Annotated in this window: 56 protein-coding genes (2 of these 56 only partly in view); 32 read left to right on the top strand and 24 right to left on the bottom strand. The window is 69.6% G+C overall.

Features of this window, described 5'->3' with window-relative positions; all coding sequences use genetic code 11:
* Together recA and ACO2TI_RS13250 are read left to right on the top strand one after the other, a co-directional pair.
* Positions 1-560, top strand: partial view of a recombinase RecA gene (gene recA, locus ACO2TI_RS13255; RefSeq protein ID WP_423284913.1) — the 3' portion only. 529 nt of this gene lie to the left of the window's left edge; the window shows 560 of its 1,089 coding nt (coding positions 530-1,089); its start codon lies beyond the left edge, outside the window; the stop codon is at positions 558-560.
* Between the two features lie 90 nt (positions 561-650).
* Positions 651-1,163, top strand: a complete 513-nt coding sequence (locus tag ACO2TI_RS13250; RefSeq protein ID WP_423284912.1) for a RecX family transcriptional regulator — start codon at positions 651-653, stop codon at positions 1,161-1,163.
* 33 nt (positions 1,164-1,196) lie between these two features.
* Here the strand turns inward: ACO2TI_RS13250 and argC are convergent, their stop codons facing one another.
* A complete protein-coding gene (gene argC, locus ACO2TI_RS13245; protein ID WP_423284910.1) occupies positions 1,197-2,132 on the bottom strand; it encodes an N-acetyl-gamma-glutamyl-phosphate reductase in 936 nt (311 codons plus the stop codon).
* 141 nt (positions 2,133-2,273) lie between these two features.
* Here argC and ACO2TI_RS13240 point away from each other — a divergent pair, with 141 nt between their 5' ends.
* From ACO2TI_RS13240 to ACO2TI_RS13195, 10 genes are all read left to right on the top strand, one after another.
* A complete protein-coding gene (locus tag ACO2TI_RS13240; RefSeq protein ID WP_423284909.1) occupies positions 2,274-2,894 on the top strand; it encodes a DUF2889 domain-containing protein in 621 nt (206 codons plus the stop codon).
* Positions 2,895-2,952: 58 nt separating this feature from the next.
* A complete protein-coding gene (sucC, locus tag ACO2TI_RS13235; RefSeq protein ID WP_423284908.1) occupies positions 2,953-4,119 on the top strand; it encodes an ADP-forming succinate--CoA ligase subunit beta in 1,167 nt (388 codons plus the stop codon).
* Between the two features lie 17 nt (positions 4,120-4,136).
* Positions 4,137-5,030, top strand: coding sequence for a succinate--CoA ligase subunit alpha (gene sucD / locus ACO2TI_RS13230; RefSeq protein ID WP_423284906.1), 894 nt, complete (start codon positions 4,137-4,139; stop codon positions 5,028-5,030).
* 137 nt (positions 5,031-5,167) lie between these two features.
* On the top strand, positions 5,168-5,905 hold the full coding sequence (locus ACO2TI_RS13225; protein WP_423284905.1) for a TerC family protein: 738 nt from the start codon (positions 5,168-5,170) through the stop codon (positions 5,903-5,905).
* A 19-nt stretch (positions 5,906-5,924) separates the two neighbouring features.
* On the top strand, positions 5,925-7,037 hold the full coding sequence (locus ACO2TI_RS13220) for a serine/threonine-protein kinase (RefSeq protein WP_423284904.1): 1,113 nt from the start codon (positions 5,925-5,927) through the stop codon (positions 7,035-7,037).
* 50 nt (positions 7,038-7,087) lie between these two features.
* A complete protein-coding gene (locus tag ACO2TI_RS13215) occupies positions 7,088-7,894 on the top strand; it encodes a Stp1/IreP family PP2C-type Ser/Thr phosphatase (protein ID WP_423284903.1) in 807 nt (268 codons plus the stop codon).
* An 89-nt stretch (positions 7,895-7,983) separates the two neighbouring features.
* A complete protein-coding gene (locus tag ACO2TI_RS13210) occupies positions 7,984-8,664 on the top strand; it encodes an FHA domain-containing protein (RefSeq protein WP_423284901.1) in 681 nt (226 codons plus the stop codon).
* A gap of 113 nt (positions 8,665-8,777) precedes the next feature.
* Positions 8,778-9,584, top strand: coding sequence for an MBL fold metallo-hydrolase (locus tag ACO2TI_RS13205; RefSeq protein WP_423284900.1), 807 nt, complete (start codon positions 8,778-8,780; stop codon positions 9,582-9,584).
* A 203-nt stretch (positions 9,585-9,787) separates the two neighbouring features.
* A complete protein-coding gene (locus tag ACO2TI_RS13200; protein ID WP_423284898.1) occupies positions 9,788-10,270 on the top strand; it encodes a pilin in 483 nt (160 codons plus the stop codon).
* Between the two features lie 70 nt (positions 10,271-10,340).
* Positions 10,341-12,035 carry a Wzy polymerase domain-containing protein gene (locus ACO2TI_RS13195; RefSeq protein ID WP_423284897.1) on the top strand — a complete coding sequence of 565 codons (1,695 nt, stop codon included), beginning with the start codon at positions 10,341-10,343 and terminating at the stop codon, positions 12,033-12,035.
* Positions 12,036-12,066: 31 nt separating this feature from the next.
* On the opposite strand, the gene ACO2TI_RS13190 is transcribed toward ACO2TI_RS13195, so the two are convergent.
* Complete coding sequence (locus ACO2TI_RS13190; protein WP_423284896.1) at positions 12,067-12,972, bottom strand: glycosyltransferase; 906 nt, start codon at positions 12,970-12,972, stop codon at positions 12,067-12,069.
* Positions 12,973-13,098: 126 nt separating this feature from the next.
* On the opposite strand from ACO2TI_RS13190, the gene ACO2TI_RS13185 reads away from it, so the two are divergent.
* Complete coding sequence (locus tag ACO2TI_RS13185) at positions 13,099-14,013, top strand: hypothetical protein (protein ID WP_423284894.1); 915 nt, start codon at positions 13,099-13,101, stop codon at positions 14,011-14,013.
* A gap of 39 nt (positions 14,014-14,052) precedes the next feature.
* Here the strand turns inward: ACO2TI_RS13185 and ACO2TI_RS13180 are convergent, their stop codons facing one another.
* The 3 genes from ACO2TI_RS13180 to ACO2TI_RS13170 are packed head-to-tail and all read right to left on the bottom strand — an operon-like array spanning position 14,053 to position 17,376.
* Entirely contained in the window at positions 14,053-15,036 is a 984-nt protein-coding gene (locus ACO2TI_RS13180; RefSeq protein WP_423284893.1) for a hypothetical protein, read from the bottom strand.
* Positions 15,026-16,153 carry a UDP-galactopyranose mutase gene (gene glf, locus ACO2TI_RS13175; RefSeq protein WP_423284892.1) on the bottom strand — a complete coding sequence of 376 codons (1,128 nt, stop codon included), beginning with the start codon at positions 16,151-16,153 and terminating at the stop codon, positions 15,026-15,028. The genes ACO2TI_RS13180 and glf overlap by 11 nt, the downstream gene beginning before the upstream one ends.
* Positions 16,150-17,376 (bottom strand): oligosaccharide flippase family protein, encoded by a 1,227-nt coding sequence (locus ACO2TI_RS13170; RefSeq protein ID WP_423284891.1) that lies wholly within the window; start codon positions 17,374-17,376, stop codon positions 16,150-16,152. The genes glf and ACO2TI_RS13170 overlap by 4 nt, the downstream gene beginning before the upstream one ends.
* A 170-nt stretch (positions 17,377-17,546) precedes the next feature.
* Here ACO2TI_RS13170 and ACO2TI_RS13165 point away from each other — a divergent pair, with 170 nt between their 5' ends.
* Together ACO2TI_RS13165 and ACO2TI_RS13160 are read left to right on the top strand one after the other, a co-directional pair.
* Complete coding sequence (locus ACO2TI_RS13165; RefSeq protein ID WP_423284890.1) at positions 17,547-18,680, top strand: MraY family glycosyltransferase; 1,134 nt, start codon at positions 17,547-17,549, stop codon at positions 18,678-18,680.
* A gap of 1 nt (position 18,681) precedes the next feature.
* Entirely contained in the window at positions 18,682-20,409 is a 1,728-nt protein-coding gene (locus tag ACO2TI_RS13160; RefSeq protein ID WP_423284889.1) for a Wzy polymerase domain-containing protein, read from the top strand.
* A gap of 7 nt (positions 20,410-20,416) precedes the next feature.
* Here the strand turns inward: ACO2TI_RS13160 and moaC are convergent, their stop codons facing one another.
* The gene (gene moaC / locus ACO2TI_RS13155; RefSeq protein ID WP_423284887.1) at positions 20,417-20,938 is read right to left on the bottom strand and encodes a cyclic pyranopterin monophosphate synthase MoaC; all 522 of its coding nucleotides are present in this window, start codon (positions 20,936-20,938) and stop codon (positions 20,417-20,419) included.
* A gap of 57 nt (positions 20,939-20,995) precedes the next feature.
* Here moaC and tfpZ point away from each other — a divergent pair, with 57 nt between their 5' ends.
* Positions 20,996-21,793: a TfpX/TfpZ family type IV pilin accessory protein gene (tfpZ, locus tag ACO2TI_RS13150; protein ID WP_423284885.1), complete on the top strand. Its 798-nt coding sequence runs from the start codon at positions 20,996-20,998 to the stop codon at positions 21,791-21,793.
* 15 nt (positions 21,794-21,808) lie between these two features.
* The gene (locus ACO2TI_RS13145; RefSeq protein WP_423284884.1) at positions 21,809-23,455 is read left to right on the top strand and encodes a M48 family metalloprotease; all 1,647 of its coding nucleotides are present in this window, start codon (positions 21,809-21,811) and stop codon (positions 23,453-23,455) included.
* Between the two features lie 16 nt (positions 23,456-23,471).
* On the opposite strand, the gene ACO2TI_RS13140 is transcribed toward ACO2TI_RS13145, so the two are convergent.
* A complete protein-coding gene (locus ACO2TI_RS13140) occupies positions 23,472-23,828 on the bottom strand; it encodes a phage holin family protein (RefSeq protein ID WP_423284882.1) in 357 nt (118 codons plus the stop codon).
* A gap of 182 nt (positions 23,829-24,010) precedes the next feature.
* Here ACO2TI_RS13140 and ACO2TI_RS13135 point away from each other — a divergent pair, with 182 nt between their 5' ends.
* A complete protein-coding gene (locus ACO2TI_RS13135) occupies positions 24,011-24,976 on the top strand; it encodes a TerC family protein (RefSeq protein ID WP_423284881.1) in 966 nt (321 codons plus the stop codon).
* Between the two features lie 52 nt (positions 24,977-25,028).
* Here the strand turns inward: ACO2TI_RS13135 and ACO2TI_RS13130 are convergent, their stop codons facing one another.
* Complete coding sequence (locus ACO2TI_RS13130) at positions 25,029-25,460, bottom strand: organic hydroperoxide resistance protein (protein WP_423284879.1); 432 nt, start codon at positions 25,458-25,460, stop codon at positions 25,029-25,031.
* A 58-nt stretch (positions 25,461-25,518) separates the two neighbouring features.
* Positions 25,519-26,022 carry a MarR family winged helix-turn-helix transcriptional regulator gene (locus ACO2TI_RS13125; protein ID WP_423284878.1) on the bottom strand — a complete coding sequence of 168 codons (504 nt, stop codon included), beginning with the start codon at positions 26,020-26,022 and terminating at the stop codon, positions 25,519-25,521.
* A gap of 287 nt (positions 26,023-26,309) precedes the next feature.
* Here ACO2TI_RS13125 and ACO2TI_RS13120 point away from each other — a divergent pair, with 287 nt between their 5' ends.
* Positions 26,310-26,723: an SWIB/MDM2 domain-containing protein gene (locus ACO2TI_RS13120; RefSeq protein ID WP_423284876.1), complete on the top strand. Its 414-nt coding sequence runs from the start codon at positions 26,310-26,312 to the stop codon at positions 26,721-26,723.
* A gap of 102 nt (positions 26,724-26,825) precedes the next feature.
* Here ACO2TI_RS13120 and ACO2TI_RS13115 read toward each other — a convergent pair whose 3' ends face one another.
* The 3 genes from ACO2TI_RS13115 to ACO2TI_RS13105 form a co-directional block, all read right to left on the bottom strand.
* The gene (locus ACO2TI_RS13115) at positions 26,826-29,285 is read right to left on the bottom strand and encodes an ATP-binding protein (RefSeq protein WP_423284875.1); all 2,460 of its coding nucleotides are present in this window, start codon (positions 29,283-29,285) and stop codon (positions 26,826-26,828) included.
* Positions 29,286-29,365: 80 nt separating this feature from the next.
* Complete coding sequence (locus ACO2TI_RS13110) at positions 29,366-30,262, bottom strand: amidohydrolase family protein (protein ID WP_423284874.1); 897 nt, start codon at positions 30,260-30,262, stop codon at positions 29,366-29,368.
* Entirely contained in the window at positions 30,262-30,873 is a 612-nt protein-coding gene (locus ACO2TI_RS13105) for a 2-hydroxychromene-2-carboxylate isomerase (protein ID WP_423284873.1), read from the bottom strand. The genes ACO2TI_RS13110 and ACO2TI_RS13105 overlap by 1 nt, the downstream gene beginning before the upstream one ends.
* 151 nt (positions 30,874-31,024) lie before the next feature.
* On the opposite strand from ACO2TI_RS13105, the gene ACO2TI_RS13100 reads away from it, so the two are divergent.
* Positions 31,025-32,089, top strand: coding sequence for an STAS-like domain-containing protein (locus ACO2TI_RS13100; RefSeq protein ID WP_423284871.1), 1,065 nt, complete (start codon positions 31,025-31,027; stop codon positions 32,087-32,089).
* Positions 32,090-32,098: 9 nt separating this feature from the next.
* On the opposite strand, the gene uvrA is transcribed toward ACO2TI_RS13100, so the two are convergent.
* Positions 32,099-35,005 carry an excinuclease ABC subunit UvrA gene (uvrA, locus tag ACO2TI_RS13095; RefSeq protein ID WP_423284870.1) on the bottom strand — a complete coding sequence of 969 codons (2,907 nt, stop codon included), beginning with the start codon at positions 35,003-35,005 and terminating at the stop codon, positions 32,099-32,101.
* Positions 35,006-35,187: 182 nt separating this feature from the next.
* On the opposite strand from uvrA, the gene ACO2TI_RS13090 reads away from it, so the two are divergent.
* On the top strand, positions 35,188-38,721 hold the full coding sequence (locus tag ACO2TI_RS13090; RefSeq protein ID WP_423284869.1) for a hypothetical protein: 3,534 nt from the start codon (positions 35,188-35,190) through the stop codon (positions 38,719-38,721).
* A 10-nt stretch (positions 38,722-38,731) separates the two neighbouring features.
* Here ACO2TI_RS13090 and ACO2TI_RS13085 read toward each other — a convergent pair whose 3' ends face one another.
* Together ACO2TI_RS13085 and ACO2TI_RS13080 are read right to left on the bottom strand one after the other, a co-directional pair.
* Positions 38,732-39,721 carry a hypothetical protein gene (locus ACO2TI_RS13085; RefSeq protein WP_423284868.1) on the bottom strand — a complete coding sequence of 330 codons (990 nt, stop codon included), beginning with the start codon at positions 39,719-39,721 and terminating at the stop codon, positions 38,732-38,734.
* Positions 39,718-40,341 carry a sigma-70 family RNA polymerase sigma factor gene (locus ACO2TI_RS13080; RefSeq protein ID WP_423284866.1) on the bottom strand — a complete coding sequence of 208 codons (624 nt, stop codon included), beginning with the start codon at positions 40,339-40,341 and terminating at the stop codon, positions 39,718-39,720. Before ACO2TI_RS13080 ends, ACO2TI_RS13085 begins: the two co-directional genes overlap by 4 nt.
* 151 nt (positions 40,342-40,492) lie before the next feature.
* Here ACO2TI_RS13080 and ACO2TI_RS13075 point away from each other — a divergent pair, with 151 nt between their 5' ends.
* Positions 40,493-41,989, top strand: a complete 1,497-nt coding sequence (locus ACO2TI_RS13075; protein WP_423284865.1) for a vWA domain-containing protein — start codon at positions 40,493-40,495, stop codon at positions 41,987-41,989.
* 6 nt (positions 41,990-41,995) lie between these two features.
* On the opposite strand, the gene recQ is transcribed toward ACO2TI_RS13075, so the two are convergent.
* Positions 41,996-43,885, bottom strand: coding sequence for a DNA helicase RecQ (gene recQ / locus ACO2TI_RS13070; RefSeq protein ID WP_423284863.1), 1,890 nt, complete (start codon positions 43,883-43,885; stop codon positions 41,996-41,998).
* A 60-nt stretch (positions 43,886-43,945) separates the two neighbouring features.
* Between recQ and ACO2TI_RS13065 the strand changes: the two genes are divergently transcribed.
* The 4 genes from ACO2TI_RS13065 to ACO2TI_RS13050 all read left to right on the top strand — a co-directional run bounded on the left by ACO2TI_RS13065 (position 43,946) and on the right by ACO2TI_RS13050 (position 45,815).
* Positions 43,946-44,440 carry a cupin domain-containing protein gene (locus ACO2TI_RS13065; protein ID WP_423284861.1) on the top strand — a complete coding sequence of 165 codons (495 nt, stop codon included), beginning with the start codon at positions 43,946-43,948 and terminating at the stop codon, positions 44,438-44,440.
* 91 nt (positions 44,441-44,531) lie between these two features.
* Entirely contained in the window at positions 44,532-45,020 is a 489-nt protein-coding gene (gene ssb, locus ACO2TI_RS13060) for a single-stranded DNA-binding protein (RefSeq protein WP_423284860.1), read from the top strand.
* Positions 45,021-45,197: 177 nt separating this feature from the next.
* The gene (locus ACO2TI_RS13055) at positions 45,198-45,467 is read left to right on the top strand and encodes a hypothetical protein (RefSeq protein WP_423284859.1); all 270 of its coding nucleotides are present in this window, start codon (positions 45,198-45,200) and stop codon (positions 45,465-45,467) included.
* Between the two features lie 42 nt (positions 45,468-45,509).
* The gene (locus ACO2TI_RS13050; RefSeq protein WP_423284858.1) at positions 45,510-45,815 is read left to right on the top strand and encodes a hypothetical protein; all 306 of its coding nucleotides are present in this window, start codon (positions 45,510-45,512) and stop codon (positions 45,813-45,815) included.
* Positions 45,816-45,846: 31 nt separating this feature from the next.
* On the opposite strand, the gene ACO2TI_RS13045 is transcribed toward ACO2TI_RS13050, so the two are convergent.
* The 6 genes from ACO2TI_RS13045 to ACO2TI_RS13020 all read right to left on the bottom strand — a co-directional run bounded on the left by ACO2TI_RS13045 (position 45,847) and on the right by ACO2TI_RS13020 (position 48,731).
* Positions 45,847-46,161 (bottom strand): BON domain-containing protein, encoded by a 315-nt coding sequence (locus tag ACO2TI_RS13045; protein ID WP_423284857.1) that lies wholly within the window; start codon positions 46,159-46,161, stop codon positions 45,847-45,849.
* A gap of 19 nt (positions 46,162-46,180) precedes the next feature.
* Entirely contained in the window at positions 46,181-46,657 is a 477-nt protein-coding gene (locus ACO2TI_RS13040) for a hypothetical protein (protein WP_423284856.1), read from the bottom strand.
* Between the two features lie 154 nt (positions 46,658-46,811).
* A complete protein-coding gene (locus ACO2TI_RS13035) occupies positions 46,812-47,126 on the bottom strand; it encodes a BON domain-containing protein (protein WP_423284855.1) in 315 nt (104 codons plus the stop codon).
* 58 nt (positions 47,127-47,184) lie between these two features.
* Positions 47,185-47,757 carry a ferritin-like domain-containing protein gene (locus ACO2TI_RS13030; protein WP_423284854.1) on the bottom strand — a complete coding sequence of 191 codons (573 nt, stop codon included), beginning with the start codon at positions 47,755-47,757 and terminating at the stop codon, positions 47,185-47,187.
* 147 nt (positions 47,758-47,904) lie between these two features.
* Positions 47,905-48,150 (bottom strand): hypothetical protein, encoded by a 246-nt coding sequence (locus ACO2TI_RS13025; RefSeq protein ID WP_423284852.1) that lies wholly within the window; start codon positions 48,148-48,150, stop codon positions 47,905-47,907.
* Complete coding sequence (locus ACO2TI_RS13020) at positions 48,147-48,731, bottom strand: sterol desaturase family protein (protein WP_423284849.1); 585 nt, start codon at positions 48,729-48,731, stop codon at positions 48,147-48,149. Before ACO2TI_RS13020 ends, ACO2TI_RS13025 begins: the two co-directional genes overlap by 4 nt.
* A 222-nt stretch (positions 48,732-48,953) precedes the next feature.
* On the opposite strand from ACO2TI_RS13020, the gene ACO2TI_RS13015 reads away from it, so the two are divergent.
* The 6 genes from ACO2TI_RS13015 (at position 48,954) to ACO2TI_RS12990 (ending at position 53,273) form a co-directional block, all read left to right on the top strand.
* Positions 48,954-49,673: a Crp/Fnr family transcriptional regulator gene (locus ACO2TI_RS13015; RefSeq protein ID WP_423284846.1), complete on the top strand. Its 720-nt coding sequence runs from the start codon at positions 48,954-48,956 to the stop codon at positions 49,671-49,673.
* Positions 49,674-49,681: 8 nt separating this feature from the next.
* Entirely contained in the window at positions 49,682-50,374 is a 693-nt protein-coding gene (locus ACO2TI_RS13010; RefSeq protein ID WP_423284843.1) for a Crp/Fnr family transcriptional regulator, read from the top strand.
* Between the two features lie 216 nt (positions 50,375-50,590).
* Complete coding sequence (locus tag ACO2TI_RS13005; protein ID WP_423284841.1) at positions 50,591-50,749, top strand: DUF3309 family protein; 159 nt, start codon at positions 50,591-50,593, stop codon at positions 50,747-50,749.
* Between the two features lie 182 nt (positions 50,750-50,931).
* Positions 50,932-51,105 carry a hypothetical protein gene (locus tag ACO2TI_RS13000; protein WP_423284839.1) on the top strand — a complete coding sequence of 58 codons (174 nt, stop codon included), beginning with the start codon at positions 50,932-50,934 and terminating at the stop codon, positions 51,103-51,105.
* 106 nt (positions 51,106-51,211) lie between these two features.
* Positions 51,212-52,471: a cation:proton antiporter gene (locus tag ACO2TI_RS12995; protein ID WP_423284838.1), complete on the top strand. Its 1,260-nt coding sequence runs from the start codon at positions 51,212-51,214 to the stop codon at positions 52,469-52,471.
* A 55-nt stretch (positions 52,472-52,526) separates the two neighbouring features.
* Entirely contained in the window at positions 52,527-53,273 is a 747-nt protein-coding gene (locus tag ACO2TI_RS12990; RefSeq protein ID WP_423284837.1) for a S1 family peptidase, read from the top strand.
* A gap of 13 nt (positions 53,274-53,286) precedes the next feature.
* On the opposite strand, the gene ACO2TI_RS12985 is transcribed toward ACO2TI_RS12990, so the two are convergent.
* Together ACO2TI_RS12985 and ACO2TI_RS12980 are read right to left on the bottom strand one after the other, a co-directional pair.
* A complete protein-coding gene (locus ACO2TI_RS12985; protein WP_423284835.1) occupies positions 53,287-54,360 on the bottom strand; it encodes an AI-2E family transporter in 1,074 nt (357 codons plus the stop codon).
* Positions 54,361-54,392: 32 nt separating this feature from the next.
* Positions 54,393-54,840 carry the end of a hypothetical protein gene (locus ACO2TI_RS12980; protein ID WP_423284833.1) on the bottom strand. The gene runs 689 nt beyond the window's last position, so only the last 448 of its 1,137 coding nucleotides appear in the window; the start codon falls outside the window, past its right edge; it ends in the stop codon at positions 54,393-54,395.

Raw genomic sequence — 54,840 nt, 5'->3', positions numbered from 1 at the left:
TGATGAGCCAGGCGCTGCGCAAGCTCACCGCGACGATCAAGAAGACCAACTGCATGGTGGTCTTCATCAACCAGATCCGCATGAAGATCGGCGTGATGTTCGGCAGCCCCGAAACCACGACCGGCGGCAACGCCCTGAAGTTCTACGCCTCGGTGCGCCTGGACATCCGTCGCATCGGCAGCATCAAGAAGGGCGAAGAGGTCATCGGCAACGAAACCAAGGTCAAGGTCGTCAAGAACAAGGTTTCGCCGCCGTTCAAGACGGCCGAGTTCGACATCCTGTTCGGCGAGGGGGTCTCGCGCGAGGGCGAGATCATCGACATGGGCGTCACCGCCCGCGTGATCGAGAAGTCGGGCGCCTGGTACGCCTACAACGGCGAGAAGATCGGCCAGGGCAAGGACAACGCCCGCGAGTTCCTGAAAGAGAACCCCGGCCTCGCGGTCGAGATCGAGAACAAGGTGCGCGAGTCGCTGGGCATTCCGCTGTTGCCTACTGACGCCGGTGCCGACGCACCGGCCGAAAAGCCGGCGCGCGGCAAGAAGGCGGCGGCCGAGGAGTAAGGCCGGCCTCGCAAGACCGGCCGGCCGCGCCGGCCGATCTCCCGCAGCGCCGGCTCCGAGCCGGCGCGCTTGTTTCTGCCCCTGTCCACGATGTCTCGCCGCCCACCGCCCACGCTCAAGGCCAAGGCGCTCGCGCTGATCGCACAGCGCGAGCACAGCCGCATCGAGCTGCGCCGCAAGCTGGCTCGGCATCGGCAAAAACTCGCTGAGCGCGCCCAGGCCAGTCTGCTCGAAGGCGTGGCACCGACTGTGCCGGTGCCCGAAGAAGGCGAGATCGACGCGCTGCTCGACTGGCTCGCGAGCAAGGACCTGCTGAGCACCGAACGCTTCGTCGAGACACGGGTGCAGGCGCGCGCCGCGCGCTTCGGCAATCTGCGCATCCGTCAGGAGCTCGCCCAGCACGGCATCGAGCTCGATCCAGAGACGGCTCAGCAGCTCAAGGCCAGCGAGGTCGCGCGTGCTCGCGCCGTGTGGCTCAAGCGCTTCGGGCAGCCGGCGCTCGATGCCGCTGGGCGTGCCAAGCAGATGCGCTTCCTGGCCGCGCGCGGCTTTGCCGCTGAGGTTGTGCGCCGCGTGGTCGGCGGGGTTGAGGACCCGACCTGATCAAGAGGTCACTTCAGCAGCGCCAGGGGCGGTTCACAGCCCCAGCATCAGCTTCAGGTTCTGCACCGCCGCGCCAGAAGCGCCCTTGCCGAGGTTGTCCAGCCGCGCGACCAGCAGGGCATGGCGCCGCGCAGCGTTGCCGTAGACCCGCAGCTCCAGGCGGTTGGTGTCATTGAGCGCTTCGGGCTCGAGCTTGCCACCCTCGGCCGCGACCTCCTGGGCCGGCACGACGCGCACGAACTCGCTGCCCGCATAGCGCTGGGCCAGTGCCGATTCCAGGTCGGTCGGTTGCGGTCGGCCGTTGAGCAGGTCGAGCTGCAGCGCCACCTGCACCAGCATGCCCTGGCGGAAGTTGCCGACGCTGGGCACGAAGATCGGTCGGCGCGTCAGCCGCCCGTACTGCTGCATCTCGGGCAGGTGCTTGTGCTCCAGGCCCAGGCCGTAGAGCTCGAACGGCGGTGCCGATCCGGCCTCGTAGGCCTCGATCATCGACCGTCCGCCGCCCGAGTAGCCGCTGACGGCGTGCACGGCGACGGGGTAGTCGGCGGGCAGAAGGCCGGCGTCGACCAACGGGCGGATCAGTGCGATCGCGCCGGTCGGGTAGCAGCCGGGGTTGGCCACGCGGCGCGAATCGGCGACCGCGCGCGCCTGCTCCCCGGTCAGCTCCGGAAAGCCGTAGACCCAGCCCGGCGCGACGCGGTGCGCGGTGCTGGCGTCGATGATGCGCGGCCCGCCGCCCGGCAGCGAGTCGGCCAGCGCAACCGATTCGCGCGCGGCATCGTCGTGAAGGCACAGCACGACCAGGTCGACGCCACGCATCAGCTCGCGCTTCGCGTCGGGGTTCTTGCGCTGCGCCGGATCGATGCTGACCAGCTCGATGCCAGGCATGCCGGCGAGGCGGTCGCGGATGCCCAGGCCGGTGGTGCCGGCCTCGCCGTCGATGAAGATGCGCGCGGGGGTACGGTTCATGGCGGGCTCGAAAGCGGGAGAAGCGGGCCGGAGGCGAGACCGGCATCGTAGCGCCCCAGACCCCGATTGGTGCGGCGCACCATGCTAAAGTCCGCGGGCTTTGCGCCCGGCGGCGCGGCGTCCCAGACAGTACCGCGCCCGATGGCCCTTCCCCCTGCCAGCCCGAATCGACAGTTGAAGCACCAGCGCTGCTTCGACGTCCAGGTCTTCGCGCGCGGCGATGGTCTGTGGGAAGTGGATGCGCGTCTCACCGACGTCAAGACGCGCGACCTGGCCACCGCCGGCGGCGTGCGCCCGGCCGGCGTGCCCTTGCATGAGATGCTGCTGCGCCTGGTGGTCGACACCGAGTTGACGATCCACGAGTCCGGCGCCGAAACCTACTGGATGCCCTACCCCGGCCAGTGCAACGATCACGGCGACGCCTACGGTCGGTTGGTCGGCCTGAATCTCCTGCGCGGATTTCGCGCCGCTCTCAAGGAGCGCCTCGGCGGCGTGCTCGGCTGCACCCACATCACCGAGCTGGCGCAGGTGCTGCCGACCGCGGTGATCCAGGCCTTCGCCGGCGAGGTGATCGACACGCGCGAAGGCGGCCAGGACGGCACGCCGCCGTTCCAGATCGACCGCTGCCACGCGCTGCGCCGCGACGGCGAAGCGGTGCGCCAGTTCTATCCGCGCTGGTACCGGCCGAGCCAGGGCCGCCCAGCGCACAATGCGGCTCCCGCCGCGGACCCCTTCTCCCCCGACCCCCGCCCCGCGCGCTAGAAACCAACGAGACGGCGGCGGCGCATTCCCAGAAGTCCCCCTCGAGCAGAGACAGCCCATGAAGATCCACGAGTACCAAGGCAAGGAGATCCTGCGCCAGTTCGGCGTGCCGGTGCCGCGCGGCATTCCCGCGTTCACCGTGCAAGAAGCGGTCGAGGCCGCGCAGAAGCTGGGCGGCCCGGTGTGGGTCGTCAAGGCGCAGATCCACGCCGGCGGCCGCGGCAAGGGCGGCGGCGTCAAGCTCGGCAAGAGCATCGACGAGGTCAAGACGCTGGCCGGCCAGATCCTCGGCATGCAGCTCAAGACGCACCAGACCGGCCCCGAGGGCCAGAAGGTGCGCCGCCTGTACATCGAGGAAGGCGCCGACATCAAGAAGGAGTACTACGTCTCGCTGGTCACCGACCGCGCGACGCAGAAGGTCGCCTTCATCGCCTCGAGCGAAGGCGGCATGGACATCGAGGAAGTGGCCCACGCCACGCCCGAAAAGATCATCACCGACTACATCGATCCGCTGACCGGCCTTTCCGCCGAGCAGGCCAAGAAGATCGCGGCGGCCATCGGCCTGCCGGAGGCTTCGCACGCGCAAGCCGTCGACCTGTTCCAGAAGCTCTACCGGTGCTACATGGACACCGACGCGTCGCTGGTCGAGATCAACCCGCTGAACTGCGACAGCAAGGGCAATCTCATCGCGCTCGACGCGAAGTTCAACTTCGACGCCAACGCGCTGTTCCGCCATCCCGAGATCACGGCCTATCGCGATCTCGATGAAGAAGATCCCGCCGAGATCGAGGCTTCGAAGTTCGACCTCGCCTACATCCAGCTCGACGGCAACATCGGCTGCCTGGTCAACGGCGCGGGCCTCGCGATGTCGACCATGGACACGATCAAGCTGTTCGGCGGCGAGCCGGCCAACTTCCTCGACGTGGGCGGCGGCGCGACCGCCGAGAAGGTCACCGAGGCCTTCAAGATCATGCTCAAGAACCCGGAAGTGAAGGCCATCCTGGTCAACATCTTCGGCGGCATCATGCGCTGCGACACCATCGCCGACGGCGTGATCACCGCCTCGAAGGCGGTCGGCCTGAAGGTGCCGCTCGTCGTGCGCATGAAGGGCACGAACGAGGACCTGGGCAAGAAGATGCTGGCCGAGAGCGGCCTGCCCATCATCTCGGCCAACACGATGGCCGAAGCCGCGACTGCCGTGGTCGCCGCCGTCAAGAAGCAATGACCTGAAGGACTAGACAGATGAGCATCCTGATCAACAAGGACACCAAGGTCATCACGCAGGGCATCACCGGCAAGACGGGCCAGTTCCACACCCGCGGCTGCCGCGACTACGCCAACGGCAAGAACTGCTTCGTCGCCGGCGTGAACCCCAAGAAGGCCGGCGAGGACTTCGAGGGCATTCCGATCTACGCCAGCGTCAAGGACGCCAAGGGCGCCACGGGCGCGACCGTCAGCGTGATCTACGTGCCGCCCGCGGGTGCGGCCGACGCCATCTGGGAAGCGGTCGATGCCGACCTCGACCTGGTGGTCTGCATCACCGAAGGCATTCCGGTGCGCGACATGCTGGTCGTGCGCAACAAGATGAAGGCCAAGGAGGCCGCCGGCGGCAAGAAGACCCTGCTGCTGGGCCCCAACTGCCCCGGCCTGATCACGCCCGATGAGATCAAGATCGGCATCATGCCCGGCCACATCCACCGCAAGGGCCGCATCGGCGTGGTCTCGCGCTCGGGCACGCTGACCTACGAGGCGGTCGCGCAGCTCACCGAACTGGGCCTGGGCCAGAGCTCGGCGGTCGGCATCGGCGGCGATCCGATCAACGGCCTCAAGCACATCGACGTGATGCGCATGTTCAACGACGATCCGGACACCGACGCGGTGATCATGATCGGCGAGATCGGCGGTCCCGACGAGGCGGAAGCCGCGCGCTGGTGCAAGGACAACATGAAGAAGCCGATCGTCGGCTTCATCGCCGGCGTCACCGCGCCCCCGGGCAAGCGCATGGGCCACGCCGGTGCGCTGATTTCGGGCGGTGCCGACACGGCCGACGCCAAGCTCGAGATCATGGAAGCCTGTGGCTTCACGGTGACCCGCAACCCGTCCGAGATGGGCAAGCTGCTCAAGGGCCTCCTCTGATCCTGCACGACGGCCGTTACGGCCGTCGCGATGAGGCCGCCTGTGGGCGGCCTTCTTCTTTGTCGTGGGGCTTGCAGCCCCCTACACTGCGCGGCACGGCGCCAGCGGCGGCCGGCCACGACGCACGAGGACACACGATGGAACAGTTCCTGACCCCGGAGTTCTGGGTCGCGGTCGGTCAGATCATCATGATCGACATCCTGCTCGGCGGTGACAACGCGGTCGTGATCGCGCTGGCGTGCCGCAAGCTGCCGCCCAAGCTTCGCACGCAAGGCATCCTGTGGGGCACCGCCGGCGCGATCGTGCTGCGCGTGGTGCTGATCTTCTTTGCGCTGCAGCTGCTGCAGATCCCGTTCCTGAAGCTCGTCGGCGCGCTGCTGCTGCTGTGGATCGGCGTCAAGCTGCTGCTGCCTGAGCACGACGACGACCACGCCAACATCCAGGCCAGCGACAAGCTCTGGGCCGCGGTGAAGACGGTCATCGTGGCCGACTTCGTGATGAGCCTGGACAACGTGATCGCGATCGCCGGCGCCGCCCAGGGCGCGGCCGACCATCACGAACTGCCGCTGGTGATCTTCGGCCTGCTGGTGTCGATCCCGATCATCGTCTGGGGCAGCCAGCTGGTCATCAAGCTGATGGACCGCTTCCCGCTGATCATCACGCTGGGCGGCATGCTGCTCGGCTGGATCGCCGGCACGATGGCGGTTTCCGATCCGGCGGTCGCCGATCCCGAGAAGTGGTTGCAGATTCCCAAGATCGCGCAGACCGACGCGGTGAAGTACGCCGCCGGCATCGCCGGTGCGCTGCTGGTGCTGGCGATCGGCAAGGCCCTCGGCGCCCGCAAGGGCGCCGCCGACAGCGCGGCGAGCACCTGAGCGCGCGAGCGCCCTGACCGTGACCACGACACAGGCGCTCTGGTTCGGTCTGGCCCTCGCGGCGGTGCTTGGTCTGCTGTGGTGGCTGGCGCGGCGCGGTGCGCGCGGCGACCGGCGGCGAGTGGGCAGTGCACCCGCCACGCAGTACGCCAGTACCAACTACGCCGAGACGCAGGTCGCCGAGGCGGGCGACACGGTGGTCGACCTGGCGCTGGCGGTCGCGCCGGGCCGCCGGCTCGGGCACTTTCGCATCGAGCGCGACCTGGCGCGCGGCGCGATGGGCATGGTGATGCTCGGCGTCGACGAGCGCAGCGGCCAGCCGATCGCGCTCAAGACCATGGCCTTGGGCCGCGAATTCCATGGCCAGGCGCTGCTCGACGCGCGCGCTCGCTTCTTCCGCGAGGCCGAGATGGCCGGGCGGCTCCAGCACCCCGACATCGTGCGCGTGCTCGATGCCGGCGAGGAAGGCGGCCTGGCCTACATCGCGATGGAGCTGCTGCGCGGCCACGACCTCAGCCGCCACGCGCAGCCGGCCACGCTGCTGCCCGCCGCGCAGGTGGTGGCGACGCTGGCGCGCGTGGCCGATGCGCTCGATTTCGCGCACCGACAGGGTGTGATCCACCGCGACATCAAGCCGGCGAACATCATGGTCGACCCGGCGCACGACTCGGTGAAGGTCACCGACTTCGGCATCGCCCACATCGCCGACGCGACGCAAACACGCACCGGTCTCGTGCTCGGCACGCCGAGCTTCATGTCGCCCGAACAGATGGCTGGAGAGCGCGTCGACGGGCGCAGCGATCTCTATTCGCTTGGGGTCACGCTCTACCAATTGCTGACAGGACGCTTGCCGTTCGAGGGCGTTTCGATGGCCGCGCTGGTGCGCGCCATCGCCAGCGAGCCGCCGCCCGACCTGCGCGAGCTGCGCCCCGACCTGCCGGCGTCGCTCGCCGAGGTGGTCACGCTGGCCCTGCAGAAGCGGCCCGAAACGCGCTACGCCAGCGGCCGCGATTTCGCCGCCGACCTGCGTGCGGTGCTGCGCGAGATCAAGGCCGCGGCGCCTGTCGAGTCCCGCGAATCGGGGTCCGTGCCGACCGCCGCGCAGCCCCCGGCGCCCGGGCAGAATCGCTGACCTGCCGCGCCGGCATCAGGCCTTCAATCGGACCGGCGCCGTTTTCGTCCATGACCACCGTCGCCCAGCCCACGTTGCGGTTCGAGTTCTGTTGCGCCAGCGACACCGGGCGCTCGCGCAACAACAACGAGGACTCGGTGGCCGTCGACGAGGCGGCCGGCCTGGCCGTCCTGGCCGATGGCATGGGCGGCTACAACGCCGGCGAGGTCGCCAGCGGCATGGCCACCGCCTTCATCCGTGCCGAACTCGGCCGCTGGCTCACCGAAGCCAGCGAGCGCGCCACCGATGGCGACGTGCGCCGCGCGATGGACATCTGCGTCGAGAACGCCAACCGCGCGATCTTCAACGCAGCCAACTCAAATGCGCAGTACGCTGGCATGGGCACGACGCTGCTGCTCACGGTGCTGCGCGACACGCGCGCGCTGATCGGCCACGTCGGCGACTCGCGCTGCTACCGCCTGCGCGGCGGCACGCTCTCGCAGATCACGCGCGACCACTCGCTGCTGCAGGAGCAGATCGACGCCGGGCTGATCACGCCCGCCCAGGCCGCGGTCTCGCAGCACAAGAACCTCGTCACGCGCGCGGTCGGCGTCGAGGACACGGTGCTGCTCGAAACCCACATCCACGAGATGCAGGCCGGCGACAAGCTGCTGCTGTGCTCCGATGGCCTGTCGGACATGATCGACGACGAGCTCATTTCCGACCTGTTGCAGCAGCACGACGCTTTGCCCGAGGCGGCGCAAGCCCTCGTGGACGCAGCCAACGACGCGGGCGGGCGGGATAACATATCGGTGATCCTGGTACACGCGCTCGGACAGTCGCCGACCAGCCGCGGCTGGTGGCCGTTTCGTCGCTAGTGCCGCTGGCGGGCCGCAACATCGGCTGAGCAAGTCAGCGTTGCCAGATCAATCGGATCGACAGCCGGGACAACAACCGAGGTAGGGGCATGGGCAAGCTGGTCGTCTCACTTGACGGGGTCGTCATCAAGGAAGTCCAGGTCACCAAGGACAAGACGACCCTGGGCCGGCGTCCGTACAACGACATCGTGATCGACAACCTCGCCGTCAGCGGCGAGCATGCCGTGCTGCAGATGGTGGGCGCCGACGTCTTCATCGAAGACCTCAACAGCACCAACGGCACCTACATCAACGGCAAGGCAATCAAGAAGCAGCTGCTGCAGCACAACGACACGGTCGAGATCGGCAAGTACAAGATCAAGTACCTGACCGGCGAACACCAGGACTACGAGAAGACCATGGTGATCAAGCCGGGCGCGTTCGGCCCCGGCTCCGGTGCCACGCCGACCTTCCAGCCCACCGCGCCGATGAGCAGCGGCACCTCGGGTTTCGGCGGCCTAGGCCCGAGCGCCTCGGCATCGATCAAGGTGCTCAACGGCGCTGCGGTCGGCCGCGAGGTCGCGCTGACCAAGGTCGTCACCACGGTCGGCAAGCCGGGCGTTCAGGTCGCCTCGATCACCAAGCGGCCGGGTGGCTACGTCTTTGCGCACGTTGAAGGCGCCGCCCGTCCCACCGTCAACGGCACCCCGATCGCCGCCGAGCCCGTGCATCTGAAGAACGGCGACGTCATCGAACTCGCCGGCACGCAGATGCAGTTCGTGCAAGCCTGATCCCCTGCCTGCGGGCGAGCGCCCGCTTCGCGCGTGAAGCAAGGCACGTCGCATCCGTTCCACTTGTCGCCGCCGGCTTGTGCAGGCCGCGACGAGCCGGCACCATCGGGCCGATGACATCGACGAACGGCGTGCGGGTTCAGGTGCTGGGTTGCTCCGGCTCCATCGCCGCCGGCTGCCGCACCACCGCCTTCCTGCTCGACGAGCACACGCTGATCGACGCCGGCACCGGCGTTGGCGACCTGCCGCTCGAGGCGATGACGAAGATCGACGACATCGTCCTCTCGCACTCGCACCTGGACCACGTGCTGGCCATTCCGCTGCTGGCCGACAGCGTGATGCGCGAGCGTTTCGCCGACGCCTCGCGCGGACCGATCCGCGTGCACGGCCTGCCCGCCACGCTGGCCACGCTGCGCCAGCACTTGTTCAACGACCGTCTGTGGCCGGACTTCACGCGCATTCCGAGCGTGGAGCGGCCGATCCTGTCACTGCACGCATTCGAGGTGGGCCAGGTGCTGGCACTCGGGCCGGCCGAGCGTTCGCGCCGGCTAGAAGTCCTCCCGGCGCGTCACACGGTGCCAGCCGTCGGCTTTGCGCTCGACGCGCCGGCCGGCTGGTGGGTCTACAGCGGCGACACCGGGCCGAACCCGGCGCTGTGGGCGGCGCTGCGCGGGCGGCGCATCGCTCACCTCGTGATCGAAACCGCGTTCGGTGACGAGGAGCGCTGGCTGGCGGACATCTCGGGCCATCTGTCCCCGGGCACGCTGGCGGGCGAACTGGCGCAGCTGCCGGGGAGCGTGCCGGTGCACATCACTCATCCCAAGCCGGGCGAGGCGGTGGCGGTGATCGAGCAGATTCGTGCGATTGACACGGCGCACGAGATCGAACCGCTGGCCGCCGGGCAGGTGTTCGAGCTGTAACGGCGGACGAACAACTGACGCAGCGCGTCACATCGCGCGCTGGACAAGGCGGCGAAGCTGACCCTCCCCGTCATTGGGCCGCAGCAACAGGCGTCGCATCGGTGGAATTGCGCACGGTTCGAGGCCCATCTCCGGCTGGCACGGGGGCTGCAACTCGCAGCGCGTCCAACGGACAACCTCTTTGCAAAGGAAGGGACATCTCAATGAAGCGCGTTCAACAGGGTTTCACCCTCATCGAACTGATGATCGTCGTGGCGATCATCGGCATTCTGGCGGCGGTTGCGCTGCCGGCGTATCAGACCTACACCATCAAGGCAAAGGTCTCTGAAGCGATCCTGGCGGCCAGCCAGTGCCGCACGACCGTCGCCGAGGTCTATCAGACCGGTTCGCAGTCTTCGCTGCCGGGCGTCAACGGCTGGGGCTGCGAGGCATCCACCGGCCAGCAGTCGAAGTATGTTGCGACGATCACGACCGACGCTGCCGGCGTCATCACGGTCACCACGTCGGCCGCTGCGGACCTGAAGGACGCCGCGAGCAAGACCATTCGCCTCGTTCCGGCGGATGCGGGCGGCACTGCGCTGGCTGCGACCAGCATCGGCTCGGCCACGGTGGGCACGTTCCTTTGCGGCCCGGGCACCAGCGCTCCCATGGACAAGAAGTACCTGCCGGGTTCGTGCAAGAGCTGATTAAGTTCACTTCTGAACTCGTAGAGGGCGGCTTCGGCCGCCCCTTTTTTTGGGCAGTCTCGCGGACATCATGATCTACGCCTTCGGCCTCGCTGCGTTCTGCATTGCGTGGCTGCTGCCTGGACATTACTTTCCTTGGACAGGGTTTCAGCAGGAGCTGGCCGCTGCGATCGGCGCGCTGCTGATCGGTCTGGCGGCGACGGCATCGACCGGTCAGCGCCGATTGAAGGTGCCATTGATCGCGGCGGCGGCGATCGCGTTCGCCGCCGTGCCGATGCTGCAGTGGCTCGCGGGACGCGTGCCGTTCCTGGCGGACGCGTTGCTGCCCAGCTTGTACCTCGCCGGCTTCGGCATGACGATCATTGCCGCGCGTGCGCTGGCAGCAGTTCCCGATCAGCGCTTTGCTGCTGGCCTGTTCGCTGCCGTTCTCGTTGCCGGCCTGGTTTCCCTGGGCATTGGACTAGGACAGTGGCTGCAGGTGGGCTGGCTCAGCTACATCGAACAGCTGGATCGTGGTGCGCGCGTCTTCGCCAACTTCACACAGCCCAACCATCTGGCCAGCATGTTTGGACTGGCGGTCGTGGCAGCGCTCTGGCTGTTCGAGATGCGCCGCATCGGCCGCATCGGCATCTCGATCCTGATCATCGCCTTCGTATTCGGTCTGGTCATGACGCAGTCGCGCGTCGGTTGGCTGTTTGCTGCGGTCTTAGCGCTCTGGTGGGTTCTGGCGAGATCGCGTGCCGGCCTGCGTACGACCGGCTTCGGTATCGCCGTCGGGCTCGCGTGCTTCATCGCGTTCACGGTGGCGTGGAGTCCGATCAATCAGGCGCTCGACATCCCGACGGCGACCGTCCTGTCCGACCGCGTCCAGCAGGTCGGCGGACGCAGCATTCACTGGCGAATGCTTTGGGACGCGGTCTGGCGCGAGCCCTGTTTCGGGTGGGGCTGGATGCAAGTCAGCGCAGCGCAGCAGCAGGTGGCGCTCGATCATCCGCGATCGCACGAATGGGTCACTTACAGCCACGACCTCGTGCTCGACCTGCTGATCTGGAACGGAGTGATTCTCGGGACCTTGGTCTGCGTGGCCCTGACGTGGTGGATCGTCAGCCGGTGCCTGCGCTGCCGCGATGCGACCACGTGGTGCGCGATGGCCGCCGGCGGTGTGGTCCTGGCGCATGCGCTGGTCGAGTTTCCCCACGCGTACACCTACTTTCTGCTGCCGCTGGGAGCTTTCCTCGGGATCATCGAGGCGAGGGTCGTGGCGCCTACGTCGGAAGCCCGCATCGTCAACGTGCACGCGGCTGTCTATGCACTCGGGTTGGCAGCTCTGGGCGCCATGACGGCCTGGATCGCCGTCGAGTACGGCGAAGTCGAGGACGCTGCCCGCCGCGCTCGATTCAAGGAGGCCGGATACGTGACGCGTGGCGACGAGCCCACGGTGCCGGATGTTGTCTTGCTTGACAACCAGCGCGAGTTCATCTGGTTTCGCCTGACGCCGGCGCGGCCGGGTATGGGTGAGGACGACCTCGAGCGCATGCGCCGTGTCAACCAGCGCTTCATGCCGCCGGCAGTGATGCTGCGCTACGCCATGGCCGCGGGACTCAACGGCAAGCCCGAGGCGGCACGGCGCAACCTGGAACTCATCTGCCACTTGTGGAACCGACAGCGATGCGAGGAAGGTCGCGAGTCCTGGGCGGCGGCACAAGTGAAGTACCCGCAACTGGCAGGCATCCAGTTTCCGGCCGCGGTCGAGCAGAACCGTTGAATTGAAACGAACGCCGGCGTCGTCTGATGCGCTACCGCAAGACGTTGAGAAGCAGCATGGCGGACAGTGCCAGCCAGTCGCGTGGCCGACGCCGCAAGTGGTTGGACCGCAAAGCAAGCCAGATTCGATCGGCCCAGCCGAAGCGCTGCAGCCGCTCGATGACGTCTTCCTGCCCGGCGGGCCAGAACGAGGCGATCCTCAATACCTGGTGGCGAAACCAGCCATTGCGAAGCCGCTCCCACCGACGCGTTACGCCGGTGGTGCCGAAGTTGGCGCCCAGTTCGTTGTGCGCGTGCTGGCGATAGAGCAGGCTCGGCGTCGGGTCGATGAACCATCGGTATCCGTTCGAGCGTGCATAAGCGTAGATCAGCCAGTCGTGGTAGCCAATGCCGACGAAGCGCTCCGGATCGACGTTGATTTCGTGCTGCAGCGCAAGGGCGAGTCGACGCCCGATCACATAGGTGCAGCCCGGGCCTGCTGGTTCGAAAAGATGATCGAACCTGCGCTGAGCATGCGCCTTACCGAGCGGCTTGCGCTTCCCGTCGGGCCAGAAGGCAATGGCGTCGGACGAAAAGCCGTCGGTGTCTCCCGATGCAAGCCGACGCAGTGCCGTGTCGAGACGGCCTGGGAGCCAGATGTCGTCCTGGTCGGCGAGCGCAACGGCGTCGGTTTCGCCGAGCTCGGCCTCGCGCAACAGCCGCAGGAAGTTGCCGCAGGCGCCGAGGCGCTGCCCGGCGTTTGGAAGAACCCGCACCCGGCCGGTGTCCCGTGCCCAGCGTTGCAGCACCTCGCCAGTCGCGTCGGTCGAGCCATCATCGCTGGCCAGCACCGATACCGATACGCTCGCGTCCTCTTGCGCGAAGATGCTTGCGAGTTGCTCGTCGAGCCACGGCGCGCCGTTGAAGGTCGCGAGGAGAACGATGACTTGTCGGGGCATGATGTGCGTCGCGACGCTTGGTCGAAATGGAGCGCGGTCAGGTTCCGATCGCAGCAGCTCCGTGCTGAAGAACGGACGTTGCCTTAATCTTCCTTGCCGATTCCTGACTACATTGAACCGCACCCGATGATCGAGCAGTCTCCACTTTGGCAACGCGTCGTCGCTGTCATCGTGCTTTTCCGCACAGACAACGATCCTCTGCCGCGCGTGCGCCAGCTCGCTGATGGCTTGCGGCACGTCATCGTTGTGGACAACTCGCCGCAAGGACATCCGGCACTTCTTGGCGCGGAGCTTGGCGGGATTCGGCTGATCCGAAACGCCAATGCCGGGTTACTGGCGGGTGCCTACAACCGAGCCATCGAAAGCCTCGAACGCGATTGGCCCGCTGCTACGCACGTGACATTCCTCGACGAAGACAGCGATGTCCATGCGCTTCATGTGTTCCTGCGGCATCCGCCGGTTGCGACGCTGCTCGAAGATTTGTCCACGGCAGCCGTGGCGCCCATCTACCGCGACCGCGCGACAGGCCTTCGCGGTAAGCACATGGTGCTCGGGCGGTTCTGGTTCCGTTGGCTGCCGCGTGAGGTATCGGGTGTGCATCGGGTCAGCTTCCTGATCAACTCCATGGCCGTATGGCGTTTGTCGGCCCTCAAGCGCATCGGTGAGTTCGACGAATCGCTCGGGGTCGACCATATCGATACCGACTACTGCCTGCGCAGTCGGCGCTGCCAATTGCGCCTGTATGTTTGCGGCGACGTCGAGTTCGAGCATTCGATCGGCCAACGCCGGTCATATCGTGTGTTGGGCGTGCAGCTTCAAAGCGGTGGTCACAGCCCGGCGCGGCGATTCGCGATCGCGCGAAACACGATGGCATTGGCCCGAGCGCATGTTCGTTCGTTGCCGGCGTTTTCAGTCCTTTGTGGCGTTCGCATGATCTACGAGGCTATGGGCATCTTGCTGGCTGAGGATCACCGCCGCGAGAAACTGACCGCATTGGGCAGGGGCCTGCTGGCCGGTTTGAAGCCGCGACGAGCCGCGTAGGGGGGGCGCTGGTGCCCGCAACCTAGCGACCATCGCCGCTCATGCCCTGGGAAAGGAAGTGTCGATCTCGTCCATGAACCGTGCGCGCTCCTGAGCAATGTGCGATCGGTACGCGTCGAAGTTCCCAGCATGATCGTCGAAGCGCGAGAAGATCGCCCGCACCAAAGTCGCGAAGCGCTGCTCGAACGCGTCACTCGACTCGTCCAGCTTGTAGGCGTCTGGAATCGGGAGGTCTTCCTGGAAGCCGGCACTGCCGCGGCGGCCCGTGATGACGCAACAACCGGACGCGGCGGCTTCCCTAGGCATTCGATCCTTCCCGGGGTGGTGGCCGAAGTCCATGTACAGCATGGACGATTGCAGCGTAGCGCTCATCTCGAAGCGGCTGAGTCCCCGCAGCGCCATGAATTCGACATCGGGCATCTGCCGCATCAGGCGCTGGGTCGTCGCGATGCCCTTCTTCGGATTGAAAAGAATCCTTCGCGTTCGCGAGGCGGCATGGATCGGCGAGACGATGTCGCTGGTCACATAGTCGGAGAGCATCTGCGCCGGCAGCCCGAGCGCATGGACGAAATCGAGGGCGTATCGAGACTGGCAGAAATGGTCGACCCGCCGCAGCTCGGCGCGCGACAAATTGCGACGTTGCAGCGCGAAGCGAACGCGGCGCAGCAGATCCGCCCACGCACTCAGTCGCTCGACGCCGAAAAAGTAGTCGACAGATAGCCACCAGACCGCCCGGCGCGCACGACGAAACCGGCGCAGGAGATAGGTCGCCGACTCGGGCGCAATGACATATTCGTGCGGTAGGTCCTGCGGCTGGCGAACACTCACGTCGTAGTGCGCGAACGGCTCAGGGATATCCTGCGAAGCATTTGCCGGGAAGTAGCTGATGTAGGCCTTGCGGCCCAGCTTTCTCAGTCCATCGACAAGTTGATGGAGCGCCTCCGGCCCGCCAGTGACGTAACTGGACGGTGCGAAGACGAAGTATGCCCTGTCGGGCGCCTTGCCCTCAGAATCAGACGGCACCCATCTTCTCCGATAGCATCAGGGCCCGCGCGACCGCCTGATCCATGTTGTAGTACTGATAGTCACCCAGTCGGCCAGCAAAGACGACGTTTGGTGCCTTGCGGGCCGCGAGATCGGCATAGCGCTGATACAGCGCACGATTCTCTTCACGAGGGATCGGATAGTAGGGTTCGTTCTCGCCTTCCTTATGAGCCACCGGGTACTCCGTCACGATGCCGGTCTTGCCATTGAGAACCTGCCCGGTGAGCGTTTTCTGCTCGGTGATCCGGGTGAACGGTTCGAGGCCGGGATAGTTATGCGTTCCCGTTGTCTGGAATCGATCGACCGAGAGGGTCTCATGTTGGAAGCGCAGCGATCGGTAAGGCAGTCGACCGAGCTCGAAGTCGAAATACTCGTCGATGCGTCCGGTAAAGAACATCCGATCAAAGGCGACGCCTTGCATGGCATCGAGGTGTGACATCCCGAGATGGACCTCCACGCCAGTCACGTCAGCCATACGCCGCGCCATCTCGCCGTAGCCGCCCTGCGGCATCGCCTGGTACGTGTCTTGGAAGTATCGGTCGTCGTGGGAAACGAAGACCGGGACTCGCGCCGTCACGGCGGCATCGAGATCCTCAGGCTCGAGCTCCCACTGTTTTCGCGTGTAGTGAAGGAACACGTGCTCGTAGACGAACCCCGCGAGTGCCTGCAGTCGCGGTTGAGCGCATTGCTTCAGATCCAGAATGGGCACCTTCGCGCCGAATCCGTACTGCGCGACGAGCATCTCCTTGATCTGCGCTGCTTCGCCGGAGTCAAAGACTCGGTCGATCGAAGTCAGATTGAACGGGATGGGGATCCACGATCCTTCGACAAGCCCGAGGACGCGGTGTTCATAAGGCCTCCAGCGGGTGAACACGCTCAAGTAGTCCCACACCTTCTGGCTGTTGGTATGAAAGATGTGCGGCCCATAAACGTGCGTGAGGATGCCGTGCTCATTCGGCGCGTCGAAGGTGTTTCCGCCGAGGTGGCTGCGCCGGTCGATCACCATGACTTTCCGGCCGAACCGCGAGGCCATCCGTTCGGCGAAAGTCAAGCCGGTCAAGCCTGCGCCAACGACAAGCCAGTCGAACTTGATCATGATGAGATGTGCAGTTTCGTCGCCGTAATGAAGCGAATAGCCATACCGCCAAAGACGGTAGCTTCAGCGGCCAGGAGCGACCATGCCGCGCCCGGCGATCCGTAGGCAGCCGGCAGGGTCAGCAGCAAGCCGATGCCCATCACGGCTCCGACTGCGATGCAGCGGTTGAAGAATTGGTCATCTCGGAGCGGGAGCAGCCACAACATGCCCAGCACGGTCGAGCCGTAGAGTGGCGCCAGGATCCAGCAGAGCACGCGCAGGACGTCCCCCGCGGAGGAGGCGAGCTCCGCGCCTGCGAACAACTGCATAACGGCGTCGTCGCCGAGGAACAGCAAAGCGGCGGCAACCAACCCAGAAGTTACCGCCATGGCGAGGAGCCGCGACGATACGCGCAAGAACACGATGGGGTCTCGTTGCTGCAATTCACATTGCACAGGGTACAGAACCAGCGTCAGCGGTTGCAGCGGCGCCGCGAAGGCGCGGACCATCCGGTCCGCGATATGGAACGCCGCCACGCCCGGCAACGGCACGACCAGCGCCAACAGCGCCGGGACGGCGGCCGTGTAGCTCGTGGTGAGCGCACGGAACGAGGCCATGCTGCCCGTCATGCGCAATCCGCTCAGAACAATAGAGGTGCTCAGCGAGGGACGACCCAGTGAAGCGTGGATCCAAACGAGCGAGAGAGCCGGTGCCAGCCCGTAGAGCACACAATAGCACCAGAGCGTCGATGCCACGTCGCGAGCAGCCAATGCGAATATGGCTGCGCCACCCACCATGGCGGCGACTTCGATTGCCGCGTGGCGGCGCAGTTGGCCGGTGGCCTGGAAATACCACGCGTTCGTCCACCCCGTAGCTACCGTCAGTGCGGCCGTGGCCATGACGGATCCCGGCGTCAACGCGTGGACACCGAATCCCCATGCGACGAGTGCCGCGACGGCCAGAAGACAGGCCGCGACAGCCACGCGCGCGCCCAGCACTTGCTCGGCGATGCGGCGCCGCTCGAGTTGCGATGCATTAACGGCTGCGCGTGTTGCGCTGAGGCCGAATCCGAGCTCGACGAGTATCGACAGCGACATGGCGACCGAAACAAGCACCGCCACCAAGCCAAAAGAGGACGGATCGAGCCGCCTCGCAAGGAGCGGGACGACGAGCAGCGGAACGGCCAGCTTGAAGGCTGATCCCGCGTAGGTGGCCAGCGTATCGATGGCGGTGGCTCGAGGCATGAGGCGGCTCAGCGGGTTGGCCGGCCCAGGTTTCTGATTCGGGCTCGCGCGATGTGTAGCATCCGAACGTTCCGCAATGCGACTCGGCATCAGATGGCAGCAGATTCTCGGCGATTGAAACGGGCAGTCCGCTCTGATACGGCTGGTGCGCCCTCCAGGCGAGGAGCACCGTGACGAGTTTAGCCATCGCCCTGCTGGTGTCGCTCGCCATCGCGGCGGTTATCCTGGCCTGCTCTCGCGGGCGGCATGCCGCGTGGCACGATCATGAACTGCGCGGCGTGCAGAAGTTCCACGCGCGCCCGGTTCCGCGCGTGGGCGGAGTGTGCATCGCCGGCGGACTGTCCGCGCTGGTGTGCTGGGTGGGCCTCACCGGTCGAGGTCCGCACGCTGAACTCTTGCTGGTGTTGCTGTGCGGCCTGCCCGCCTTCGCTGCCGGGCTGCTCGAGGACCTCACCAAGCGTGTTTCCGCGACCACGCGGTTGGCGGCGACCATGGTCAGCGGCGCCATGGCCTTCTTTATGCTCGATGCTCAGCTCAAGTCGGTCGAGTTGCCAGTCCTCGACTGGCTGATGAACTACACGGTGTTCAGTCTGGCCTTCACCATGATCGCCACCGGTGGCGTTGCCAATGCAGTGAACATCATCGACGGCTACAACGGTCTCACGGCCGTCGTCGTATCGGTGATGCTGCTGTCGCTGAGCTATGTAGGTTGGCAAGTGGGCGACAACCTAGTCGTGTCGGTCGCGCTGGCCGGTACGGGCGCACTAATGGGCTTCTTCGTCTGGAACTGGCCGCGGGGACTGATCTTCCTGGGCGATGGCGGGGCCTATTTTCTCGGTTACCTGGTGGCCGTGCTGTCTTTCCTGCTCGTCTCCCGGCACGCCAACGAGGTATCGCCGTGGTATCCGTTGCTGCTGGCCATCTACCCAGTCTTCGAGACGCTGTTTTCCATCTGGCGCAAGCGCATCGTGCGCGGCCACAGCCCCGGTATCCCGGACGGCCTGCACCTTCATATGCTGGTGTTTCGTCGCCTGGTGCGCTGGGCGGTCGGGCGCCGAGACGCGGCCAGCCTCACGCTGCGCAACAGCCTCACTGCCCCTTACCTCTGGCTGCTGTCCAGTCTCGCGGCGCTGCCGGCGACGCTGTTCTGGCGCCAGCCCACGCTGCTCAAGCTGTTCGTCGCCGTGTTTTGCGTGCTCTACGTGTGGCTCTACCTAAGTCTGGTGCGCTTCCGCGCGCCACGCTGGCTGATGGTGCGCGGACGGCGCGGCGGCCTGCTCAGTCGCTTCAAGGACGATCTCTGACGTGACGCTGGACGACGAGCCGGACGACGCCGAGGTCGCCAGGCGGTGGACCGCCGGCGCGGTCTTCATGCTGGCCGTGGCGGCGCCGCTCCTGCTGGCGCCGTCATCGGTGCCGGACGCGGTGTTCTACAACCAGGCCGCCGCGGCGCTCGGCTGGGGCGCGGTGCTGGCCGGTGCTTGGTGGCCTCGGCCGGCACGACCATCGTTGGCGGTGTCCTGGTACGGGATCTGGCCGGTGCTGGCGGCGCTCGGCGGGCTGGCGCTGGTGGCGCTCGGGTCACAGGCGGCGGCGGCTTGTGTGCTGGCCGCCGCGTTGGTGGTGGTGGCGGCAAGCCAGGCCGTGGGCCAGTCCGACGAACCACTGCTCGCGATGGGACACGCATGGTGGATCGCCGGCGGCCTGAGCGCGGTCATCGCCGCAGTCCAGTACTTTGCCCCGTCGCTCGCCGACGGCTGGCTGGTCGCCGCCAGCGGGACCGCCGGCCGCGCAGTCGGCAACATGCGCCAGCCCAATCACCTTGCCACGGCGCTGCTGTGCGCCATCGTCTGGACCGCTTGGCTCTGGCGTGTCGGTCGCCTGCGGCCCTGGCTGGCGGGAGGCTCGATCACCGCGATGGTGTTTGCGGTGGCGCTGAGTGCGTCGCGCACCGGTGCATTGTCGCTCTCCGTGCTGCTGGCGTGGGCCGTGGTCGATCGCTCGCTGCCACGTGCCGCACGGCGCGTATTGGCATTCACGCCGCTAGCCTACCTGGTGTTCTGGGCGTTGCTAGCCGCCTGGGCGCAGTTCGCGAGCCAGCACTTCTACGCCGCGGACCGACTCCAATCGTCCGCCGACATCAGCAGCTCGCGCTTCGCCATCTGGAAGAACGCCGCCGTGCTGATCGCGCAGAACCCATGGACCGGCGTCGGCTGGGGCAACTTCAACTTCGCCTGGACGTTCACGCCCTTTCCCGACCGGCCTGTCGCGTTCTTCGATCACACGCACAACCTCCCGCTGCAGCTGGCCGTGGAGATCGGCGTTCCGGCCACTTTGGCCGTGTTGGGCTTGGTCGGTTGGGCGCTCTGGCGGGCACGCGGTGCGTGGGCGTCTCGCCAGGCGATGGACGCGCAGCATCCTGGGCGTGCTGCGTTCGTGATGCTGGTGGTCCTGGGTGTCCACAGCTTGCTCGAGTACCCGCTGTGGTATGCCTACTTCCTTCTGCCGGCGGCGTGGGCCATGGGGCTGTTCATCGGCAGCGCGCCGCGGCGAAGCGCTGGTGATGCGCTCTCCGTGTGGCCGCCGAGGCTCATGCAAGCGGCAGCTGCGTTGATGATCATCGGCGCGCTGTACGCCGCCTGGGACCATCGACGCATCGAGGTGATCTTCTCGCCGCCTGCCGATGCAGCGCCGCTCGCCGAGCGCATCGAGCGCGGACAGCGCAGCCTGCTGTTCGGCCACCATGCCGATTACGCGGCGGTCACGACGCCGCCGCGCGACCAGCGCCTGGCCACGTTCCACCGGCCCGTGCATCAGCTCGTCGATGTGCGGCTGCTGATCGCCACCATCGAGGCGCTCAAGGCCAACGGTCGCGACGCCGAGGCGCTTTATGCCGCGCAGCGGCTGCGCGAGTTCCGCCGGCCCGATGCGCAGGCCTACTTCAAGAATTGCGACACACCGGAGCCGCCCTGGCAATGCAACACGCAGTCTGTACCGCTGACCTGGCGCGACATCGACCGCGTATTGCGTTGAGTCGCGGTCAGCCGCCGGCCGCCCTCCAGTGGCCCGACTTGCCGCCGCGCTTCTCGAGCAGCCTCACGCCGTCGATCACCATGCCGCGGTCGGCGGCCTTGCACATGTCGTAGATCGTGAGCAGGCCGACCTGCACCGCGGTCAGCGCCTCCATCTCGACGCCGGTCGCGCCCACGGTCTCTGCGGTGACGATGCAGCGAACCAGCGATGCAGCGACATCCAGCTCGAACTCGGCCGCCACGCGCGTGAGCGGCAGCGGATGGCACAGCGGAATCAGCTCGGCGGTCCGCTTGGCGGCCTGGATGGCCGCGATGCGCGCGATGCCGATCACGTCGCCCTTCTTCGCCGTGCCCTGCGCGATGAGATCGAGCGTGGCCGGCAGCATGCGGATGCGCCCCTCGGCCACCGCGACGCGGTGCGTGGCCGGCTTGGCGCCCACGTCGACCATGTGGGCCTGGCCCTGGCTGTCGAAGTGCGTCAGCGGATTGGCGGCGGGCGTGGAAGGCGAGGACACGGCGAGCAGCAACATCGGGATACAGGGGCGCTGGCATCATAGTCGCTGGCTTCACAGGCGACGTCTCAGGACATGAATCAGGCTGCCGACACCCTGCCGTCCGCAGGTTTCGCTTCCACGCTGCGTGGTCGCGTGCGCGCGGCGCTGATCCACCTTGCGTTGTCGGCGCTGGTCGCGCTGGCCTGCGCGGCCCTGGTGTTCGGCCTTTGGTACCCCACGCCGTTTCGGCAGATCTCCGGGGGCGACGAGCTGTTCCTGCTGATCGTCGCCGTCGACGTGGTTATCGGCCCGCTGATCACGCTGGCGGTGTTCGATTTGCGCAAGCCGCGACGGGAGCTGGTGCGCGACCTGGCCGTGATCGCCGCGCTGCAGCTGTCGGCGCTGGTCTACGGCGTTCACACGCTGGCGCAGGCGCGCCCGGTCGTGCTGGCGCTCGAGGGTGCCCGCCTGCGCGTCGTGCGCGCGATCGACCTCGACGCCGACGGGCTCGCCAAGGCGCCAGAAGGCCTGCGCCGCTTGCCCTGGACCGGTCGGCTCGTCGTCGCGGCGCAGTCGCCGACCGATCCCGGCGAGCAGATGAAGGCCATCGAGCTGGCCTTCGCCGGCATCGATATCGGTGCGCGACCCGAACTCTGGCTGCCGCCGGAGCGCACCGCCGCGGCGCTGGCCGGGAACATGCTCCCGCTCGAGCGTCTCCTCACCAGCCACCCCGGTCGCGAGGCCGACCTCGCCGCCGCCATCGCCACCACCGGCCGCCCCGCCTCGGAACTCGGCTACCTGCCGATGATCAGTCGACGTAGCGACTGGGTCGCCCTGGTCGACCGCAACACCGGTGCCATCGTCGGCTACGCGCCGTTCGACGGCTTCTGAACCAAACCCGCCTCGATGTCCCTTTCCCGCGTGCCTTCGCTGCGTCGCCTCGCGGCGCGCGCCACCGTCTTCGCCATGTCGGCTGCGCTGTTGTCAGGCGGTACCGGTGCGCTGCTGGCCGACGCGCGCGCCCAGGCCTCCAACGCGCTGCCGGCCCTGGGCGACAGCGCCTCCGAAGACGTGCCGATCAACTACGAGCGCAAGATCGGCGACCGCATCATGCGCGAGATCTGGCGCGACCCGCAGTACCTCGACGACCCGGTGCTGCTGGAGTACCTGCGGGGCATCTGGCGACCGCTGGTGCAGGCCTCGCGCGTGGCCGGCAACATCACGGCCGAGCTCGATGACCGCTTCGCGTTCCAGATCTTCCTGGTGCGCGATCCGTCGGTGAACGCCTTCGCGCTGCCGGGCGGCTGGGTCGGGGTGCACCTGGGCCTGCTGTCGGCCACGCACTCGCCGGACGAACTGGCTTCGGTGCTCGCGCACGAGCTGTCGCATGTGACGCAGCGCCACATCGCGCGCAGCGTCAGCGCCGGCAAGACCGCCTCCCTGATCAGCATGGCCAGCCTGCTGCTGGGCATCATCGCCGCGAGCCGCAGCGCCGATGCGGCCAATGCGCTGATCACCGGCGGCCAGGCGGTCTCGGCCCAGGGCCAGCTCAACTACTCGCGCGACTTCGAGCGCGAGGCCGACCGCATCGGCTTCGGTGTCCTCACCGGTGCCGGCTATGCGGCCACCGGCATGTCGCAGATGTTCGAGACGCTGCTGCGCGCCTCGCGGCTCAACGACAGCCAGAACTTCCCCTACCTGCGCACCCACCCCCTGAGCACCGAGCGCATCGGCGAGGCACGCGCGCGCCTGGGCGTCGACGCCGGCAGCCTCGCCATGCCGTCGCGCCCGCTGGTGCACGCGTTGATGCAGGCGCGCGCGCGCGTGCTGATGGATCCGACCGCCAATGCGCTGCAGCGGCAGCAGGCGAGCGACGCGGCCAGCGCGCCGTCGAGCGCCGGCACGCCCGGCGACCGGCTCGCTGCGGCCTACGCTTCCGCGCTGGCATCCGTGCTGCTCAAGGACTGGTCGCGCGCCGAAGCGGCGCTCGCGGTGGCACGGCCCATCGCCGCGGGCGATGCCGCCGCGACGCGCGTGCTCGACCTGCTGGCCGCCGAGGCGTTGATCGCGCGCGCCAACACCGGCGACGCCGCCGCCGCGGCGCGTACCGGCGAACTGGTCGACACGCTCTCGCGCTCGCTGGGTGCGCGCGAGTCGCGCCCGGTGCTTTTCTATTCGGCCCAGCGCGCGCTGGTGCCCGGCAGCACGGCCGAGCAGCAGAAGTCGGCCGCCGATCGATTGCAGACGTGGGTCGCGCTCCATCCTGCCGATGCCGGCGCATGGCAGCTGCTGGCGCAATTCTGGGAGCGCCTGGGCGAGCGGCTGCGCGCGGTGCGCGCCGGCGCCGAGGCCCGTGCCGCCATTGGCGACTTGCCCGGTGCGATCGAAAGGCTGCGCGCCGGCCAGCGCCTCACGCGCTCGAGCTCGGCCGACTACATCGAGGCTTCGGTCATCGATGCGCGGCTGCGCGAGCTGCAGGCGCAGCGCCGTGCCGAGTGGGCCGAAGAGGGCCGCACCACGCCGCCGCCGGAAGACCGGCCGATCCCGCGCTGAGCCTTGGAGCCGCCGCTCAGTCGGCGCTCTTGAACAGCCGCTCCAGCGCCGCGTCGATCACCAGTCCGCACACGCTGTAGATCAGCGAGCCGACCACCGCGGCGCCGAAGCCGCGCACCTGGAAGCCGTCGAGCAGCCCGGCGGCCCAGTAGAACATCAGCGCGTTGATCACGAACAGGAACAAGCCCAGCGTGACCACCGTGACCGGCAGCGTCAGCACCACCAGGATCGGCCGGACGATGGCATTGAACAGGCCCAGCACCAGCGCGGCGATCATTGCCGAGCCGAAGCTTTGCACCGTGACGCCGGAGTACAGGTGGGCCACGAGCAGCAAGGCGGCGGCCAGCAGCAGCCAACGGACAAGGGTTTTCATGGCGCGCAGGATACAATCGCGCCTGTCGAAAGGGGAGTAGCACGCCACGCCCGTGGCCGCGGCCCCCCGTCAGTACGGCACGCGGCGCAACGCCGGGTGCCCGGGACCGCAGGACCAGCCCCCCTGGTTCGCAAGACCTTTCGGCGCCCTCGTCTTCTCATCAACCCCCATTGGGAGTGCGCATGAACACGATCGCGCCGGATTGGCTCTGGCTTGTCTTCGTCTCTTCGGTCCTCGCGGCCCTCTTCATCGACTTCGTCGTGCTGCGCAAGCAGGGCGCGCGCGAGGTCACGGTCAAGGCGGCCCTGAACTGGTCGCTGGTCTGGGTCGCCCTGAGCCTGGCGTTCAACGGCCTGTTCTGGTGGGCCGTGAAAGACTCCACCGGCGACGTCGCGCTGGCCAACACGCGCGCACTCGAGTTCCTGACCGGCTACCTGATCGAGAAGTCGCTCGCGGTCGACAACATCTTCGTGTTCCTGATGATCTTCACCTACTTCGCGGTGCCGCCGGCCTACCAGAAGCGGGTGCTGATGATCGGCATCATCGGCGCGATCGTGCTGCGCACCGTCATGATCCTGGTCGGCGGCTGGCTGCTGGCGCAGTTCCACTGGCTGCTGTACGTGTTCGGCGCTTTCCTGCTCGTCACCGGCATCAAGATGTGGTGGGCCGCCGGCCAGGAGCCTGACCTGGAGAGCAATCCGGCGCTCAAGCTGCTGCGCCGCCTGCTGCCGGTCAGCCGTGCCTTCGACGGCGAAAAGTTCTTCACCGTGGAGAACGGCCGGCGCATCGCGACGCCGCTGCTGATGGTGGTGGCCCTGGTCGGCATCACCGACGTGATCTTCGCGGTCGACTCCATCCCGGCGATCTTCGCGATCACCAGCGACCCGTTCATCGTCCTCACGTCGAACATCTTCGCGATCCTCGGCCTGCGCGCGATGTACTTCCTGCTCGCCGCGATGGCCGTGAAGTTCCACCTGCTCAGCTATGGGCTGGCGGTGATCCTGGTCTTCATCGGCGCCAAGATGCTGCTGATCGACGTGGTCAAGATCCCGGTGCTGCTGTCGCTCGGCGTCGTGGTCGGCATCCTCGCGATCACGATGCTATGGAGCGTGAAGACCGCGCCGCGCATCAAGGCGCAGCCGGAATGAACGAAGGGCGGCCCGCAGGCCGCCCTTCTCGTTCAAGCTGCCGCGTGCTCGATCAGACCACGTTCAGCGTCACCTCGATGTTGCCGCGCGTCGCGTTCGAGTACGGGCACACCTGGTGGGCCGCCTCGACCAGTGCCTCGGCGTCGGCGCGGGCCATGCCGGGGATCGAGACGTTCAGCTCGGCCTGGATGCCGAAGCCCTGCGGGATCGGGCCGATGCCCACGCGGCCGGTGATCGAGGTCTCGGGCGACAGCGTGATCTTCTTCTGGCCGGCGACGAACTTCATCGCGCCGAGGAAGCAGGCCGAGTAGCCGGCGGCGAACAGCTGCTCCGGGTTGGTGCCGGCATCGTTGCCGCCCATCTCCTTGGGCAGGCCGAGCTTGACGTCGAGCTTGCCGTCGTTGGTGACGGCGCGGCCGTCGCGCCCGCCGGTGGCCTTGGCTTCGGCGGTGTAGAGGACTTTGTCGAGCTTCGTGACAGCCATCGGGAATCTCCTGTGCGAGGAAGTGAAACGAGGAAGTGAATGCGGCGGTCTTGCGACCTCAAGCCGCGGTGGGGATCGGGGCGCCCGGCCCGGCCAGCAGCGCGGCGCGCAGCTGGCCCAGCATGGCGGTGAGTTCGTCGATCTCTTCGAGCGTGCAGCCGCTGCCGGCCGCCAGGGCCACCGGCACGCCCAGCGCTTCACGGCGCAGCGCGTGGCCTGCGGGCGTCAGGCTGACGACGACGCGCCGCTCGTCGGCCAGGTCGCGCCGGCGCTCGATCAGGCCCAGCGACTCGAGCCGCTTGAGCAGCGGCGTCAGCGTGCCGGAGTCGAGGAACAGGCGCGTGCCGAGCTGGGAGACCACCTGGCCGTCGGACTCCCACAGCGCCAGCATCACCAGGTACTGCGGGTAGGTCAGGCCCAGCGCCTCGAGCAGCGGGCGGTAGTGCCGCGTCATCGCCAGCGAGGTCGAGTACAGCGCGAAGCACAGCTGGCGATCCAGCGCCAGCGGGTTGTTCGCGGCGCTCGAGCGCACGCTGCGCAGTGGGGGGCGGTTGCTTGCCATGGGGCGAACTGTACGATGCATTCGCAATTAAATTGCGCGCAATTCAATTGCCAACAATGCTGACAGGGGCTTGTCTCGAAGCGGCAAAACGCACGTGGTTGACGCCTTGCGGCCACAAAACGGCCCGCCAAGGCGCACGGATACGTGTTTTCCCAGAGGAAACGGCTTACTTTTTCAGCAGGCGCGCAGTACCATCCGCGTCGCAGGGTCGTTGTGAGAATGAGAGCTCATGCGGCTGTCGCCCGGGGCCCGGCACATCAGTCAACCAATTGATGGAGAAATTCAACATGGCAACTGCGAAGAAGGCCGCCGCCAAGAAGGCGCCGGCGAAGAAGGCGGCTCCGGCAAAGAAGGCCGCCCCTGCGAAGAAGGCGGCTCCGGCCAAGAAGGCGGCTCCTGCGAAGAAGGCCGCTCCGGCCAAGAAGGCCGCCGCCAAGGCACCGGCCAAGAAGCGCACGCCGAACGCCGCCTTCATGAAGGCGATGACCCCGAGCGCCGCGCTGGCCGCGATCGTCGGCGACAAGCCGCTGCCGCGTACCGACGTGACCAAGAAGGTCTGGGAGTACATCAAGAAGAACAAGCTCCAGGACGCGGTGCAAAAGCGCGTGATCGTCGCCGACGCGAAGCTGAAGGAGATCTTCGGCAAGGCCAAGGCCGACATGTTCGAGATGACCAAGATCATCAACGCCCACCTGAAGTGAGCGAGAGCGCGGCGGCCCCGTGGGGCCGCTGTCGCGCTGCAAGGCAAGAAGCCCGGCACTGCCGGGCTTTTTTCTTGCCCGACGGTGCCAGCGCGCGCCGGATCAGCGCGCGGCCGACGGCGACTTCGGCGCCTCGCCGAGCCGCCGCGACAGCTCCGTGATGACGCGGTGCACGTCGACCGGCTTGGTCCAGTAGTCGTCGAAGCCGGCCGCGCGCGCCGCGTCGATCTGGTCGCCCATCGCGTCGGCCGAGACGGCGATGCACGGCAGTTCGCGGGTGGCCGGGTCGGCGCGCAGCCGCGCGATCAGCGCCAGTCCGTCGGCGTCGGGCAGGTTCATGTCGATCAGCAGCAGGTCCGGGCGCAGGTCGCGCGCCAGCGCCAGCCCTTGCGCGCCGCTGTCGGCCAGGCTCAGCGTCCACTGCGGGCAGGCGCGGAAGATCTCCTGCATGAGCAACTGGTTCAGCGCCTCGTCCTCGATGTAGAGCACGCGCCGCTCGCCGGCGGCCGCCGCGGCCGGCGCGGGTGCCGGCTCGGCGGGCGGCTGCGCCGCGGCGGCTGCCGGCGCCTGCTCGGCGGTGCTCGCCGGCAGCTCGAGCGTGAAGGTCGAGCCGGCGCCCGGCTCGCTGTGGACGTCGATGCGCCCGCCCATGGCCTCGGCCAGCTCGCGCGCGATGACCAGCCCGAGCCCGCTGCCTTCGATGCGCCTGCGCTCGGCGCCGAGCCGCTCGAAGGCCTGGAACAGGCGCGCCTGCGCGGCGCGCTCGATGCCCGTGCCGGTGTCGCGCACGGCGATGCGGGCGCGATCGCCCTCGCGCGTGACGCTCACGCGCACCTCGCCGCCGATGCGGTTGAACTTGATCGCGTTGGACAGCAGGTTCATCAACACCTGCTCGATCGCGCGCGCATCGCCCAGCACGTGGCATTCGCCGCCGGCCGGCGCATGCAGCGCGATGCCGCGGTCGACCGCCAGCGGCTGCACCGTCTCGACGCAGGTGGCGATGACGGCCTGCACCTCCACCGGCTCGGCGCGCAGGCCGAAGTCCTCGCGCTCGATGCGGCTGAGGTCGAGCACGTCGTTGATCAGCTCGAGCAGGTGCGAGCCGGCGCGGCGCAACCCGGCGAGCCGGCTGGCCTGCGCTGCCTGCAACGGATGGTCGCGGTCCAGCGCCATCAGCTGCGCGAAGCCGAGGATCGCGTTGAGCGGCGTGCGCAGCTCGTGGCTCACGCGCGAGAGAAAGGCGGTCTTGGCACGACTGGCGCGCTCGGCCTCGGCCTTGGCGCGCGCGAGCTGGCGCGCCTCTTCCTGCGCGGTGACGTCGCGGCAGGTGCCCACCAGCGAGGTCGCGCGGCCGTCGACCGTGCGACCGGCGCGCGCCACCACCTCGAGCCAGCGCCGCTGTCCGTCGGGGCATTGCATCGGGAAGCGCTGCTCCAGCGGCTCGCCGTGCCGGATCGCGCCGTCCAGCGCCGACGCGACGCGGGCACGGCAGGCCTCGTCGATCGTGGCCAGCCAGTCGTCCAGCGTGAAGCGGGGATGCGGATACGGCAGCCCATGGTTGGCGCAGGCGCGCGCATCGAGGCGAAGTTCGCCGCTGACGGTGTCGACCTCGGCAATGCCGATGCCCGCGGCGGCGGCCGCCATCAGCCAGCGCTCCTCGGTGCGGCGCAGCACTTCGGCCGTGTTGCGCCGGCGGGTGACGTCGGTGCTGAACGCGTGCCAGCGCGTGCCGCCGTCGGGCAGGCGCTGCGGCGACGCGCGCGTCTCGATCCAGCACCACTGGCCGTCGGGGCGGCGCTGCCGGTAGGCGTGCACCAGCGGCGTGAGGTCGCGCCGATGCTGCGCCAGCGCCTCGCGCAGCGCGGCCACGTCGTCCGGGTGGACCAGGCTGAACAACCGATCGGGATGGGCCATCGCGGCGGCCGGTGTGACGCCGAGCTCGCGTTCGATGCCGTCGCTGATGAATCGAAAGCGCCCCTGCCCTTGCGCATCTTCTTCGTAGGTGTACATGACGCCCGGCACCTGTGCCGACAGCTGGCGCAGCATCGCGTCGCGTTCGCGCCGCGCGCTCAGGTGCAGCCGGGAGTCGAGCAGCTCGGCCACCGCGTGGCCGAGCTGGGCCAGGTCGCGCCGTTGCGAGGCGTCGAGCCGGCGCGGCACGCGGTCGACGACGCACAGCGTACCGATGCGCTGGGCGGCCACCGTCAGCGGCTGTCCGGCATAGAAGCGCAGCGCCACGGCACCGCTCACGCCGGGCATGCCGGCAAAGCGCGGGTCCTCGAGCGTGTCGGGCACCTCGAGCAGCGCATCCTGCTCGATCGCATGGGTGCAGAAGGCCTCGTCGAGCGACTGGCTGTCGCTCGGCATGCCCACGCAGGCGAGCAGGTGCTGCGCCCGGTCGTCGATCGCCGTCACCGCGGCGATCGGCGTGGCTGCCAGCCGCGCCGCGGCGCGCACGAGCGCTTGGAGGCTGGCATCGCGATCGCCCGCACATTCGGGGCGCAGTGCCCGAACGATGGCCGTTCGGTCAGCCGTGCCCGCGAGTGGCATGTCGGTGGTCATGGTCCCGTGACATCCGAGGAAGACCCGAAGCGGGCATTCTGTGCCCGCAGGGCGGTGCTGTCATGCGGCGCCCGTCAGGGTCAGGGGGGTACGAGGCCGAACAGCGCGGCCGCGTTGCCCCAGGCGATGCGCCCTGCCGCGGCCGGGGGCAGGTCGCCCAGCCATGCGCGCGCCTCGGCCATCAGCGCGTTGTAGCCGTCCCAGCGCGCGTTGATCCAGGTGTCCGACCCCACCAGGAAGCGCTGCGGCTGCGCACCGAGCAGCGTGCGCCATGACGGCGCGAGACGTCCCCCGCCCAGCGTGAGGCCAGGCCGGTAGCTCAGCTCGCCGAGCAGCGTCGGGTGCGCGGCCAGCAGCGCCTGCACGCGCTCGATCGGCACGCCGCCGATGCCTGTATGGGCCCAGATCAACGTCGCCTGCGGCGCGTGCGCGAACAGCTTCTCGATGGCGATGTCGTCGCAGTGGGCGAGCACCGCCAGGCCGCGTTCCTGCGCCAGGCGCATCAGCATGCGCGCGGTCGCGTTGTCGGCGAACAGGCTGTCGTAGAGGTGGAACTCGCCCAGGCCGCGGTAGGGGCCGGCCTCGGTGCCGCGCGCGAGCTCGCGCTCGACCATCTCGACGATGGCCGGATCCTTGTGCCAAGTTTCGTAGTCGGCGCGATGGCGGTACAGGCGGATGAACGGCACGACCTGCACGCCGGCAGCCGCCATCGCCTCGCGCGCCGCGGCCAGCGAGCGGGTGCCGTCGTTCGGGCGGCTGTTGGCGAGCACGCCGCGCACGCCGCTGGCGCGAAAGCGTGCCAGCACAGCGGGCAGCGGATAGGGCGCCTGCGCGTCGTCGTTGTAGTGCAGATGCGCATCGAACAGCGGGCCGGCGTAGGCTGCCGGCGCGGCCTGTGCGAGCAGGCCCGACGGCGCGCCGATCGCGGCGAGCGCTGCCAGCAGCGCTCGTCGGCGGACCGGTGCGCCCGCGAACATCAACGCCTCGCCGCGAGGGCGCGCTCGAGGAAGTCGAGCCGGTCCTGGCCCCAGAAGATCTCGCCGTCGAGCACGTAGCTCGGCGCGCCGAACACGCCGGCGTCGACGGCCTGCTGAGAGTCGAGCTCGTAGCGCTCGTGCACCGCCTGAGAGTGCGCGTCCTCCAGCAGCGCCGCCGGCAGCTCGCGCTCGGCGAGCATCTGCGCGAGCACGGCCTCGTCGGCGATGTTTCGCTCTTGCTGCCAGACGCCGCGCAGCACGGTGTCGGTGAACGCCATCGCGGCGTCGCTGCCCAGCCGCAGGTCGACCGCGATGATCAGCTTCGCGGCGTCGTCGCCGGCGACCGGAAAGAACTTCGGCTGCAGGTTGATCGGCACGTGCAGCCATTCGGCGAATCGCTGCAGCTCGAGCAGGCGATAGGCCTGGCGCTGCGGCGCGCGCTTGGCCAGCGGCAGCCCGCCCGAGACCGGAAACACCTTGCCGCCGAGGTCGACCGGGCGCACGTTGATCTTCGCGCCGGCCTTGCGCGCGATGTCCCAGAAGCGAAGGTGGCCGAGATAGGTCCAGGGCGACTGGGGGGCGAAGTAGTAGTCGATCGTCGGTTGGCTCATACAGCGGTCTCCTTGGCGCCGGGGCAGTCTAGCCAGATGCCGTGCGGCGCGTGCGCCATGGCGCGAGGGCCGTGCGGCCGCAGGGTCATTGCCGTTGCGGCGCCGTCGGTCAAACTTGACAATCCGCGTCTCATTGTCAACTTTCATTCCGATGCCTCGTCCCCTGCTGCTGGATCCGGACGAACTGCGCCGCTGGGCGACGGCCCATGTGCGCGCGCATCCGAAGGACTTCACCCAGTCGCTGTCGGCCCGCTTCGGCGTGACCCGGGCGGCCGCGGCGCCCGCGGTGCGGCGTCTCGAAGCCGAGGGCTTCATCGTGCGCAGCGGTGGTCGAACGCGGCCGGTGTTCCGGCCGGGGCCGAGCCGCTGCATCGAGCGTCGGTATTCGCTGCCCGGCCTGGACGAGTCGCTGGCCTGGGAACAGGACTTCGCGCCCTTGCTCGATCTCGCCGCGAACCTGCGCAATGTCGTGCACTACGGCTTCACCGAGATGCTCAACAACGCGAACGACCACTCGGGCGGCACGCAGGTCACGGTGCGCTGCGAGGTGGCCGGATCGTTCCTCTATCTCAAGGTGGTGGACGACGGCATCGGCGTCTTCGAGCGCGTCGGTGAAGCCCTGGAGCTGTCCGATCGCCGTCTTGCCTTGCTGGAACTGTCCAAGGGCCGCGTGACCACCGATCCGGCCCGTCACTCGGGCGAAGGCATCTTTTTCACCTCGCGCGCCTTCAGCGTCTTTCGGCTCGAAGCCAACGGACTGGTCTACGAACGCGACAACCCCGAGCGCGGACAGCGGGAGGCCGAGCGCCCGGTCGAGCTGCCGGGCGAAGATCCCGGTGGGCGTGCCGACCGGCGCGGCACGGCGGTGCGCATGGCGATCCGGCTCGATTCGGCGCTCGAGCTGCGCAGCCTGCTCGAGCACTACACGACCGGCGCGCCGGACGACCTGACGTTCGACCGCACCGTCATTCCGGTGCGGCTGGCGCGTCTGGGCAACGAGAACCTGCTGTCCCGATCGCAGGCCAAGCGGTTGATCTCGCGCATCGACCGGTTCAAGGTCGTCGAGCTCGACTTCGCCGGCGTGCCCGAGATCGGGCAGGCCTTCGCCGACGAGCTGTTCCGCGTGTTTGCCCAGCAGCATCCCGCCATCGAGCTGCGCGCCATCAACGCCGGTGCAGGCGTGATGCCGATGATCCGGCGCGCGCGGGCGCGCTGAGCGCCGCGCTCAGGCGCGCTGCAGCAAGGGCAGCAGGTAGCGCCCGGTGTGGCTCGCCGGGTTGGCGGCCACGGCTTCCGGCGTGCCGGCGGCGACCACCTCGCCGCCGCCCGAGCCGCCTTCGGGGCCCATGTCGACCAGCCAGTCGGCGGTCTTGATGACGTCGAGGTTGTGCTCGATCACGACGATCGTGTTGCCGGCGTCGCGCAGCTGGTGCAGCACCTTGAGCAGCAGCTCGATGTCGGCGAAGTGCAGGCCGGTGGTCGGCTCGTCGAGGATGTAGAGCGTGCGGCCGGTGTCGCGCTTGGAGAGCTCGAGCGCGAGCTTGACGCGCTGCGCCTCGCCGCCGGACAGCGTGGTCGCGCTCTGGCCCAGCGTGATGTAGCCCAGGCCCACGTCGAGCAGGGTCTGCAGCTTGCGCGCGATGCTCGGCACGGCGCTGAAGAACGCGAACGCGTCCTCGACCGTCATGTCCAGCACCTCGGAGATCGTCTTGCCCTTGTAGAGGATCTCCAGCGTCTCGCGGTTGTAGCGCTTGCCGTGGCAGACGTCGCAGGGCACATAGACATCGGGCAGGAAGTGCATCTCGACCTTCAGCACGCCGTCGCCCTGGCAGGCCTCGCAGCGCCCGCCGGCCACGTTGAACGAGAAGCGCCCGGGGCCGTAGCCGCGCTCTCGCGCGGTGGGCACCTCGGCGAACAGCTCGCGGATCGGCGTGAACAGGCCCGTGTAGGTGGCCGGGTTCGAGCGCGGCGTGCGGCCGATCGGGCTCTGGTCGACGTTGATCACCTTGTCGAAGGCGTCGATGCCGTCGATCTCGTCGTGCGGCGCGGCGTCGAGGTGGCTCTGGTAGAGCCGGCGCGCGACCGCGGCGTACAGCGTGTCGTTGACCAGGGTGCTCTTGCCCGAGCCGGACACGCCGGTCACGCAGGTGAACAGGCCGACCGGGATCTCGGCGGTCACGCCCTTGAGGTTGTTGCCGCGCGCGTTGACGATCCTGAGCGTGCGCGCATCGGTGCTCTCGGCCAGCGTGTGGCGCCGCTTCGGCACCGGGATCGCCAGCCGCTGGCCGAGGTAGGCGCCGGTCAGGCTCTCCTCGCTTGCGGCCACCTCGGCCGGCGTGCCCTGCGCGATCACGCGGCCGCCGTGCACGCCGGCGCCCGGACCCATGTCGATTACGTGGTCGGCGGCGCGGATCATGTCCTCGTCGTGCTCGACGACCAGCACGCTGTTGCCGAGGTCGCGCAGGTGCTTGAGCGTGGCGATGAGCCGGTCGTTGTCGCGCTGGTGCAAGCCGATGCTGGGCTCGTCGAGCACGTACATGACGCCGGTCAGGCCGGAGCCGATCTGGCTGGCCAGGCGGATGCGCTGCGCCTCGCCGCCGGAGAGCGTGTCAGCGCTGCGGTCCAGGCTCAGGTAGCTCAGCCCCACGTCGTTGAGGAAGCTCAGGCGCGAGGCGATCTCGCGCACCACCTTGTCGGCGATCTCGGCCTTGGCGCCTTCGAGCTGCAGCGAGGCGAAGATGTCGCGCGCCTCGCGCAGCGTGGCGTGCGAGACCTCGTAGATCGGACGTGCCTCGCCGGTCTTTGCGTCCACCAGCTTGACGAAACGAGCCTCGCGGCGCAAGCGGGTGCCGTGGCAGTCCGGGCAGGGCTTGGCACTCAGGTAGCGCGCCAGGTCCTCGCGCACCGCGACCGAATCGGTCTCCTTGTAGCGGCGCTCGTAGTTCGCAAGGATCCCCTCGAAGGGATGGGATCGCTTGACGCTGCGCTTCTTGCCGCTCGCGCCCTCGGCGCTGTAGGTGAAGACGATCTCGGTCTCGCCCGAGCCGTGCAGCAGCACCTGGCGATGCTCGCTCGCGAGCTGCTCCCACGGCGTGTCGAGGTCGAAGCGGTAATGCCGTGCGACGCTTTCGAGCATCGAGAAGGTGTAGGCGTTGCGGCGGTCCCAGCCCTTGACCGCGCCGCTCGCGAGGCTCAGCGACGGAAATGCGACCACGCGCTCGGCGTCGAACACCGTCACTTCGCCGAGACCGTCGCAGTGCGGGCAGGCGCCGACCGGCGAGTTGAACGAGAACAGCCGCGGCTCGAGCTCGGCGATCGAGTAGCTGCAGATCGGACAGGCGAACTTGCTCGAGAAGAGGTGTTCCTTCCCGGTATCGAGCTCCAGCGCGATCGCGCGCCCGTCGGCGATGCGCAGCGCCGCCTCGAAGCTCTCTGCCAGCCGCTGCTTGGCGTCGGCGCGCACGCGCAGGCGGTCGATCACGACGTCGATGTCGTGCTTCTCGGTCTTCTTGAGCTTGGGTACGTCGGCCGCCTCGAACACCTGCCCTGCCTCGCCGCCCGAGCCGATGCGAAAGCGCACGTAGCCGCGCGCCTGCATGTCCTCGAACAGCTCGGTGAACTCGCCCTTGCGGTCGCGCACCACCGGCGCCAGCACCATCAGCCGCGTGTCCTCGGGCAGCGCGAGCGCGGCATCGACCATCTGGCTCACGCTCGAGGCGCTGAGCGCGAGGCCGTGGTCGGGGCAGAACGGCGTGCCGGCGCGCGCGTACAGCAGGCGCAGGTAGTCGTGGATCTCGGTGACGGTGCCGACGGTCGAGCGCGGGTTGTGGCTGGTGGCCTTCTGCTCGATGCTGATCGCCGGCGACAGGCCCTCGATCACGTCGACATCGGGCTTGTCCATCAGCTGCAGGAACTGCCGCGCGTAGGCCGACAGGCTCTCGACGTAGCGGCGCTGGCCTTCGGCGTACAGCGTGTCGAACGCGAGGCTCGACTTGCCCGAGCCCGACAGCCCGGTGATCACGACCAGCGCATGGCGCGGGATGTCGAGATCGACGTTCTTCAGGTTGTGCGTGCGTGCGCCGCGCACCTTGATCAGCGGGGTCTCGAGCGAAGGCAGCGTGCGGCGGTCCATGGCGGCGGAAAAAGGCAACCGGCCATCATAGCGAGCGGGCCCAACTTGCTCCCTCTCCTGCTTGCGGGAGAGGGAGCCATACCGCGCGGACCCTACCTAGTGCGTGGGATGGCGGCATCGGACTTCGCGCCTAGAGTCGGCCGCAACCGGCATCCTCAAGCCGGCGCCGTTGGGGGACTCGTATGGACAACGCCTTGCGAGCCGACGAAGCCGCGCGCCTGGCCGCGCGCCGCGCGCAGGCCGGCGTGCCGGCCGACGCCCCGGTGGTGGGCCTCGCGCTGTCCGGCGGCGGCATCCGCAGCGCGACCTTCTGCCTGGGCCTGCTGCGCGGGCTCGCGCAGCGCGGGCAGCTCGCGCGCATCGACTACCTCTCCACCGTCTCCGGCGGCGGCTACTGCGGCGGCATGTTCGGCCGCCTGGTCAGCCTGGCCGGCGTGGCCGGCGCGCAGGCGCTGCTGGCGGCGACCGACTCGCCGGTGCTCGCCTGGCTGCGCCGCAACGGCCGCTACCTCACGCCCAGCGGATCGCGCGATGTCGGCGTGGCAATCGTCAGCTACCTGCGCGCCTTCATCGCGATCCATGGCGAGTTCATGTTCGTGTGCATCCCGTTCGCGCTGCTGGTGATGGCGCCGCACCTGTGGCAGAGCTCGCTCGGCGCGGCCTTCAGTCCGGCAGCCTGGCAGCCGTGGTTCACGCTGTGGTGGCCGCTCGCGGTCGCGCTGTGGCTGGCGGTGGCGCCCGGCCTGATGGCCGGCTACTGGATCGCGCGCGACAACGCCGACCCGGGTCGGCGCCGCGTCGCGATGCCGTGGCGCGACGCGGCCTTCGTCGCGCTGCTGTGCGCGCTGCTGGCCGGCGTGTGGCTCGGTTCGCGGCCGCCGCTGCCGGGGCCGTCGGTGGCGCTGCGGCCGGCCGCGCTGGTGCTGATCGCGGTGTCGTCGTGCGCGGTCGGCCTGGTCGGCGCCCACCTGCGCCTGGTGCTGACCGGGGAGACCGCGTCGCTCGCGGTCGCCCGACTGCGCCACCGGCTGACCTTCTCGCTGCGCGCGGTCACGCTGGTGGCCGGCGCGATGCTGCTGTTCGGCGCGCTCGATCTCGCGAGCTGGCAAGTGCTGGCCGCGCTGCACACCGGCGAGCGCTGGGTCTGGGGCGGCATCGGCGTCGGCGGCCTGACGGTGCTCGTGATGCGCACGCTGGCGCAGCCGCTGCTGCAGCTGTCCGAGCGCGCCCAGCCCAACTCGCTGCGCGCCATCGGCCCCAAGCTGGTCAACCTGGCCGGGCTGGTCGGCGTCGCGGTGCTGGCCTGCGCGTGGCTGGTGCTGGTGCAGTGGCTGGTGTTCGCGCCGCGTTCGGTCGCGTGGCTGGCGCCGCTGGCGCCGATCACGCGCGCGGTCGTGCTGCTGCTGGCGTGCGCCGTGTGGCTGCTGCTGACCGCCGGCAACGAGCAGATGGCCAACGCCTCGTCGCTGCACAGCTTCTACCGCGCGCGGCTCACGCGCGCCTACCTCGCGGTCGGCAACGCGGCGCGCGGCATCGTGCCGCGTGTGCGCCAGATCCGCGCGGCCGAGGACGCCGAGGTCGAGCCCGAGGCGCGGCAGGACGTCACCGAGGTCGTGCCGGGCGACGACACCGGCCTGCTGAGCTACCGCCCCGAGACCGCGGGCGGCCCGATCCACCTGATCAACGTCTGCCTCAACCAGACCCACGACGACGCCTCCGGCCTGTTCAACGCCGACCGCAAGGGCACCCTCGTCACCGCGACCTGGCGCGGCTTCGAGGTCGGGCCCGAGCGCTGGATCCCGATCGACGAAACCAGCGGTGCCGACGCCGGCACGCTCGGGCGCTGGATCGCGGTCTCGGGCGCCGCGGCCGCACCGGGGGCGGGCTCCTACACCTCGCGCGGCTGGGCCGCGCTGCTGTACTTCCTCGGCGTGCGGCTGGGCTACTGGATGCGCGCACCGCAGCCCGAGGTCGACGGCCTGCGCGGCTGGCTCTGGAAGCGCGTCGTCAAGCCGGTGATGCTGTGGTCGGAAGGCACGGCGGCGTTCTTCGGGCCGTCGCGTCCGTGGTGGTACCTCTCCGACGGCGGGCACTTCGAGAACACCGGCGTCTATCCGCTGCTCAAGCGTCGCTGCGAGTTCATCGTCGTCGCCGACTGCGGCGCCGATGCGGACTACAACTTCGGAGATCTCGAGAACCTGGTGCGCAAGGCGCGAATCGACCTCGGCGCCGAGATCGAGTTCTACACGCGCGACGAGGCCGCGCGCCTGTTCACGCTGGCGCGCACCGACCTCACGGTGCTGTCGCCCGAGCAGATGGCCGACAACCATTCCTCGCGCGGCCTGCTGCTGGCGCGCGTGCGCTACCGCGCCGAGCCCGACCGCCCGGCGAGCGAGGCGACCCTGCTCGTCGTCAAGCCCAACCTGCACGACGCGCTCGACGTGGACCTGCTCGCCTACGCGCAGCGGCGCCCGAGCTTTCCGCACGAGACCACCGGCGACCAGAGCTTCGACGAGGCGCAATGGGAGAGCTACCACCGTCTCGGCGAGGACTTCGGCCGCCAGCTCAACGAGGCCTGGCTGTGCCAGCTGCCGGGCTGGCTGCGCGGTGCGCACCATCCGCTCACCGTGGCCGCGCGCCTGCACGGCAGCGCCGCACCCGAAGGAGCGCCAAGCAATCCGCTGTGGCGGCGCTCGGCGCGCGCCACCGCGATCGGCGCGACGCTGGGCATCGGCGCCTCGGGCACGCTGCTGCTGTCGCTGTGGCAGCTGCAGGAGACGGTGCAGCAGAACCGCATCTCCGAACGCACCGAGCTGCGCCGGCTGTTCGAGGGCACGTCGGCGATGCTCAAGGACTTCGACGGCAGCTGCCCGGTGCTGGCCGAGCACTCGGCGGTGCAGGTGCGCATGCTCAGCGACCTGCGCGAGCACCCGGCCTTCCTGCCGCTCGAGCGCGCCGGCATCGCACGCATGATCGAGCGCGTGCGCGACGAATGCCAGCGCCCCGTGCAAGCCTCCGACAGCTGCCGCGTCGCGCGCGAGCACGCCGACAACGGCCTGTGCGGCGAGCTGCTGCGCGCGGTGCCGGTCGACACCGCGCTGAACTACTGGGCGCCAACGACGAGCGGCCTGGGCCTCGCGGCGCTGGCGGACCGCTGGCGCTCGCAGCTGTCCGGCGAGGCGCCGAGCGACGTCGCCTCGCTGCCCTTGCCCCAGCCCGGGCCGGGCGCCGGCGCGGCCCGGGCTGAGCTCCTGCAAGCCGAGATCGTGCGCGCCTGCGCCGGTCCGACCCCGCTGGCGGTCTACATCCAGGTCTACGACGACGCGAGCCAGCGTCCGGCGCAGGGCCTGCGCCAGGCCCTGCAGCGCCTCGACGGGCTGACCGTGCCGCCGGTCGAGAACGTCGGCCGCAGCGCCGAGCTGCGCGGCGCGCGCAAGCCGGTGCCGTGGCCGGTGCCGACGCTCGTCGTGCACCAGGACGACGCGGCGTCCGCCGCCTGCGCACGGGCACTGCAGGCGCTGGTGCAGGCGAGCCTCGCGCCGTCTGCCGACGCGCGGCAGAGCGAGCGCAACGACAGCCTCCCGCCCGAGGTGTGGATCCGCCCGTTGCCCGCGGTGCTCAAGCGCGCCAGCGGCCAGCGCGTGATCGAGCTGTGGCTGCCGCCGAGCCCGCTGGCTGGCGGCGGCGACCTCGTCGCGCTGAACGCCGGGGCCTGATGCCGCTCGTTCAGCGCGGCAGGGCCGCGAGCGCGTCGCGCAGCGCGGTGGCCTCGGCGCCGCCGAGCTCGGCCTGCTCGACGCGCGTTCCCTGCATCGCCTGCACGTGCTGCGCGTCGAGGCGGATCGTGCCGACCGGGCGGCCGTCTTGCGACAGCTCGATCGCCTCGCCGTTGAAGCCGGCGCCTGACGCCGGATGCCATGCGTCGCGCGCCGCCGACGCGAGCTGCGCGAGCCAGCCGCGCAGCGCGTCGTTGACCGGCTGCGGCGCGCCGCCGGCGAGCGACCAGCGCCAGCGCCCGGGCTCGCGCGCGATTGCGTCGTGCCAGCCGGTGACCAGCGACGGCGCGCCCGCCTGTTGTGCCTGCGGCGCGGGCGCGGCGCGACCGGCGACCGCACCGGGGGCGCGCTGCAAGGCGGGGCTCGGCGTGGCGGACGCGTCGGCCCGAGCCTCGCTTTCGGCAGCTTTGGCGGCGTCGGCGCTGCGTCGCGCAGCGTCCTGCGCAACGGCAGCCTTCTCGGCCACGGACGCCGGCGCGGGCGCCGCGCTCGCGCGCCGCTCGTCCTTCGGCTTCGGCGCCTGTTGCGGCTGACGCGGCGCCGCCTGGATGGGCGCCGACGCGGGCTGCGGCGAGGTCGCGCGCGCCGGCTCGCGCGCCGCCTCAACCGCAGGCTGCGGCGGCCGTTGCGTCGACCGCTCGATCGTCGGCGCCGCGGCCTCGTGCAGCTCCTGCGGCCGCTCCATCCACATCACGCCGATGACGGTCGCGAGCATCACGCTGGCCAGGCCGGCCGCGACCGGCGGGCGCGCCAGCGCCCCCCAAGCGGCGCGCAGCGCGGCACGCCAGGGCCTGGCACGCCGCTGCGGCCGCACGGCATCGCGCGCCGCGCGCAGGATCGCGGCGCTCAGCGCCTCGGGCGGCTCGACCTGCGCGTCCGGCGCATGGCGAAGCGCGGCGCGCAGCCAGTCGTCGTGAGGTTCGTCGGGGCGGTTCGTCATCGTTGCGGCGCCAGGTACGCGCCCATGCAGGTGCGCAGCTTGCTCATCGCGTAGCGCAGCCGCGTCTTCGCGGTCTCGAAGCCGACCTCGAGCGCGCGCGCCACCTCGGCCAGCGGCAGCTCGTCGTCGTGATGCAGCAAGAAGGCGCTGCGCTGCGGCAGCGGCAGCTGCTCCAGGCAATGCAGCAGCCGTTCGCCGGCGCGGCGCCAGAACGCCAGTTCGTCGCCGTGCAGCGCGGCGCCGGCCGGCGCCGGCCAGTGCTGCCAGGCGCAGGCCTCGGGCGACCAGGGCTCGCCGTCGTCGGACTCGAAGGCGTCGAGCGCGAGTTCGCGGCCGCCGCGGCGCAGCAGGTCGATCGCACGGTGGTGGGCCAGCGTGTAGAGCCAGGTGCGAAACCTCGCGCCCTGCGGCTGCCAGCGCGTGCGCGCGCGCACGACGCGCAGCCAGGTGTCCTGGAACACCTCGTCGACCGAGGCGGCATGCGCGCTGCCGAGCAGGCGCCGCACGAAGCGGTACAGGCCCTGGCGGTGGCGCGCGTAGAGTCGCTCGAACGCGGCCGCGTCGCCGCGCGCGTAGGCGGCCATCAGGGCGTCGTCGTCGGGCTCGTCGGTGGGGTCCATCGCGGCGGCAGTCTGCCAAATCGTTGGTGCATCGGGTTCGGGGGCCAGGGCTGATACGCGGCACGCGGGCCGACGGGGTGAATTCATTTCACCCCGTCGCGCGGCGCGGGCCGTATCAGCTGCCGTCCACACGACCGCGATCGGAGATTCCATGGCACTGAACGCACCGCAACTTCAGCATCGCCGCGCCGCCTGGCGCTGGCTCACCTGGCCCGGCCTCGCCGCGATCGGCCTGCTGGTCGCCTGCGCCGCGGCGCTCGACGACCCGCTCGCACGCGCCGCGTCGCCGAGCGCCGCGCCCGACTGGCCGCCGGCCTGGCAGCCCGAGCGGCCGCCCGCGCCGGACTTCGGCGCACCGGGCTTCGAGCCGCCGCGGGCGCAGCACTGCCGCCGCCAGCCGACGACGCGCGAGGTGCCGGGCGCGGCGGCGAACCGGTTCCCGTCGCCGTGGCGCGAGGAGCGCTCGGCCGCCGCGGCGGGCACCGTCGCCGAAGCGGTCGACGCGCGCGAAGCCGCCAAGACCGCGCGCGCCGATGCTGCTTCCGATCGCGCGGTACCCGCCGCCCCGGCCGCGCAGGCCGAACTGCAGCGCATGCCGACGCGCCCGCGCGAGACGGTGACCGCCGGCGTGGTCGACGACAACGCCGACTTCGGCGAGTACCTCGCCTACCGGCGTCGCCACGCCGGCCTCGCGGTGCGCGAGCGCGACGTTTCCGAGCGCTACCTGCTCGAAGTGACCGACGCCGCAGGCCGCCCGGTGCACGACGCCGAGGTCGCGGTGCAGCGCGCCGGCGTTGCCGAGCCGCTGGCCTGGGCGCGCACCGACACCGCGGGCCGCGTGTGGCTGCACCCGCGCGCGTTCGCGGGGCAAGACAGCGATCGCCAGCTCGGCATCGCGGTGCGCAAGGGCGCGCAGCAGGCGCGCGCCGTGCTCGTGCGCGGCGATCGCGCGGCGGTCCAGGTGCGCCTTGGCGCCGCGCCCGCGGCCCAGCGCCCGCGCCTGGACCTGGTGTTCCTGATCGACGCAACCGGCTCGATGGGCGACGAGATCGCCAAGCTCAAGCACTCGATGCGCGCGATGGCGCAGCAGATCGCGCAGCTGCCCGGCCAGCCCGACATCTGCTGGGGCCTGGTGGCCTACCGCGACCGCGGCGACGCCTTCCTGACGCGCATGCACGACTTCACGGACGACCTGGGCGCGTTCCAGCAGGTGCTCGCGCGCGTGCAGGCCCAAGGCGGCGGCGACATGCCCGAGGCGCTGAACGAGGCGCTGCACGAGGTCGTGCACGGCCTGAGCTGGCGCGCCGACGCCGCGCGCATGGTGGTGCTGGTGGCCGACGCGCCGCCGCACCTGGACTACGGCGGCCCGCAGTACGACACCGACATGCAGGCCGCGCTCGCCAAGGGCATCAAGCTGTTCGCGGTGGGTGCGAGCGGGCTCGATCCGGTGGGCGAGTACGTGTTCCGCCAGCTCGCGCAATACACCGCGGGGCGCTTCGTGTTCCTGACCTACCGCGATGCGAGCGACCCGGGCAGCGGCCCGGGCACGCAGACGCCGCACGACGTGCGCAACTACTCGGTGCAGACGCTCGACAGGCTGGTCGTGCGCCTGGTCAGCGAGGAGATGGCGCGCCTGTCGCGATCGTGAGCGGGCTCAGGCGGCCGCCTCGAGCACGCGCAGGATCTCGCGACCGTAGGCCTCGAGCTTCTTCGCGCCGACGCCGCTGACCTCGCCGAGCGCGGCCAGCGTGTCGGGCGCGAGCCGCGCCATCTCGGCCAGCGTCGCGTTGCTGAACACGATGTAGGACGGCAGGTTGTGCTCGCGCGCGACCTCGGTGCGCCAGGCCTTGAGCGCCGCGAAGCGCGCCTGCGCGGCGGCATCGAGGTCGGCCGGCGCTTCGCGGCCCGCCTTGGCGCGTGCGGTCTTGGCGCGGCGCGGCGTCTCGTGCTGCTCGCGCAGCCGGATCTCGACGCCGCCCTTGAGCACCGCGCGCGCGCCGTCGGTCAGCGCCAGCGTGTTGTATTCGCCCTCGGCGACCACGTGGCCCAGCGCGACGAGCTGGCGCAGCACCGCGCGCCACTGCGTCTCGGACAGCTCGGCGCCGATGCCGAAGGTCGACAGCGCGTCGTGGCCGTACTGCGCGACCTTGTCGGTCTTCTTGCCGCGCAGCACGTCAATCAGGTGCCCGGCGCCGAAGGCGCGCGGGCCGCGGCCGTGCTGCGCGAAGCGGTAGATGCAAGACAGCAGCTTGCGCGCGGCCTCGGTGCCGTCCCAGGTGGCGGGCGGGTCGAGGCAGTTGTCGCAGTTGCCGCAAGGATGTGAAGCTTCGCCGAAGTAGCCCAGCAGCCGCACGCGCCGGCAGTCGGTGGCCTCGGCCAGCGCCAGCAGCGCGTCGAGCTTGCCGCGCTGCACGCGCTTGAACTCCTCGCCGGCCGGCGATTCGTCGATCTGGCGGCGGTTGTTGACCACGTCGGCGAGGCCGTAGGCCATCCAGGCCTCCGCCGGCTCGCCGTCGCGACCGGCGCGGCCGGTCTCCTGGTAGTAGCCCTCGATGTTCTTGGGCAGGTCCAGGTGCGCGACGAAGCGCACGTCGGGCTTGTCGATGCCCATGCCGAAGGCCACGGTCGCGACCATCACGATGCCGTCTTCGCGCAGGAAGCGGTCCTGGTGCTTCTGGCGCAGCGCGGCTTCGAGGCCGGCGTGGTAGGGCAGCGCGTCGATGCCCTCTGCCACCAGCCAGGCCGCGGTCTCCTCGACCTTCTTGCGCGTCGCGCAGTAGACGACGCCGGCCTCGCCCTCGTGCTCGTCGCGCACGAAGCGCAGCAGCTGGCGGCGCGGCTCGTCCTTCTCGACGATGCGGTAGCGGATGTTGGGCCGGTCGAAGCTGGCGATGAAGACGCGTGCGTCGCCGAGGTCCAGGCGCTCGAGGATGTCGGCGCGCGTGTGCGAATCCGCCGTGGCGGTGAGCGCGATGCGCGGCACGTGGGCATAGCGCTCGTGCAGCACCGAAAGGGCCAGGTAGTCCTCGCGGAAATCATGGCCCCACTGGCTGACGCAATGCGCCTCGTCGATCGCAAACAGGCTCAAGAGGCCGCGCTCGTTGAGCGAGTCGAGCTGCGCCAGCATGCGCGGCGTGGTGAGCCGCTCGGGCGCGACGTAGAGCATCACCAGGCGGCCCGAGGTCATCTCGCGCTCGATGCGCTGCACGTCGGCGAACTCGAGCGTCGAGTTCAGGAACGCGGCGTGAACGCCCAGTTCTTCGAGCGCGCCCACCTGGTCGTGCATCAGCGCGATCAGCGGGCTCACGACGATGGTCACGCCCTTGCCCGCGCGATGCCGCGCAATCGCCGGCACCTGGTAGCACAGGCTCTTGCCGCCGCCGGTGGGCATCAGCACCAGGGCGTCGCCGCCGGCGTTGACGTGGTCGACGATGTCTTCCTGCGCGCCGCGGAAGGCGGCGTAGCCGAACACGGTCTGCAGGACGTGGCGCGGGTCGGTGGGGGCGAGCGAGGAGGCGGGCACGGGCGGAGTCACGGGCGGCATCGTACCGGGCAAGATCCTTGCCCTGATCCCCCGTTCTTGCCCAACCTCGTGGAGCAACCGATGACGACGACGCCCGAAGCCGAGCGCCTGCGCGCGCTGCTGGTGCGCAACTTCAACGACGTGCCGCTCGAGCGCCAGCTGCGCGACCCGCTCTACGACTCGCGCTGCGGCGGCCTCTCCGACGGCACCGCGGCGCGCAAGCTCGGCGCCGCGATCGACGTGGTGCCGCCCGGCAAGCGTTCCTGCCCCTACCACCTGCACCATGCGCAAGAGGAGATGTTCATCGTGATCGAGGGCGAGGGCACGCTGCGCGTGGCCGGCGAGATGGTTCCGATCCGCGCCGGCGACGTGATCTTCATCCCGCCCGGCAAGGACTACCCGCACCACATCATCAACACCTCCGAGGCGCCGCTGAAGTACCTGTCGATCAGCACCAAGGAGAAGCCGGAGATCTGCGAGTACCCGGACTCCGGCAAGGTCATGGCGTGGGCGCCGGGCGTCGACCTGCTCAACCGGCCCGGCATCAACGTGGACTACTGGGACGGCGAACCTTGAGCCGGGCTGGCCGGCCGGACCCCCGGCGGCATAATCGGCCGCCTCCCCCTGGGTTTTTCTTCGAACCGCCTCTTTCTGGAGCGCCTGCGCCATGGCCTCGGTCAACAAAGTCATCCTCATCGGCAACCTCGGTCGCGACCCCGAGATGCGCTCCTTCCCCGACGGCGGCTCGATCTGCAACGTCACGATCGCCACCACGCGGCGCTGGAAGGCCCGCGACTCCGGCGAGATGCAGGAAGAGACCGAATGGCACCGCGTGGTCTTCCGCGACCGCCTGGCCGAGATCGCCGGCGAATACCTGAAGAAGGGCCGCCCGGTCTATGTGGAAGGCCGCCTGAAGACCCGCAAGTGGCAGGACAAGGACGGCAAGGACACCTACACGACCGAAGTCGTGGCCGAGCAGATGCAGCTGCTGGGCAGCCGCGAAGGCATGGGCGGCGGCGACGACGGCGGCTTCAGCCGCGAGAGCAGCGGCGGTGGTGCAAGCCGCCCGGCCGCGCGCGCTCCGGCGCCGCGCCAGGCTCCGGCGTCCAAGCCGGCGTCGAGCTTCGACGACATGGACGACGACATTCCGTTTTGACCGTCCCCGGCCGCACGATTCAAGCACCCGCCCCCCAAGGCTGCACAGGCCTTGGGGGGCTTCTTGTTGCTGGCTTCGGCTGACGGGATGTTCGCCACCGCACAGACGCGCAGGCGGCCCGGCACGACAGTGGCACCTGCGAGCGCACCGCTCGCCCGACCCCTTGCCGAGCTGCCCATGACCCCTTCAGCCTTCTTCGACCTCGCCTCCGGGACCGTCAGGTTCTGGGTCGATGTGGACCAGGTGCCGGTCGGCGCCATGATCAGCAAGGAAACGCTGCACTACCGCTATCGGCCCGACCGCATGGACGACGTGGCACTCGAGACCTACTCGGCGCACGTGGCGGCGCTTCATGCCGCGGTGAGACTCAAGTCCCGCGGGGGTGCACGCGAACCGATCATCCTGCGGCCGGCGGACATCTGCCCGCCGCCGCGCTGGGTGACGTGATCGATGAACCCGACGCCGCCACCGACCTCGCGAGACCGGTCCGTGCGAGCCGCCGTCGACGCCTTGCGCGCGGCCAGGCGGCGTGCAGCCGTGCGGCGCAGCCTGTTTGACGCCAGCTCGGGCCGAGCCCTTCGCTGGGCGCGCGTGCTTCGATGGGGCATCGTGATCGTCGCCATGCTGGGCGCGGCGCTGGTCTACGCCGGCTACCTGTGGTACGGCATTGGGCTGTGGGTCGGCGCGGTGATCGTCTGGCAGGGCCTGCAAGCCCTGGCCCTGTGGCGCTCCTTCGGCATGGCGCAGCGCCTTCGCTCGGTGCGACTGCGGGGGCGCGCTCCAGCCAAGCGCTGACCGGCCCGGCGCCAGGACATCGAGATCGCCGTCAGCGGCGAAGGCTGATGTCGTTCCTGACGGACTTCACGCCCCTCACCTGCCAGCTCAACGCTTCGGCCGTCGACCGTTCGAGCGGGCTCCTGGCCACACCGGACAGCATGACGGTGCCGTACATGGTTTCGACGGAGATCGTGGCCGAGTCGACGATCTTGTTGTCGATGAAGCGGCTCCTGACCGCGGTGGTGATCGCGGCATCGTCGAAGCATGGGCCGGTGGGTTCGTCGATACGAGGGGCTGCGCAGGCGCTGCTCGCCAGCAGGGCGAGCGCACTGCCCAGCGCCGTCAGGGTGCGACGGGGGCGCATGGCTGGCCTCCTCGCCGTTTCACTGGTCGAGCCGCGCAGGTCGAAACAGGATGCCGCCCAGGCGGCTCTTGATCGGTGGTTCCTGCGTCGCTCGTCGCTGAGCCAGTCGCGCGTACGAGACGGCATCGTCCAGGCGGTCGTAGCGGTAGTTCTCGAACCGGTACTGCCCCTGCACGTAGAAGATCGTCAGCGAACTCATCAGGACGCGTTCCTCGTCGGACGGACCCTGGGGCGCATGGATGGAGCTGAAGGGCCCCACCGGCATCTCGAGTTCGCCGCCGGCGGGTTCGCGCGAGCGGATCAGCCGCGCGTAGTCGACGGCATCGCCGAGGCGGCCGTACCGGTAGCCGTTGTAGAGATAGGTCGTACCGTCTTGCCGGATCGCCAGCTCGTCCATCACGCGTTCGCGATCCTGGCGAAGCGCAGCATCGTCTGGCGTGCGATCGAGCTGGTCGAAGAAGACGTCTTGCGACTTCCTCCTGTGGGTCCTGGTCATGGTCGGCCTCCGTGGCGAGTGAGCGTTCTCGATGCGCGCCGAATGCCGAAGAAGCGATGCGTACGAGCGGGCGAGACCCCACCTTGCGACACCAGGCGCGCGCTGTCTGTGCGCTGTCGCACCGTGGGGCCAGTTTCGTGCCGGATCGCCGCGGTCACGGCCGAACGGCGATCTGGTTCTTCACCGACTTCACGCCATCCACCTTCCGGGCCAGGCTTTCCGCCGTGTTCCGTTCGGTGGTGTTCTTGGCGAAGCCTGACAGCATGACCGAGCCGTTGAGCGTCTCCACGCTGATCGCCGAAGCATCGACGAGCTTGCTGTCGACGAAGCGGCCCTTGACCGCGGTGGTGATCGCCGAGTCGTCGATGTAGGCGCCGACGGTCTCCTGGCCGCGCGTGACGGCGCATCCGGTGGCGGTGAACAGGGCCAGCGCGACGGCGCCGGCAGCGAGTGTGATGCGAGTGTTCATGATGTGATCCTGGTTAACGGTGAGGGCGTCGGGTGACGCGGTGCGGGCATGCCGGGCCTCAGCCGGTCAGCCAGTCCTTGAGTTCGTTGGCGTGCTGCTGTTCGTCGGCAAGGATGTCTTCGATCAGGCGTCGCGTCGTGGGGTCGCGCTCGCCGATCAGCGTGATGAGCTGGCTGTAGCACTCGATCGCGACACGCTCGGCGACCAGGTCGGCCCAGATCATCTCCTCGAGGCCCAGGGCGTCGTCGTAGTCTGCGTGGCTGCGCCTGCTCAGCGTCTCGGGCGAGAAATCGGGCTCGCCGCCGAGCTGCGTGATGCGCTGCGCCAGGCGGTCCGCGTGGCGCGACTCGTCGCGCGCGTGGATGAGGAACTCGTCGGCGATCTTGGGCGATGCCAGGCCATGGGCGGTGAAGTGGTGGCGCTTGTAGCGCAGCATGCACACCAGCTCCGTGGCCAGCGCGTCGTTGAGCAGCCGGACGATGCTCGTCCGCATGGGGCTGTCGTGCAGCGTGATCGCGCCGCGCGCGAGGCTGTGCCGCGTGGCCTCGATGGCCGGCAGATCCAGCTGCAGTGCTTCCGGGTCGGCCGCGGGGAGCGGCCAGACATTCGTGTACCTGATATCACCCGCCATCGAAGGCTCCTTCTTGGGTTGCATCGGGAGCCCGCGCTTCGCGGCATCCGATGCTCTGCACGCACGGTGCGGCACTTTGGCGCGCGTGTCGGTGCGCTGGCGGACACAAGCCGGCACCGACTGGCCGCGCCGAGCCCGCCCGCGGCCCTAACGCTGCAGCACGGCGATGCCGCCGAGCATCGCCGCCACCGTGAAGGCCACGGTGACCGGATATGCGGCGACGAGCCGGCTTGCGGCCTGCGCCGCTCCATGCCAGGCGGCCGGGCCGCGCACGGGTGCCTCGCAGGGGTCGAGATGCTCTGACAGTGCCAGCGTCTCTTGCGGCGAGGTGTCGGCCGCGTCGCGGTGCGAAGCGAAGGACTCGTCAGACGAGGATGTTCTCGACGCGTTCATGTTGAACTCCGATGTCTTGCCGCGCGCCCGGGCGCGCGCAGCGTGACGCTGTGCAAGGCCTCGTCCCAGAACGAGGTGGTCACGCCGAAGCAGCCCGGCCGGCGCATGTGGTGGTGCAGCGCGTGCAAGGCGCGGCGCCGATCGAGCCAGGCGAAGCGGGCGTGCCCGTGGTGGATGGCGTGATGCGTGATCGAGTAGACGAGGTAGCCGCTGGTCAGGCCCAGCGCCAGGGCCCCCGCGCGCCATGCATCGACGAGCAGCAGCGCCGGCAGGATGACGAGCGTGGCGATCAGGGCCACGCCCAGCACCGGCGGTGTGCCGACCGGGACCGTCGGTCGCAGGTGGTGCACCGTGTGCCAGTCGCGCAACGGCCGCAGGCCATGGAGCACGAAGCGGTGAAGCACGTACTCGACGAACGTCCAGCCTGCCAGACCCAACAGGGCCAGCAGCGCCAGTTCCAGCCAGCGATCGCTCGGGCTGCGAGCCAAGCCCCACGCCGCCATCGCGGCGAGGACCATGCCGTAGGCAGCGAAGCTGGCGCGGATCGCGCCATGGCCCCGATGGGATCTGAACTGTTTCACGGGATGTCCTGCAGCCGTATCGCATGTGCGTGCCGGTGACCTCGCGTATCGACGGGTCACGCGGCGAACGGCCAACGTAGTCGCGCCGCCGGTCCTGGTCTGTGCGCTAGCGAACCATGAACGCTGCCGCGGCGGCCTATATTGGACAGATGAGCCTGACGCCGGGGGCGGCCGCCCCCGCTGGCCCCTTGCGGCCACGCCGTCGACACCCGGAGCGCCTTGATGCCACTCGATATCGAACAGCGCAGGAACCACCTCCTGGCGGCCCTTCCTGAGCCCGAGAGGCAGCGCTGGCGATCGCTGCTCGAGCCGGTCGACATGCCGCTGGGCCAGGTGCTGTACGAGTCGGGCGGCAAGATGAGCCACGTCTACTTCCCGACCACGGCCATCGTCTCGCTGCTGTATGTGATGGAAGACGGCGCCTCGGCCGAGATTGCCGTCGTCGGCAACGAGGGGTTGGTGGGCATCGCCTTGTTCATGGGCGGCGAGACCACGCCCAGCCGGGCCGTGGTGCAAAGCGCGGGGACGGGGCTGCGGCTGCCGGCGCAGATGGTCAAGGAGGAGGTGAACCGCGGCGGCCCGGTGCTGCACCTGCTGCTGCGCTACACGCAGGCGCTGATCACGCAGATGGCGCAGACGGCGGTCTGCAATCGCCACCACTCTCTCGACCAGCAGCTGTGTCGCTGGCTGCTGCTGAGCCTGGACCGCCTGCAGGGCAACGAACTCGTGATGACGCAGGAGCTGATCGCCAACATGCTCGGCGTGCGCCGCGAAGGCGTCACCGAAGGAGCCCTCAAGCTCGCCAAGCTCGGGCTGATCCGCTACGCGCGCGGCCACATCTCGGTGCTCGACCGCACCGGCCTCGAGGCTCGGGCCTGCGAGTGCTACGCCGTCGTGAAGAAGGAATACGACCGCCTGCTGCCGGATCGAACGGCAACCTAGGTCTTCGCGTGAGCACTGCCGAGAACCACCTCATCGAGCGCTTGCCGCGCGGCGATCGGCTGCACTTGCTGGCGCTGTGCCGGCCGGTCCAGCTGGAGCTGGCCCAGGTGCTCGGCGAGCCCGGTGCGCCGACGCGCTACGTCTACTTTCCGGTCGACGGTTTCATCTCGCTGCTGACGCGTTCCGGTGGACAGTCCGGCCTCGAAGTCGGCCTGGTGGGCCGCGAGGGCATGCTGGGGGCGCAGCTGGCGCTGGGCGTGCCGATGGTGCCCGTGCACGCATTGGTGCAGGGCGCGGGCCTGGCATGGCGCATTGGCAGCCGCGCCTTTCGCAGCGAGCTCGAGCGCAGCGCCGCGCTGCAGCGCGACCTGAACCGCTACATCTATGTGCTGATGGCCCAGTTGACGACCTCGGCGGCCTGTCTGCGCTTCCACGGCATCGGGCCGCGGCTGGCGCGCTGGCTCCTGATGAGCCAGGATCGCGCGCATGCCGACCGCTTTCGCGTGACGCACGAGTTCCTCGCCTTCATGCTGGGCGTGCGGCGCGTGGGCATCACCCAGGCGGCCGGGCTGCTGCAAAGGCGCGGGCTGATCTCGTACCACCGCGGCGAGGTGACGGTACTGGACCGCACCGGGCTCGAGGCGGCCGCCTGCAGCTGCTACGGCGCCGACCTGCGCATCTATGCCCAGTTGCTGACCTGAGCCGGCAGGGCGCTGCCGCCGGCTCGCGCCCGGCGTTCTCGCCGTTCGCGCTTGGTGCGCTGGCGCACCGCCAGACGCCGGCCGACGGCGCAAGCTGCGAGATGCCAAGGGTGCGTGATCGATGCCGCGTCGCATCGACCCCGCACGTCCCGGCGGCGCCGGCGGCTCGACCCCGGGGACTTGGCGTCCATTGCCTGTCCGCCCGTGGAGATCGCCATGACACTCGGCACCATCCTTCTGCTCGTTCTGATCCTGATGTTGATCGGCGCCGTGCCGACCTGGCCGCACAGCCGAAGCTGGGGCTACCTGCCCAGCGGCGTGCTCGGCGCCGTGCTGCTGGTCCTCGTCGTGATGCTGCTCACCGGGCGCCTGTGAATCGCCCCCGCGCCGAAGCGCGTGCGCTGCCTGGCGGCACGCGGCGTGTTCGCCAGCGCACAGACGGCGCATTCCGGCCTCGCCTACAAGGGCCATGGCAGGGGCAAATGGTCCGCTGCCGCACCCAGGCCCTCCTGGGGCGCGACCGCGCAGCCATTGACCCGCCTCCAGGAGTACTCGAGATGATCCGCACCGGACCTTGGCCCAAGAGCAGACAAAAGCCGCTCACGCAGCAGCAAACCGATTTCACGTCCGAGGGCTCACCGCCGCCGGGCAAGGTGGCGGCTTCGACGCCGAAGATGCCTGGCGGGGCGCGCGAGCCGGGGGCTCCACGCATTCGCAAGCCAGCGCGGTGATGGGCACCGGCCGCGACGCGCCGCCGACGCCAGGCGCTTCGCGGCCGAGCCTCGCGGCGGCGGGTGAGGACTGCCGTCGGCAAACGATGCTGCTGCCGGGCCGTCCGTGAGCATTGCGCAGTGGTCGCTGCTGGTCGGCACGCTTCTCGTCGCCATGGTGCTGACGGGATCGCTGCTGGAGCGGCTGCCGCTCAGCGGCGCCATGGTGTACCTGCTGCTCGGCTGGCTGCTGGGCCCTGACGTCGGCAATGTCCTGCGCCCCGACCCGCGGCAGCACGCGGTGTTGCTCGAGCATCTGGCGGAAGTGGCGCTGCTGATCTCGCTGTTCTCGGTGGGCATGCAGCTCGGCGTGCCGCTGCGTGACCGGCGCTGGCGCCTGCCGGTGCGGCTGGCCCTGGTCGCGATGGCCGCGATGGTCGCGCTGCTGGCCGTCGTCGGCGTCTGGGGCCTGGCACTGCCGCTGGGCGCGGCGGTCCTGCTCGGTGCGATCCTCGCGCCCACCGACCCGGTCCTGGCTTCGGCCGTGCGATCGGAGCCCGGGCCCGTGCCGGACCGGCTCGGGTTCAGCCTCGCCGGCGAGGGCGGGCTCAACGATGGCACCGCGTTCCCCTTCGTCCTGCTCGGCCTCGCCCTGCTCGGCGCGCAGCCGTTCGGGTTCGCCGATCTGCAACGGTGGATCGTCGAACTCGTGTGGGTGACCGGCGGCGGTATCGCGATCGGAGCCTTGCTCGGCGCGGCGACGGGTCGCCTCGTGGTTCACCTGCGCAGCCGCCATGGCGAGGCCGTCGGGCTCGACGAGTTTCTTTCGCTCGGCCTGGTCGGCATGGCCTATGGCCTGGCTCAGGTGAGCCTGGCGTCGGGCTTCCTGGCCGTCTTTGCCGCCGGCATGGCCTTGCAGCGCGTGCGCGAGGCGCCCGAGCGCGCCCTCGAGCGGCCGGCGCATGACCGGCAGCACGCCAGCGAGATGCGCGACTCCGTGCAGGCGTTCAACACGCAGCTCGAGAACCTCGCCGAGATGGCGCTGGTGCTGCTCGTCGGGGCGATGCTGGCCTACGCGCCGCCGGTCTTCGCGCTCTGGTGGTTCGTGCCGCTGGTGCTGCTGGTGCTGCGCCCCTTGTCGGTGGTCGTGGCGCTGGCCGGCGAGCCGTTGAGCCCGCCGCAGCGAGGCATGATCGCGTGGTTCGGCATCCGCGGCATCGGATCGGTGTTCTACCTCATGTTCGCGCTGGCGCGAGGCCTGCCGATGCCCATTGCCGAGCTGCTCTTGTCCCTGACCTTGTGGACGGTTGCCGCGTCGATCGTCGTTCACGGCATCACGTCGCAACCGCTGATGCAACGCTACCGCCGGGTCGCGCGAGTTGCATGAGCGAACCGCCCCGGACCGCTCAGGCCACGCATCGAACCACACCGGGCGCCCCACCATGAACGCGATCGATCCCTTGCTGCTGGCCACCGTGCGCATCAGCACCTTCGACGGCGCGCGCGGGCTGACGGGCGCCAGCGGGTTCTTCTTTCGCCGCGGCCCCAAGCTCTACCTCGTCAGCAGCCGCCATGTCTTCATCGACGAGCGCAGCGGCCACCACCCGGACCGGCTCGAACTCGAACTGCACGCCAACGCGCAGAACCTCGCCGAGTCGGTCGTGCTGTCGATGCTGCTGTACCGCGACGGCAGGTCGAACTGGATTCAGGGGCAGGACGATGCAGGCCCGATCGACGTGGCGGTGCTCGAGATCGAGCACGACGCGCTGTCTGCGGCCGTCACGCTCGCCGCCTTCACGCCGCAGAGCCTGCCCGGCCCGGGCGACGAGGTCTCGATCGGCGATCCCGTGCTGATCTGCGGCTTTCCGCTGGGCTTTCACGACGCGCTGCATCACTTCCCCGTGGTCAGGCAGGGAACGGTGGCTTCGCCCTACGGCTGGCGTTTCCAGGGCAAGGGCTGTTTCCTCACCGATGCGCGGACCCATCGCGGCATCAGCGGCGCCCCCGTGGTCGTGCGCGCGCCGCAGCGCTCGCCGCTGCCGTGGATGCTCGTGGGCATCCACTCCTCGCGCTTCGACATGGGCGGGCGGGACCTGGCGGCCGACGAGTCGCTGGGCCTCAACGCGACCTGGTATCCGGACGTCCTCATGACGCTGACCGAACCCGCGAAGGCGGCGGACCGGGCGTGATCGGTCGCTTGCGTCAGCCGCCCCGGCCGGCGTCCTCGCCGGGCACCGTGACCGCCGCGCCCAGCGTCTCGCGCACGTACAGCCGGCCCACGAAGACCACCAGCAGCACCGACAGCGGCGCCGCGAAGATCAGGCCGAGCGGGCCGAACACCAGGCCCAGGGCCACGACCGAGAAGATCGCCAGCGCCGGCGGCAGCGCGAGCACCTGGCGCGCCACCAGCGGCACGATCGCATTGCTCTCGATCTGCTGCACGACCAGGTAGACCAGCAAGGCCTGCCAGAAGGCATCGGGCCCCACCGACAGCGCGATCAGCAGGCCCGGCAGCGCCGCGAGGATCGGCCCCACGTAGGGGATGAACTCGGCCAGCCCGGCGAGCAGGCCCAGCGCCAGCGGCACCGGCAGGCCCACCAGCCACAGCCCCAGCCCGGTGAGTGCGCCGACCGCCGCCATCGTGACCAGCTGACCCAGCAGCCACAGCCGCAGCGCATGCGCGCTCGCGTCGAGCGCGCCGGCCACGCGCGGGCGCGTGCCGGCCGGCAACAGCTTGAGCAGGCCGCGGCGGTAGATGTCGGGGTTGCCGGCCAGGTACAGGCCGCCGAAAGCCACCAGCAGCAGCTCGATCACGGCCGTCGAGACCGCGGCGGTGAGCTGCGTCAGCTTGAGCGCCACGACGCCCAGGTTGGCGCTGGCGCCCCTCACGCCCTCGAGCACCATCGCGCCGAACTCGTTGGCCGCCAGCCGTTCGCGCAGCGCGTGCCAGGCGGCGGGCAGGCGTTGCAGCAGCTCGTTGAGCTGCGCCGCGGTCTCCGAGCCGAACAGCCAGCCGGCCAGCGCGATCGCCGCCAGCACGAGGGCCACTGCGATCGCCAGCGCCGCGGTCTGCGGCAGGCGCGTGCGCCGCGCGATCGGATCGGCCAGCGCGCGCAGCATCAGCGCCACCAGGCTGGCGCCGAAGATCAGCAGCAGCACGTCGAGGACGCGCCACAGGAACAGCGCCAGCGCGACCAGCGCCAGCGCCACCAGCGCCCGCTGCACGAAGCCGTGCAGATCGCCGGCACCCGCGTGATGGCTGTCGCGCTCGCCCACGCGCCGTCAGCGGCAATCGGCGTTCCGCGCGGCTACTGACGCGGCCGTACCAGCGCCTCGAGCCCCGCCAGGTCGAGCGACTGCAGCACGCGCTGCATCGGCTGCTCGAACGCCTCGCCGCCGCGCAGCGAGACCATCAGCATCTGCGCTCGCGCCGGCGCCGCGCGGTCCCAGGGGAACTGCGGGTCGGGCTTGACGAGCAGCGGGTAGCGCTCGATCGCGCCTTCGACCGGCTGCAGCCCGTCCACGCCGAGCCGCGCCTGCGATGCCAGCTGGGCCGGCGTGAGTCCGGCGCGAAAGGCGTGCAGGCGCGCGAGCATCGAATCCATCGGCGAGGCGTCGACGCCGGCTCGCGCGCGGCGCTTCGCGTCGGCTGCCTTGGCGGCGGCCACCGACGCCGCATGCTGCGCGCGGATCTCGGCGATCAGCCGCTCGGCGTTGGCCGGGTCGGTGCGGCGCAGGCCTTCGGCCACGCGCTGC

The organism is Caldimonas sp. KR1-144 (assembly GCF_049446155.1).
Classification (GTDB): Bacteria; Pseudomonadota; Gammaproteobacteria; order Burkholderiales; family Burkholderiaceae_C; genus Rivibacter.
This window is presented reverse-complemented; position numbering and strand designations above follow the sequence as displayed.

Coding starts and splice junctions, on each gene's coding strand:
- ACO2TI_RS13170 (WP_423284891.1), bottom strand. CDS start 17,376: ATGCCTCGAGCCACCGCCATCGATACGCTGGCCACCTACGCGGGATCA.
- argC (WP_423284910.1), bottom strand. CDS start 2,132: ATGAACCGTACCCCCGCGCGCATCTTCATCGACGGCGAGGCCGGCACC.
- ACO2TI_RS13115 (WP_423284875.1), bottom strand. CDS start 29,285: ATGACCACCGACATGCCACTCGCGGGCACGGCTGACCGAACGGCCATC.
- ACO2TI_RS13145 (WP_423284884.1), top strand. CDS start 21,809: ATGTCCCTTTCCCGCGTGCCTTCGCTGCGTCGCCTCGCGGCGCGCGCC.
- ACO2TI_RS13105 (WP_423284873.1), bottom strand. CDS start 30,873: ATGAGCCAACCGACGATCGACTACTACTTCGCCCCCCAGTCGCCCTGG.
- ACO2TI_RS13065 (WP_423284861.1), top strand. CDS start 43,946: ATGACGACGACGCCCGAAGCCGAGCGCCTGCGCGCGCTGCTGGTGCGC.
- ACO2TI_RS13205 (WP_423284900.1), top strand. CDS start 8,778: ATGACATCGACGAACGGCGTGCGGGTTCAGGTGCTGGGTTGCTCCGGC.
- moaC (WP_423284887.1), bottom strand. CDS start 20,938: ATGTTGCTGCTCGCCGTGTCCTCGCCTTCCACGCCCGCCGCCAATCCG.
- ACO2TI_RS13045 (WP_423284857.1), bottom strand. CDS start 46,161: ATGCGCCCCCGTCGCACCCTGACGGCGCTGGGCAGTGCGCTCGCCCTG.
- ACO2TI_RS13195 (WP_423284897.1), top strand. CDS start 10,341: ATGATCTACGCCTTCGGCCTCGCTGCGTTCTGCATTGCGTGGCTGCTG.
- ssb (WP_423284860.1), top strand. CDS start 44,532: ATGGCCTCGGTCAACAAAGTCATCCTCATCGGCAACCTCGGTCGCGAC.
- glf (WP_423284892.1), bottom strand. CDS start 16,153: ATGATCAAGTTCGACTGGCTTGTCGTTGGCGCAGGCTTGACCGGCTTG.
- ACO2TI_RS13110 (WP_423284874.1), bottom strand. CDS start 30,262: ATGTTCGCGGGCGCACCGGTCCGCCGACGAGCGCTGCTGGCAGCGCTC.
- ACO2TI_RS13190 (WP_423284896.1), bottom strand. CDS start 12,972: ATGCCCCGACAAGTCATCGTTCTCCTCGCGACCTTCAACGGCGCGCCG.
- ACO2TI_RS13250 (WP_423284912.1), top strand. CDS start 651: ATGTCTCGCCGCCCACCGCCCACGCTCAAGGCCAAGGCGCTCGCGCTG.
- ACO2TI_RS13080 (WP_423284866.1), bottom strand. CDS start 40,341: ATGGACCCCACCGACGAGCCCGACGACGACGCCCTGATGGCCGCCTAC.
- ACO2TI_RS13025 (WP_423284852.1), bottom strand. CDS start 48,150: ATGAACGCGTCGAGAACATCCTCGTCTGACGAGTCCTTCGCTTCGCAC.
- ACO2TI_RS13085 (WP_423284868.1), bottom strand. CDS start 39,721: ATGACGAACCGCCCCGACGAACCTCACGACGACTGGCTGCGCGCCGCG.
- ACO2TI_RS13130 (WP_423284879.1), bottom strand. CDS start 25,460: ATGGCTGTCACGAAGCTCGACAAAGTCCTCTACACCGCCGAAGCCAAG.
- ACO2TI_RS13125 (WP_423284878.1), bottom strand. CDS start 26,022: ATGGCAAGCAACCGCCCCCCACTGCGCAGCGTGCGCTCGAGCGCCGCG.
- ACO2TI_RS13090 (WP_423284869.1), top strand. CDS start 35,188: ATGGACAACGCCTTGCGAGCCGACGAAGCCGCGCGCCTGGCCGCGCGC.
- ACO2TI_RS13100 (WP_423284871.1), top strand. CDS start 31,025: ATGCCTCGTCCCCTGCTGCTGGATCCGGACGAACTGCGCCGCTGGGCG.
- ACO2TI_RS13140 (WP_423284882.1), bottom strand. CDS start 23,828: ATGAAAACCCTTGTCCGTTGGCTGCTGCTGGCCGCCGCCTTGCTGCTC.
- ACO2TI_RS13075 (WP_423284865.1), top strand. CDS start 40,493: ATGGCACTGAACGCACCGCAACTTCAGCATCGCCGCGCCGCCTGGCGC.
- ACO2TI_RS13040 (WP_423284856.1), bottom strand. CDS start 46,657: ATGACCAGGACCCACAGGAGGAAGTCGCAAGACGTCTTCTTCGACCAG.
- ACO2TI_RS12990 (WP_423284837.1), top strand. CDS start 52,527: ATGAACGCGATCGATCCCTTGCTGCTGGCCACCGTGCGCATCAGCACC.
- ACO2TI_RS13210 (WP_423284901.1), top strand. CDS start 7,984: ATGGGCAAGCTGGTCGTCTCACTTGACGGGGTCGTCATCAAGGAAGTC.
- ACO2TI_RS13215 (WP_423284903.1), top strand. CDS start 7,088: ATGACCACCGTCGCCCAGCCCACGTTGCGGTTCGAGTTCTGTTGCGCC.
- recQ (WP_423284863.1), bottom strand. CDS start 43,885: ATGCCGCCCGTGACTCCGCCCGTGCCCGCCTCCTCGCTCGCCCCCACC.
- ACO2TI_RS13015 (WP_423284846.1), top strand. CDS start 48,954: ATGCCACTCGATATCGAACAGCGCAGGAACCACCTCCTGGCGGCCCTT.
- ACO2TI_RS13005 (WP_423284841.1), top strand. CDS start 50,591: ATGACACTCGGCACCATCCTTCTGCTCGTTCTGATCCTGATGTTGATC.
- ACO2TI_RS13240 (WP_423284909.1), top strand. CDS start 2,274: ATGGCCCTTCCCCCTGCCAGCCCGAATCGACAGTTGAAGCACCAGCGC.
- tfpZ (WP_423284885.1), top strand. CDS start 20,996: ATGAATCAGGCTGCCGACACCCTGCCGTCCGCAGGTTTCGCTTCCACG.
- ACO2TI_RS13000 (WP_423284839.1), top strand. CDS start 50,932: ATGATCCGCACCGGACCTTGGCCCAAGAGCAGACAAAAGCCGCTCACG.
- ACO2TI_RS13030 (WP_423284854.1), bottom strand. CDS start 47,757: ATGGCGGGTGATATCAGGTACACGAATGTCTGGCCGCTCCCCGCGGCC.
- sucC (WP_423284908.1), top strand. CDS start 2,953: ATGAAGATCCACGAGTACCAAGGCAAGGAGATCCTGCGCCAGTTCGGC.
- ACO2TI_RS13120 (WP_423284876.1), top strand. CDS start 26,310: ATGGCAACTGCGAAGAAGGCCGCCGCCAAGAAGGCGCCGGCGAAGAAG.
- uvrA (WP_423284870.1), bottom strand. CDS start 35,005: ATGGACCGCCGCACGCTGCCTTCGCTCGAGACCCCGCTGATCAAGGTG.
- ACO2TI_RS13225 (WP_423284905.1), top strand. CDS start 5,168: ATGGAACAGTTCCTGACCCCGGAGTTCTGGGTCGCGGTCGGTCAGATC.
- sucD (WP_423284906.1), top strand. CDS start 4,137: ATGAGCATCCTGATCAACAAGGACACCAAGGTCATCACGCAGGGCATC.
- ACO2TI_RS13035 (WP_423284855.1), bottom strand. CDS start 47,126: ATGAACACTCGCATCACACTCGCTGCCGGCGCCGTCGCGCTGGCCCTG.
- ACO2TI_RS13200 (WP_423284898.1), top strand. CDS start 9,788: ATGAAGCGCGTTCAACAGGGTTTCACCCTCATCGAACTGATGATCGTC.
- ACO2TI_RS13135 (WP_423284881.1), top strand. CDS start 24,011: ATGAACACGATCGCGCCGGATTGGCTCTGGCTTGTCTTCGTCTCTTCG.
- ACO2TI_RS13185 (WP_423284894.1), top strand. CDS start 13,099: ATGATCGAGCAGTCTCCACTTTGGCAACGCGTCGTCGCTGTCATCGTG.
- ACO2TI_RS13055 (WP_423284859.1), top strand. CDS start 45,198: ATGACCCCTTCAGCCTTCTTCGACCTCGCCTCCGGGACCGTCAGGTTC.